This is a genomic window from Pseudomonas fluorescens (genome assembly GCF_902497785.1).
GTDB lineage: Bacteria > Pseudomonadota > Gammaproteobacteria > Pseudomonadales > Pseudomonadaceae > Aquipseudomonas > Aquipseudomonas fluorescens_BO.
In genome coordinates this window covers 115,343-173,013 of the sequence record NZ_CABVHK010000013.1, presented here as the reverse complement: position 1 = coordinate 173,013, position 57,671 = coordinate 115,343, and the positions used below count along the sequence as shown (strand labels likewise).

The following is a 57,671-nucleotide window of genomic DNA, read 5'->3' as shown; positions in this document are numbered from 1 at the left end:
AACCTCCCATCACGCAATCTGGGAAAAGTGCGGCTATTGCAACCTGCTATTTAATTGCCCGGCGCTGACCGGCGGCCAGTCTTTCATTGCGTTCGATACGCCGGCAGCCACCACCTTCAACACCCCCGCCACACGCCTGGGCCATGCCCGGCAATCCTTCTTCCCCGGCGCCCGCACCCGCGCCCCGCCTGTCGTCGCGTAAACACCACCCAATCTCACACGGTTCTGAAGACAGCCAAAGCAACCTGTGGGAGAGAGCTTGTGTGGCGAGGGAGCTTGCTCCCGCTGGGCTGCGTAGCGGCCCCTTTTTATGAGTGCTGCGCACTCAAGCGGGAGCAAGCTCCCTCGCCACACAAGCTCCCTCCCACAGGGAATGCGCAGGCTGCCGGCCGTGTCGTTTACGACTGTTCGATGGAAATTGTCATGTCCAGGTTTTCTGCTGACACACGCTTGGGTTCTGCCCAGGCTTCTTTTGCCCTGAACGAAACACGCGTCCGTTTCAGGCACGCTACCGCCGTTCTTTGCGGCGCGCTGCTGACACCGATGGTGCTGGCCGATGATCACGCCGGCCACACTGAAGAACTGAGCCCGACGGTAATTACCGCCATCGCGCCGAGTTCGCCGCTGACCATCGTCACCAACCCCAAGGACCCGCGCCAACCGGTGCCGGCCAGCGACGGAGGTGATTATCTGAAAACCATCCCCGGCTTCGCCCTCGTGCGCAACGGCGGCACCAACGGCGATCCGGTGTTGCGCGGCATGTTCGGCTCGCGCCTGAATATCCTCACCAACGGCAGCATGATGCTCGGCGCCTGCCCCGGCCGGATGGACGCACCGACCTCCTACATCTCGCCGGAAACCTACGACAAACTCACGGTCATCAAAGGTCCGCAAACCGTGCTGTGGGGACCGGGCGCGTCGGCCGGCACCGTCCTGTTTGACCGTGAGCCGGAAAGCTTCGGCGAACTCGGTACACGGGTGAACGCCAGCGTCCTGGCCGGTTCCAACGGCCGCTTCGACAAAGTAGTGGACGCCGCGGCAGGCGGGCCTCTGGGTTACGTACGGGTGATCGGCAACACCGCGCATTCCGACGATTACCGGGACGGCAACAACGACACCGTGGGCTCGCGTTATGACAAGTGGAACGGCGACGTCGCCGTTGGCTGGACCCCGGACGCCGACACGCTGCTGGAACTGACCGCTGGCAAGGGCGATGGCGAAGCGCGTTACGCCGGGCGCGGCATGGACGGTTCACAATTCTTGCGCGAAAGCCTGGGCCTGCGCTTCGAAAAATCCGGCATCGGCGACGTGCTGGACAAGGTCGAAGCGCAGATTTACTACAACTACGCCGACCACGTGATGGACAACTACACCCTGCGCAGGCCGTCGGGCACCGGGATGATGGCCGGCCCGATGGCCTCCAACGTTGACCGCCGCACCCTCGGCGCACGGATCAAAGCCACTTGGCGCTGGGCCGATGTGCAGTTGATCAGCGGCATCGATGCGCAGACCAACGAGCACCGTCAACGCAGCAGCATGGGCATCGACACCTATAAAAACCTGCCGTACACCAAGGACGCCGATTTCCATAACTACGGGGTGTTCAGCGAACTGACCTGGTATGCCGCCGACCGTGACCGGCTGATCACCGGCGCACGCCTGGACCGTGCCTCGGCCAAGGACTTCCGGCAAACCACCGGTTCCGGAATGATGACCCGCGCCAACCCGACCGCCGACCATACCCGCGCCGACACCCTGCCCAGCGGCTTCATCCGTTATGAGCATGACCTGGCCGACAGCCCGACCACCCTCTATGCAGGCCTTGGCCACACCCAGCGTTTCCCGGATTACTGGGAGCTGTTTTCCCCAAACGCCGGCCCCGTCGGCTCGGTGAACGCCTTCGATTCGATCAAACCCGAGAAAACCACCCAGCTCGACTTCGGCCTGCAATACAAGACCGAAGACCTCGAAGCCTGGGCTTCGGGTTACGTCGGGCAAGTGCGCGATTACATCCTGTTCAACTACCGGCCCGGCATGATGGGCATGACCTCGCAAGCCGAGAACATCGACGCGCGGATCATGGGCGGCGAACTCGGGGCCGCTTACAAACTGACGTCGAACTGGAAGGCCGACGCCACCCTGGCCTACGCCTGGGGCAAGAACAGCAGCGACGGCAATGCGCTGCCGCAAATGCCGCCGCTGGACGCGCGATTCGGCCTGACCTACAGCGAAGACAATTGGAGCGCCGGCGCACTGTGGAGAGTGGTCGCCGCGCAAAACCGCATTGACCAGAACAAGGGCAACGTGGTCGGCAAGGACTTCGACAAAACCTCGGGTTTTGGCGTGTTCTCGCTCAACGGCGCCTATCGTATCAACAAGCACTGGAAGGTCAGCAGCGGCGTCGACAACCTGTTCGGCAAGGCTTATGCCGAGCACTTGAACCTGGCCGGCAACGCCGGTTTCGGCTACCCGGCCAATGACCCGCAAGCCATTAAAGAGCCGGGGCGAACGCTCTGGACCAAGGTGGACATGAGTTTCTAACAAAAAAAGTCAAAGGATCGCAGGCTGCGCCAGCTCCTACAATGCGTACACCTGTAGGAGCTGTCGAGTGAAACGAGGCTGCGATCTTTTCAAGACAACTGAATCGCCAAGCGGAGCACAACCGATGAAGCAGCCCAAACCGAATTTCTACAACCTGGCCTGGCGTTGGCATTTCTATGCCGGTCTGTTCGTCGCGCCATTCATGGTAATGCTGGCCCTGACCGGGGTCATTTACCTGTTCAAGCCGCAACTCGATCCGCTGATGTACGGCAACCTGTTGAACGTCCCGGCCGGCCATCACAGCCTCCCGGCCGACGACCTGCTCAAACGGGTCAAAGGGGCTTATCCGCAAGCCACGGTCACGCAGTACCTGCCACCGGTCAACGCAGAACGCAGCGCGCAGTTTGTCGTGCTCAATGGCGACACCGAGCTCAACGTGTTCGTCGATCCCTACCGTGGCGACCTTCTCGGCGAGCAAGACGCGAAGATGAATCTGCAAGCCGTGGCGCGGGCGATTCACGGTGAATTGATGATCGGCACAATTGGTGATCGGCTGGTCGAACTGGCCGCCGGCTGGGCCATTGTGCTGGTGGTGTCCGGGGTCTTCCTGTGGTGGCCGCGCGGCCAGGCGGCGGGTATTTTGTGGCCGCGCTTGAGCAGTCGCGGCCGGGTACTGTGGCGCGACCTGCATGCCGTCACCGGGTTCTGGGGCGCCGCTTTTCTGCTGGTAATGCTGCTCAGCGGCATGACCTGGACCGGGTTCTGGGGCAAACAATACGCCGGCGTATGGAACGTGTTCCCGGACGCGATGTGGAATGACATGCCCAAGTCCGACGTCGAAGCCCGCAGCCTGAATACGGCCACCCGCCAGACCGTGCCCTGGGCCATGGAAAACACGCCGATGCCAATGTCCGGTGACCACGCCGAACACATGGCCCACGACGGCGCGCAAGCTGGCCCCGCCGCGCCGACCATCAGCCTGCAAGACGTGCAAAACGTCGCCGTGCAACGCAAGGTCGAACCGGGCTACAGCATCACCTTGCCGACTACGGCAACCGGCGTGTTCACCATTGCGGTATTCGCCGACGACCCGCGCAACGACGCCACGCTGCACGTCGATCAGTACACCGGCGATGTCCTCGCCGATGTGCGCTGGGAGCATTACGGCACGGTGGCCCGCGCCACGGAAACCGGCGTGATGTTGCACGAAGGCAAAATGTTCGGCGTGGTCAACCAGATCATCGTGCTGCTGATTTGCCTGATGATTCTGCTCAGCGCCGTCAGCGGCGTGGTGATCTGGTGGAAGCGTCGGCCACAAGGAAAATTCGGCGTTCCACCGCTGCGCCACGACCTGCCGAAATGGAAAACCGCGATGGTCATCATGCTCGCCCTCGCGGTGGCGTTTCCGCTGGTAGGCGCATCGCTGGTCGTCGTGTGGTTGCTGGACCGCCTGCTGTTCTCGCGCTTCAACCGGCAAACTGAATCGACTTCACCTTCATCATGAAACAGGCGAGATACGCGAGGTAGAGGGTTCTGTAAACTTCGCGCCTTCACATGAATTGTGTAGGGCGCTGAAGGCCTCTTCGCGAGCAGGCTCGCTCCCACAGGAATTGCGTAAGACCTGTGGGAGCGAGCCTGCTCGCGAAGGCATCATCAGCACCACCGAAAACCTCAGAGCTAACGCATGACCTCGCTGAACCTCACTCACCTCGCCTGGACACCTCTTGGCCACGGCCATTGTCATCACCAGTTCCAGCTGCGTGATGCCTCGCTGCACGTGGCCGCCGGTGAGTTTGTCGGGTTGATCGGCCCCAACGGCAGCGGCAAAACCAGCCTGCTGCGCTGCGCTTATCGCTTCAGCAAACCGGACAGCGGCGAGGTCATCCTCGACCACCAGAATGTCTGGAAGCAGACCTCCCGCTGGTGCGCGCAACGCATCGCCGTGGTGCTGCAAGAGTTCCCCGACGCCTTCGGCCTGACCGTCGAAGAGGTCGTCGCGATGGGTCGCACGCCGCACAAAGGCCTGTTCGACGGCGACACCCTCGAAGATCGAAACCTCGCCACTCAAGCCTTGGAATCGGTGGGCCTCGAAGGCTTCGAAGACCACGCCTTCGCCACCCTCTCCGGCGGTGAAAAACAGCGTGTGATCCTCGCTCGCGCCCTGACCCAGCAACCGCAATTGCTGATCCTCGACGAGCCGACCAATCACCTCGACCCACGCTATCCGCTGGAACTTCTGCAACTGGTCAAACGCCTGAAGATCGGCACGCTCGCCAGCATCCACGACCTCAATCTGGCCGCCGCTTTCTGCGATCGGCTGTACGTCATCAATCACGGTCGTATCGTCGCCAGCGGCACAGCCGAAGAAGTCCTGACTGCCCCCTTGCTGCGCGAGGTGTTTGGCGTCGAAGCCCTGATCGACCAACACCCTTTGCACGGCTACCCACGAATCACCTGGATCACCCAACCATGAATGTGCGTTCCCTGCTGTGCACCGCGCTGTTGCTGGGCAGTGCCCAGGCACTGGCCGAGGCCACCCATTACCCGCTGACCCTCCAGAGCTGCAACCGCGAAGTGACCTTCACGCAAGCACCGAAACAGGCGGTCAGTCACGACATCAACATGACCCAGATGATGCTCGCCCTCGGTCTCAAATCGAGCATGGCCGGCTACAGCGGTGTCACCGGCTGGAAGTCGGTGACACCTGAAATGCAGACCATTCTTGACGACTTGCCCGAGCTGGCGGCGAAGTACCCGTCGGTGGAAACCCTGCTCAATGCGAACGTCGATTTTTTCTTCGCCGGTTGGGATTACGGCATGCGCGTCGGGGGTGACCTGACGCCGCAGACCCTCGCGCCGTTGGGCATCAACGTCTATGAGCTGACCGAATCCTGTGCCTTCGTGATGAAGCGCCCCCCTGCCTCGCTGGACGATACCTACAACGACCTGCGCAACCTCGGCAAAATCTTCGACGTGCAGGATCGCGCAAATGCCTTGATCGCAACGATGCAGGCGCAGGTTGCCGAGGTGCGCAAAACCCTGCCCGCCGACAAACCACGGGTGTTCCTTTATGACAGCGGCGAAGATCGCGCCATGACCTCCGGCCGTCTCGGCATGCCACAAGCCCTGATCGATGCGGCGGGCGGGCGCAACATTCTGGATGACGTCGAGGCGAGCTGGACCCGGGTCAACTGGGAGAACGTGGTCGCGCGTAATCCGCAGGTGATCGTGATCGTCGATTACGGCGAGGTGACGGCGCAGCAGAAGGTGCAATTCCTGCGCAGCAACCCTGCACTGCAATCGGTGGACGCGATCAAGCATCAGCGCTTCATCGTGATTCCTTACGTGCAGGCCACACCCGGCATCGATAACGTGCTGGCGGTCAAAACACTGGCCAAGGGTTTCCACGGCGAATGATCAATCGTCGCTACGCTTTGCTGCTGATCGCACTCGGCGCGTTGTTGCTGGTGTCGTGCGTGGTTTCGCTGGGGTTCGGCCCGGCGCGGGTACCCGTGGACGTGGTCTGGCGGATCTTGCTGCACAAAGTGTTGGGTATCGGCGAAGTGAATTGGGCCGCCGGCCAGGAACACATCGTGTGGCTGATCCGTGTGCCGCGCATGCTGCTCGGTGCACTGGTGGGCGCCGGCCTGGCCTTGATCGGCGCGGTGTTGCAAGCGGTCACGCGCAATCCGCTGGCCGATCCGCATTTGCTCGGGGTGACCTCGGGCGCCACCCTCGGTGCCGTGATCGTGGTGCTGCATGTCGGTGAAATCGTCGGCCTGCTGACCCTGCCGATTGCGGCGTTTATCGGTGCGCTGCTAAGCATGCTGATCGTGCTGATGATCGCCAACCGCAGTGGCCGGCTGGACAGTGATCGACTGCTGTTGTGCGGGGTGGCGGTGTCGTTCGTGATGATGGCGATCGCCAATCTGCTGCTGTTTCTCGGCGATCACCGCGCGAGTTCGGCGGTGATGTTCTGGATGCTCGGCGGGCTCGGGTTGGCACGCTGGGAGTTGCTCGCGGTGCCGGCCGCCAGCGTCCTGCTCGGGCTGGTTCTGCTGCTGGGCATGGCGCGGCCGTTGAATGCGTTGATGGCGGGCGAGCAGACGGCGGTAACCCTTGGGCTTAATGCTCGCACCGTACGGCTGCGGGTGTTTTTGATTGCGTCACTGATGACCGGGGTGCTGGTGTCGATCAGCGGCTCCATCGGTTTTGTCGGGTTGATGGTGCCGCACATTGCGCGTCGCCTGGTCGGCGCCGAGCATCGTCGATTGCTGCCGGTGTGCGTGTTGCTGGGCAGCGTATTCCTCGTTTGGGTGGATGTCGCGGCGCGCACGTTGATCGCTCCCGAAGACTTGCCCATCGGCGTTGCCACCGCAGCCATCGGCGGGCTGTTCTTCATCGGCCTGATGCGCCGCCGCTGACATCGACACCCCCTTGTAGGAGCTGTCGAGAGAAACGAGGCTGCGATCTTTTGATTTTTAAAATCAAGATCAAAAGATCGCAGCCTCGTTTCTCTCGACAGCTCCTACAGGGATTGGCGGTGCCACCTCCTCGCCCCAATCTGGCGCATCGCGACGCACCATAGCCCCGCCTTCGTCCCTTGCTGGTGCGCCGCCAAACCGCGCAACCGCTCTAACACGACATTTCCCTGCCTTTTTCCGACTGGGCACAGCCTTTGCAAAACAGCCTTCAGTAGTCCGCATCTGCCCATCAAAAAAAAATCAACGTTCATGGAGATCGCACAATGAAGCGTCGCAGCTTGATCAAGGCTTTCACACTCACGGCAAGCATTGCCGCGATGGGCATGACCTGGACGGTCCAGGCCGCCGAGACCATCAAGGTCGGTATTCTGCATTCGTTGTCGGGCACCATGGCGATCTCCGAAACGTCGCTCAAAGACATGGCGCTGATGACCATCGACGAGATCAATGCCAAGGGGGGGGTGAATGGCAAGATGCTCGAACCGGTAGTCGTCGACCCGGCGTCGAACTGGCCACTGTTTGCGGAAAAGGGCCGGCAGTTACTGACCCAGGACAAAGTCGCCGTGGTGTTTGGCTGCTGGACCTCGGTGTCGCGCAAATCGGTGTTGCCGGTGTTCGAAGAACTCAACGGCTTGCTGTTCTACCCGGTGCAATACGAAGGCGAAGAGATGTCGCCGAACGTGTTCTACACCGGCGCCGCGCCTAACCAACAGGCGATTCCAGCCGTTGAATACCTGATGAGCGAAGAAGGCGGCAGCGCCAAACGTTACTTCCTGCTCGGCACCGACTACGTCTACCCGCGCACCACCAACAAGATTTTGCGTTCGTTCCTGCACTCCAAAGGCGTGGCAGACAAGGACATCGAAGAGGTCTACACCCCGTTCGGTCACAGCGACTATCAAACCATCGTCGCCAACATCAAAAAATTCTCGGCCGGGGGCAAGACGGCGGTCATCTCCACGGTCAACGGCGACTCCAATGTGCCGTTCTATAAAGAGCTGGCCAACCAGGGCCTGAAAGCCACCGACGTGCCGGTCGTGGCGTTCTCGGTCGGTGAAGAAGAACTGCGCGGCATCGACACCAAACCATTGGTAGGCAACCTCGCGGCGTGGAACTACTTCGAATCGGTGGAGAACCCGGCGAACAAGAAATTCGTCGCCGACTGGAAAGCCTACGCGAAGAAACACAACCTGCCGGGCGCCGATAAAGCAGTGACCAACGACCCGATGGAAGCCACCTACGTGGGCATTCACATGTGGGCGCAAGCGGCAGAAAAAGCCAAGTCCACCGATGTCGATAAAGTCCGCGAAGCCCTCGCCGGCCAGACCTTTGCCGCACCGTCCGGCTACACCTTGACCATGGACAAGACCAACCATCACCTGCACAAGCCGGTGATGATCGGCGAGATTCAGGCCGATGGTCAGTTCAACGTGGTGTGGCAGACCGAAGGCCCGATCCGCGCCGAGCCGTGGAGCCCGTTTATCTCGGGCAACGACAAGAAGCCGGATTATGCGGTGAAGAGCAACTAAGCCACCTGGATGTCGGGCCCGCGCACAGTATTCGGGGCCGACACAAATCCCCTGTGGGAGCGAGCTTTTGTGGTGAGGGGATTTATCCCCGTTCGGCTGCGTAGCAGTCGTAAACCCGTTGAATGGGGTTGGACTTTTAGGTGCTGGGGCTGCTTCGCAACCCAACGGGGATAAATCCCCTCGCCACAAGAGCTCCCTCGCCACATGAATCTGCTCCCACCCTTAGTCCGCGCAAGGCTAACAATATGCCCACTGCCTTCTACCGTTTGATCCTCGCCTGCCTGCTATTGCTGCCGCTCGGCGTACGCGCCGGCGACGCCGAAGACTTCGTCGCCGCCAATCCCGTGCAGCAAGCAAAACTTCTCGAAGCCTGGGCCGCGCAGCCCGATCCGGCGCGTGTCGAACTGATCAATGCCCTGCAACAAGGCGAATTGACCGTCGACGGCCAACCGAAAATCCTGCGCCTGAACAACCGCCTGCGGGGTCTGATCGACACCGCGCTGGCCAGCCATCAGTTGCTCGCCGCCGACGCCAACATCCGTCTGGCCGCCGCCCGGCAATTGCAGAAAAGCGCCAAACCGGCGCAGCTGAAATTCCTCGACCGGCAACTGGCGAGCGAGCAAGACCAAAGCGTCCACGCGGCGCTGAGCCTCGCATTGGCCAATCTACAACTGGTGGACACCGACCCGGCGGTGCGCCTCGCTGCAGTGCGTCTGCTCGGTGAAACCGGCGATCCACTGGCCCGCACCCGCCTCGAAAACTTGCTGCAACCGGGTGTCGAAGCGGACGCCTCGGTGCGCACCGCCGCCGAGACCAGCCTCGCCCAAGTAAAACGCAAACTGTTGATTGGCGAAGTGCTCGGCCAAGCCTTCAGCGGCATGTCGCTGGGCTCGATTCTGCTGCTCGCGGCGCTGGGTCTGGCGATCACCTTCGGCCTGCTCGGCGTGATCAACATGGCCCACGGCGAAATGCTGATGCTCGGCGCGTATTCAACCTACGTGGTACAGCTGATGTTCCAGCGCTTCGCTCCGCAAGCCATCGAGTTCTATCCATTGATCGCCTTGCCGGCGGCGTTTTTTGTCACGGCGGCGATTGGCATGGCGCTGGAACGCACAGTGATTCGTCACCTTTACGGGCGCCCTCTGGAAACCCTGCTCGCCACCTGGGGCATCAGCCTGATGCTGATTCAACTGGTGCGGTTGGTGTTCGGTGCGCAGAACGTCGAGGTGGCCAACCCGGCCTGGCTCTCGGGCGGGATTCAGGTGCTGCCGAATCTGGTGCTGCCATACAACCGCATCGTGATCATCGCTTTCGCACTGTTCGTGGTGGTGCTGACCTGGCTCCTGCTGAACAAGACGCGCCTGGGTTTGAACGTTCGCGCCGTCACGCAAAACCGCAACATGGCCGCCTGCTGCGGCGTGCCCACCGGGCGCGTCGACATGCTCGCCTTCGGTCTCGGCTCGGGCATCGCCGGCCTCGGCGGTGTGGCGCTCAGCCAGATCGGCAACGTCGGCCCGGACCTCGGCCAGAGCTACATCATCGACTCGTTTCTGGTGGTGGTGCTCGGCGGTGTCGGGCAGTTGGCCGGTAGCGTGCTCGCCGCGTTCGGTCTGGGCATCGCCAACAAAATTCTCGAACCGCAAATCGGCGCGGTACTGGGCAAAATCCTGATCCTCGCGCTGATCATTCTGTTCATCCAGAAGCGTCCGCAAGGCCTCTTCGCACTGAAAGGACGGGTGATCGACTGATGAACCAGCCCCTGATGCTCACGGCCACGCAAAAGGCCGGCCCTAAAGTCACGATTGCTGTCGGTGCGGTGATCCTCGTGCTGTTGCTGGCGTTGCCGTTGCTGTCGCTGCTGTCGCCGGACAACGCGCTTCACGTCTCCGCCTACACGCTGACCCTGGTGGGCAAGATTCTTTGTTACGCCATCGTCGCCCTGGCGCTGGACCTGGTCTGGGGCTACGCCGGCCTGCTGTCCCTCGGTCACGGTCTGTTCTTCGCTCTTGGCGGTTATGCGATGGGCATGTACCTGATGCGCCAGGCCTCGGGCGATGCCTTGCCGGCGTTCATGACGTTCCTGTCGTGGACCGAGTTGCCGTGGTACTGGACCGGCACCAGCAGCTTCCTCTGGGCCCTGTGTCTGGTGGTATTGGCGCCCGGATTACTGGCGTTGGTGTTTGGCTTTTTTGCCTTTCGTTCGCGGATCAAGGGCGTGTATTTCTCGATCATGACCCAGGCCCTTACCTTCGCCGGAATGCTGCTGTTCTTCCGCAACGAAACCGGCTTTGGCGGCAATAACGGCTTCACCAACTTCCGCACCATTCTAGGGTTTGGCATCACTGAACCGGGGACGCGCGCGGTGCTGTTTTTTGCCACCGTGGTGTTGCTGGTGGCGAGCCTGTTCATCGGTTGGCGTCTGGCGCAGAGCAAGTTTGGCCGAGTGTTGACCGCGCTGCGCGATGCTGAAAACCGCCTGATGTTTTGCGGCTACGACCCGCGGGGTTTCAAGCTGTTTGTGTGGGTCTTGAGCGCGGTGTTGTGCGGTCTGGCCGGTGCTCTGTACGTGCCGCAAGTGGGGATTATCAACCCGAGCGAAATGTCGCCGACCAATTCCATCGAGGCCGCTGTGTGGGTTGCGCTGGGCGGTCGCGGCACGCTGATCGGTCCGCTGCTCGGCGCCGGTGTGGTCAACGGCATGAAGAGCTGGTTCACCGTGGCCTTCCCGGAATACTGGCTGTTCTTCCTCGGCGCGCTGTTCATCGTCGTGACCTTGTACCTGCCCAAAGGCGTGATCGGTCTGCTGAAAAAAAGGGGTGAATAATGAGAACGACTGCGACCGCTGAATTCATGCTCGAACCCGCCTTCTATCCACCGGAACCGAACAAGGACGCCGGCAGCAGCCGCGACGCCATCGGCCTCGGTCAACGCGTTGGCCCCGGCCTGGATACTCGGCACGGCACGATTCTGACCCTGGAAGACATCAGCGTCAGTTTCGATGGGTTCAAGGCGTTGAATGATTTGAACCTGTACATCGGCGTCGGCGAATTGCGCTGCATCATCGGCCCCAACGGCGCGGGCAAGACCACGCTGATGGACGTGATCACTGGCAAGACCCGGCCCAGCCACGGTAAGGCCTGGTTCGGTGAAACCCTCGATCTGACGCAGATGAGCGAAGTGCAGATCGCCCAGGCCGGCATCGGTCGCAAGTTCCAGAAGCCGACGGTGTTCGAAGCGTTGAGCGTGTTCGAAAACCTCGAACTGGCGCAGAAAACCGACAAGTCGGTGTGGGCCAGCCTGCGGGCGCGCTTGAGTGGCGAACAGAAAGACCGCATCAGCGAAGTGCTGGACACCATCCGCCTGACCACTTCGGTCAATCGCCCGGCGGGCTTGTTGTCCCACGGTCAAAAACAGTTTCTGGAGATAGGCATGTTGTTGATGCAAGACCCGCAATTGCTGCTGCTCGATGAGCCGGTCGCGGGAATGACCGACGCCGAAACCGAATTCACCGCCGAGCTGTTCAAGCGCCTGGCAGGCAAGCATTCGCTGATGGTGGTGGAGCACGACATGGGCTTCGTCGGCTCGATTGCCGACCACGTCACCGTGTTGCACCAGGGCAGCGTGCTGGCCGAAGGGTCGCTGGAACAGGTGCAGGAAAACGAGCGGGTGATCGAGGTGTATCTCGGCCGATAACCGCATTCCCTGTAGGAGCTGTAGGAGCTGTAGGAGCTGTAGGAGCTGTCGAGTGAAACGAGGCTGCGATCTTTTGATCTTCAATGCTGCCAGCAAAGATCAAGATCAAGATCAAAAGATCGCAGCCTCGTTTCACTCGGCAGCTCCTACGAAAGCAGATCACGCGCGTCGTGGAATAAAAGGTAATTGAACATGCTGCAAGTCGACAAGCTGCATCAGTATTACGGCGGTAGCCACATCCTGCGCGGCCTGACGTTTGACGTGAAGGTCGGTGAAGTCACTTGCCTGCTCGGGCGCAACGGCGTGGGCAAGACCACCCTGCTCAAATGCCTGATGGGTCTGCTGCCGGCAAAGGAAGGCGCGGTGAATTGGGAAGGCAAACCGATCACCACGTTCAAACCGCATCAGCGGGTGCATGCCGGGATCGCCTACGTGCCGCAGGGCCGTGAGATTTTCGGCCGGCTCACCGTTGAAGAAAACCTGCTGATGGGCCTGTCGCGGTTTCCAGGCAGCGAAGCGAAAGAAGTCCCGGCGTTCATCTACGAATTGTTCCCGGTGTTGCTGCAAATGAAGCAACGCCGTGGCGGCGACTTGTCCGGCGGGCAGCAGCAGCAGCTTGCCATCGGTAGAGCATTGGCCAGCCGACCGCGGTTGCTGATTCTTGATGAGCCGACCGAAGGCATCCAGCCGTCGGTGATCAAGGAAATCGGCGCGGTGATCAAGAAGCTCGCCGCGCGCGGTGACATGGCGATTTTGCTGGTGGAACAGTTCTACGATTTCGCCGCCGAACTGGCCGATCAATACTTGGTGATGTCCCGAGGCGAGATCGTGCAGCAGGGTCGCGGAGAAAATATGGAAGCCGAGGGTGTTCGCGGTTTGGTAACGATCTAATCTGTAGTGTCCGAACGATAATCAGAAATCATGAATTTACCTCTTCCCACTGCCCTGTTTACCCCACGTTGGCACGCCGAGCTGGAACTGGGCTATGCCCGATTCGGCGACAGCACCCGCCCGGTGCTGCGCCGGCACCAGGGTCCGTTGCGGGTGCAGAAGCATCTGTACGCCGAAGGGCCCGAGGTGTGCCAGCACATCATCGTGCACCCGCCGGGCGGGATTGCCGGTGGTGATCGGCTCGACATTTCGGCCAGCGTGGGCACTGACGCCTGGGCGCAAATCACCAGCCCCGGCGCAGCGAAGTGGTACCGCGCAGCGGGGCCGGCTTATCAGACACTGACGTTGAAAGTGGCCGCGGGCGCGACGCTGGAGTGGCTGCCGCAAGAGACGATTATCTTCAGCGCCGCTCAAGCCGAACTCAGCACCTCCATTGATCTGGAAGGTGACGCGCGGTTGTTCTACTGGGACGTCGTTGCGCTGGGTCGACCGGCCAGTGGCGAGCGTTTCGGTCTCGGGCATTTTCAGGCGCAATTGAATATCCGCCGCGACGGCCAGTTGCTCTGGCACGAACGCCAGCGCATTGTCGGGGGCGACGGTCTGCTCGATTCGCCGATTGGCCTGGACGGGCAACCGGTGTTTGCGACGTTGTTGGTGACGGGGGAAATTGATAGTGAATTGCTGGAGAAGTGCCGCTCGCTGCCCAATGATGTCCGCGGCGACCTGACACAACTGCCCGGCTTGCTCGTTGCCCGGTGTCTGGCCAGCGAAGCGTTGCTGGCGCGGGGTTGGTTGATCGAATTATGGCGATTGCTCAGGCCTGAGCTGTTAGGCCGAGAAGCAGTTCCCCCCAGAATATGGAGCACCTGATTTGCTTTTCTGTGGGAGCGAGCTTGCTCGCGATGGCGTTGGCACACACGACATTGCCGTCGCCAGACACACCGCTATCGCGAGCAAGCTCGCTCCCACAGGGGGGGTGCTCACAAATCCTAATTTTTTTTATTTGCCCAGATGGATTCCAACGATGGACCTGACCCCACGCGAAAAAGACAAGCTGCTGATTTTCACCGCCGGCCTCGTCGCCGAGCGGCGTTTGGCGCGCGGTGTGAAACTCAATTACCCGGAAGCCATGGCCTACATATCGGCGGCGCTGCTCGAAGGCGCTCGCGACGGTAGGACCGTGGCCGAGCTGATGCACTTCGGCACCACACTGCTCAGCCGCGAACAGGTGATGGAAGGCATCCCGGAGATGATCCCGGAGATTCAGGTCGAGGCGACTTTCCCTGACGGCACCAAACTGGTCACCGTCCACCAACCCATCGCCTGAGGCCGCGTCATGACTTACGACATTCGCGATGCAGTGCATGCCGATCTGCCGGCGATCCGCGACATCTACAACGACGCCGTCCTCAACACCACGGCGATCTGGAACGAACAGGCCGTTGACCTGGGCAACCGCCAGGCCTGGTTCAGCGCCCGACAAGCCCAGGGCTATCCGATTCTGGTGATCGTTGACGGCGACAATACGGTGCTGGGCTACGCTTCATTCGGTGACTGGCGGCCGTTCGATGGTTTCCGTCACACCGTCGAGCACTCGGTCTATGTACGCAGCGACCAACGCGGCAATGGTCTGGGCCCACGGTTGATGGCAACGCTGGTCGAACGCGCCAAAGGCTGCGACAAACACGTGATGGTCGCGGCCATCGAAAGCGGCAATGCCGCGTCCATTCGCTTGCATGAACGCGCCGGTTTCGTGACCACCGGGCAAATGCCTCAGGTGGGCACCAAGTTCGGTCGCTGGCTGGACCTGACCTTTATGCAATTGACCCTCAATCCTGGCGCCGAACCGCCGCCCGCCAGCAAGGAGTAACGCCCGATGAACGCCGCCCAACTGCGCCGCGTCAATGTTGAAAGCTTTGCGCATTATCGTCAGGGTTTGATAGAGCTGCTTCTCGACGCCGTCGGCTATGGCGCCAGCGTCGGTTTCATGGCCAATCTGGACGCCCTCCAGGCACGGGCCTATTTCGATGAGGTTCAGGAAAACCTGAACAAAGGCAACGTGCTGCTGTGGGTGGTGGTCAAGGATGAGCAGGTGCAGGCCAGCGTCCAGTTGACCCTGTGCCAGAAAGCCAACGGCCTGAACCGCGCCGAGGTGCAGAAACTGCTGGTGCGCGAGGAAGCGCGTCGTCGTGGGTTGGGCCAACAGTTGATGAGCGCGCTGGAACAGGCCGCCCTCCAACACAAACGCGGCATGCTTTTTCTCGATACCGAAGCCGGTTCCCCCGCCGAAGATTTCTACAAAGCCCTGGGTTACACCCGCGCCGGTGAAATTCCCGATTACGCGTGCGACCCGAGCGGCCAGTACAAACCGACCGCCCTCTATTACAAAGTGCTCCAGGGAGCCCATTGATGATTCCCGGTGAATACCAGATCCAGCCCGGCGACATCGAACTGAATGTGGGCCGCCGCACCCTCAGCCTGACAGTGGCCAACAGCGGTGACCGGCCGATCCAGGTCGGCTCGCATTACCATTTTTTCGAAACCAACGACGCCCTGACCTTCGACCGCGCCGCCAGTCGCGGCATGCGCCTGAACATCCCGGCCGGCACCGCCGTGCGCTTCGAACCGGGGCAGAGCCGCGAGGTGGAGCTGGTGGACCTGGCCGGTCATCGCCGGGTGTTCGGGTTTGCCGGCAGGATCATGGGTGGCCTCGATTGAAACCGGCGGTGGTCCCAAAAGATCGCAGCCTCGCTTCGCTCGACAGCTCCTACAGAGGCTGCGCACAACCTCGATTGTGTGTGTGTGTGTGTGTGAAATGCCGCGCACAACCGCCATTTTGTGTGAACACCCGTAGGAGCTGTCGAGCGCAGCGAGGCTGCGATAGCGAGCTACGCGAGCGGTCTCAAAACCAATTGAATCCCAAGGCATGCCCATGAAAATCTCAAGACAAGCCTACGCCGACATGTTCGGCCCCACCGTCGGTGACAAGGTCCGTCTGGCCGACACCGAGCTGTGGATCGAGGTCGAGAAAGACTTCACTACCTACGGCGAAGAAGTGAAATTCGGCGGCGGTAAAGTCATCCGCGATGGTCAGGGCCAAAGCCAACTGCTCGCTGCCGACGTCGTCGACACGGTGATCACCAACGCGCTGATCATCGACCACTGGGGCATCGTCAAAGCCGATGTCGGCCTCAAGGACGGGCGCATCGCCGGCATCGGCAAGGCGGGCAACCCGGACGTGCAGCCGAACGTCACCCTCGCCATCGGCGCCAGCACCGAAGTGATTGCCGGTGAAGGCATGATCCTCACCGCCGGCGGCATCGACACGCACATCCACTTCATCTGCCCGCAGCAGATCGAAGAAGCGCTGATGAGCGGTGTCACCACCATGATCGGCGGCGGCACCGGCCCGGCCACCGGCACCAACGCGACCACCTGCACCTCCGGCCCGTGGCACCTGGCGCGAATGCTCCAGGCGGCGGATGCGTTCCCGATGAACATCGGCCTCACCGGCAAGGGCAACGCCAGCCTGCCGGAACCGTTGATCGAACAGGTCAAGGCCGGCGCCATCGGCCTCAAGCTGCACGAGGACTGGGGCACCACCCCGGCGAGTATCGACAACTGCCTGAACGTCGCCGACCAATACGACGTGCAGGTCGCGATCCACACCGACACCCTCAACGAGTCCGGCTTCGTCGAAACCACCCTCGCCGCGTTCAAGGGCCGCACCATCCACACCTATCACACCGAAGGCGCGGGCGGCGGTCATGCCCCGGACATCATCAAGGCCTGCGGTTTCGCCAATGTGCTGCCGAGTTCGACCAACCCGACCCGGCCGTTCACCCGCAACACCATCGACGAACACCTCGACATGCTGATGGTCTGCCACCATCTCGACCCGAGCATTGCCGAAGACGTGGCCTTCGCCGAAAGCCGCATCCGCCGCGAGACAATTGCTGCCGAAGACATCCTGCACGACCTCGGCGCGTTCTCGATGATCAGCTCCGACAGTCAGGCCATGGGCCGTGTCGGCGAAGTCATCACGCGCACCTGGCAGACCGCCGACAAGATGAAAAAGCAGCGCGGCCCGCTGCCCGGTGACGGCGCAGGCAACGACAACTTTCGCGCCAAACGCTACATCGCCAAGTACACCATCAACCCGGCAATCACCCATGGCATCAGCCATGAAGTGGGTTCGGTGGAAGTGGGGAAATGGGCCGATCTGGTGCTGTGGCGCCCGGCGTTTTTCGGGGTCAAGCCGACGTTGATTCTCAAGGGCGGCGCCATTGCGGCGAGCCTGATGGGCGACGCCAACGCGTCGATTCCGACACCGCAACCGGTGCATTACCGCCCGATGTTTGCCAGTTACGGCGGCTCGCTGCACGCCACCAGCATGACCTTCATCAGTCAGGCGGCGTACGAGGCGGGACTACCGGAAGCCTTGGGCTTGAAGAAGAAAATCGCCGTGGTCAAAGGTTGCCGCGATGTGCAGAAAACCGATTTGATCCACAACGATTACCTGCCGGACATCGACGTCGACCCGCAGACTTATCAGGTCAAGGCTGACGGTGTGCTGCTGTGGTGCGAACCGGCGGAAACGCTGCCGATGGCCCAGCGTTACTTCCTGTTCTGATCGACGGGCCCAGGCCCCACCGCTCGGCGGCGGGGCTTGGGTGCGCTCACGTTGAAGTGACTTCGTTGCGCTCGACGCTCGTTGGATTTTCAACCGGTTGCAGATCGGCGCGCCGGATTGCTTCTGCGGTCAGTTCGCCAATGAGGGTTTTTTCCTGCGCCGCGATCGTGGCCATCTCGGCGTAATACTGTTCATCGCTCAGCACCGCGCCAGGTTTGATTTCACTCTCCGACTTGCCCAGCAGTTTCGCCAGGCGGCGCACTTGTGAACGCCAATAAATCCTGTGCACCGCCGAATCGCTGTCGAGCCAGGCTTGTTGCGCGGCCTGCAAGTCCAGCAGGGGTTCGGCCCTGGCGTGCAGCACGGCGATCCGTTGCACGTTGGATCGCTTGAGGTAGTTAACCCAGAAATCCTGCTCGAGCAGCAGCGCTTGCAGTTTCGGCCCTTTCTCTTCCGCCAGCACCCGAACGTAAGCCCTCTCGAGCATTTCGGGCGTCACACCTGTGGCGTGGAAGCGCATTTCCCGGGATTGCCATGGCAGATCCAGAAGCTTCGACCCAGCCAATTGAGTGGCGTAGACCATATGGATTTCCACCTCGTCGATGTCCTCCAGCAGTTGCCCCTGCGCATCTCGGTGGGAAATCAAGTTCCCGTGTTCATCCAGCTCGATAAACTGGCGCCCCTCCTCCAGCAAGTCAGCGATCCGCTCGCGGGCAATCTTGCCCAACCTGTCCAGGCGCGACTTGCCCCGCGCCAGCGTGACCAACTGCTTCTGGATGAGGTCGTCTGCGCCCAACTCGTTTGCCTGCACAATCAGCACCTCCACGCCCATGGCATTGAACAACTGGGCGCCTGCATCCACGCACGTCGTGGGGGCAGTGGCCATGCGAAACAGCTTTTCGCGCAATGCCGTGTTGCCGGCCGTGGCCTCGACCATCGTCCAGACCTTGCGAGTCAGATCGACCTTGGCTGCCCGGTCTTCGGTTGTCGCATCCGCGGATTGCGCCAGCTTGCGCAGCTCATTGAAAAACGGCTCTGAACCCGGCTCGTTTTCAAGATCGGCCCATACATCCTGTTTACTTTTCCATTGTTCCTCGGTCATGCCCTCTGCCCAGAGCCTGCTGTCGGCGACACCGCGAGCGTACGCGGGTCGATTCGGTTCAAACCCCACCGAATGACCATAGTCTCTGACCCGTCGCAAATTCTCTGCGGAGATATTGGCGGTTTCGCGGCTGATGAGTGTGCGCGCGATGATCTGCGCCTGCGCCGAGCCGGGCACCACATCAGGAATGATTTCAAGCGCATTGGCCTGCAAATCCAGATAGAACGTGCGCGGCCGTACCTGATCGAACAAGCCCACCGGCCAGGTATTGAGGCCGGTATCAGCCAGTATGAGGAACTGCAAATCCGCCATCTGTCCGACGTCCGGGGGCAACCCCAACGGATTGCCGTCAAGCGACAGGTACCGCAGGCGTTTGAGCCCCCGCAATTGTGCGACTGCGATGGCGTCGAGCTGGATCAGGTTGTCGGACAGATCCAGCGTGGACAAGTGAGTCATGTTCCCGAGATTTTCCGGTAGCGCGACGAGTTCGTTATTGCCAAGCGCCAACGTGCGCAAGCGCTTGAAATTGCGCAGAAACCCGTCTGCGTTACCGACGATGCCCGTATCCGACAGATCCAGATAAGTGACGTGATCGAAATTTGCCGTGAGCGGCGGGAGGTCTTTGAGTTCTTCCCAGAGGTCGATTCCGGACAGATCAATGCGCTGACCCTGCCGGTAGCCGGTATTGTCCAGGTCCACCTCGCCAGTGCGCTGCCAGGCCTGTTTGATTTCTCTCATGATCGTCACCCGGGCTTCCCGGCGCTGGCGGAAGGCAGGTGTCGAACGCTCTTCTACTGACGCTTGGCCAAGCCATGCCCGATGCCAGGTCTCAAGCGTTTTTTTGAGTTCCGCGTATTCGATTTCACGGTTTTTCAACTCCCCTTCCAGCACCTCGTCCATATTTTCGACCATTGAACTGATTTCCTCCACGGTCATCGCGGGATACAGCGCACGAAGTCGCGCCTCGGTTGCCCGCTCCCACCGACTGACGTCGGGGAAGTCGCTCAAGGGATAGCCGATTCGCTCGCCGGACAATCGCGTTAGCGGGTTAAGGAACGGCTGTTGCCGCGGTCGCATCTTCAGCAACGGACGAAGTTGATCCTGGCTCAGCTGATGTTCGAGGATTTTCGCCTTTAACTGCATGCCGAGCGCCACATCCGGCAACCCGATGGCCTTACGCTGACGGTCGGGCAACGCATGTTGAATAGACGAATAGAGGTCATCGGCACCGTGCAAATGTTCGTCGCGATCATTGCGTGTCTGGTAGCGACCATCTTCCCCGCGCAACAGCACTTTGCGTTCGCTGGCGTCCTCGGGCCCCACACTGGCGCGCAGCTCACCCTCAATCGAACCCTGGCGCACTTCAATACGGATGTCGTCCACCCAGCCCGGCAAGGTCTTCAACGTGTTGAGTGCCAGCGTTTCGGTGTCCTTGTCGAGCAGTGCGTCAAGGTACAAGCCTTCGTAGGCGTGGGTCAGCCGCAACTGCTGCTGTAACCGCCGCGCACCTTCGGCCAAGCGCAATGGCACGCGACTGTCGTTCTCCAGGGTTCCCCGCTCATCGGGCGTGGCGTCGGCCAACAGTTCCTCGACCAACGACGCGGGCAGTCCGCTGAAGTCCCGCTGCACCACCGCAACCGCCGTATTGGCCGAGGGTTGTTGGTCGGCATAGAGGCTGCGCGTGAGCCGCGCCCGGGCATTGGTTGCACGCTCTTGCAGTTTTTTTTGCAGGGCGCGCGCCTGCTCTGCCGGCGCACTGGGTGTGTAGTCCGGCAGGAGCGTTTTGATTTGCGCCTCGCTCATCGAGGCAATGATCCGGGCGGGTAACTGGCCGTTCATCAGTTCCGTGCGGCTGACCTTGAGGATGTCCTGCGGCAATGCATCGGGTTTGCCGTACTTGACCGAAAGTCCGATCAAGCCGTTTCCGGAAAACGCCTCAATGGCCTTGCTTGCCGGCCACCCCGGCAACTCGACCGCCAGGGAGGCGGCGTAACTGCAAAGCCCACTGGAGAGCGCGCCGTCGCGAATGCCGTGAGCGACCTTCAAGGCATCGTCATAGGCGCGAAACTTCTTGAAAGATTCAAGCAGGATGGCGGGAACCGGTTCGCCCTCGACATGCACCCGGCGCAGGACATCGTGATCGACACCACTGACCTGCCGGATCTGCTCCAGCTCGGTATCGCTGAACCCCTCCGTCAACAAACCGAGCCGACGCATCAGCGTCGCGCTCCAGCGCTGCGGGTTTTCCAGTTCATGGTTCCACGCGCCTTGGCCGTTGTGCACCAGCGCCGGGCGATAGGCCTCGGGCCGGGTCGGGTGCTGCATCCGGTACTGCTCGCCGGTCGCGTCTTGCCCCACCAGATAGTGCTCGCTTTCAAGGGGCAGAACTCGCTGTCCATCGTGCTCGTACAGGCCCAGTTCATTCGGGCTGGCCTCGGGTGGCAGCGTAACGTCGGCCTGGTAGCGCGAAAGGTCAGTGTTCCACAACCTTTGCTCGCCGTTGTCCAGCGTGACGGGTTTGAGTGAATCCACCCGGCTCGACAGCTGAACCTTGGGCAGCACGGCCGCCCCGACACCCACGAACGCAACATTCAACGCCACGCTGGCGAAGTGTGCCCACATCTCTTTGGGTTCACCCTCTTCGTACGCTTCAAAACCCTCGAACACCTCATCGCACATTTGCCCGGCCCCCACCATCAACATAATGGGCCCCAAACCCGGCACCACAAACGCGGCCAGGTTCAGCACGTTGACCACCGCATCCAGGTAGCTCTTGAGCCTGTTTTCCCGGGTAACGCGGTCTTCATCGCCGGTGGTAATGGCGATTGCCCGGGCATCGCTGTAGATTTTTTCAACAGTGTTTTGCCGCAACCGTAGCCACAGATCGCCATGGATGGCGACATCGTCCACCGGCAGCTTCGCGGGCCGGGACTGCACGGGGTAGTCCGCCTCGGCGCCGACACTGGCTGGCTTGTACAGATGGTTGAAATGACGGAAGAAAACACCTTGTTGGCGCAAGGGTATGAACTGGCTGAAAAAACGTCGGTAGGCGCTGCTGTGCAAGCGCGTCCTGAGGTCCACTATGAAGTCAGCGCTGGAGGCATATTCCTTCAGCGGCTGTTGCGGGTCGTTGGGGATGTACACCGCCAAACGCTCTACCCGATCAGAGGCCTTGCGGTTCGGCCCGATCAGCAAGGGCCCCACCAGCTCGATGCCGAATACTGTCAACGCCGCGTAGGTCACCGGCCGGCTGTCCAGGGTGGCGCTACGGGTGGCGGTGAGCGACTGTTGGAGCATGTGGTAGATGTCGGCGCTGATCCCCGACTCGACCTGCTGACTGTTCGGGCGGGTTGCAAATTGCTGCCAGGCAGTTTCGGTGGTCACTGCCAGCTGTTGTCGCCCGTGCTGTTCCAGTTGTCGCTCGAGGGTTTCCCGTTCGCTGTTGTTCTCCGGCTGCACAATGTCCTTGATGTGTTTCTGGTAAAGGCCCCCCAGATCCAGGGTTCGGCACAGGCTGGCAAACTCGTGGGGAGCGATATCCCGGGCCTGGGAATTGACCGCCTCGAACGTCGCAATGACCTCGCCGCCGTTGCTGCTCCAGTCGGTGATGATCTGGCAATCGTTGCAACGCGCAGGCTTGGCTTCATCGGCCTCGAAGTTCGCCAGGGCGGCTTCGAGCAGAGAGACGCCGCGATACTCGTAGTTCAGGCTCGTATCGATTTGCTCATCGAAGACAAACGCACCGAAGAAATCATCCCGCTGTTTGAAACTGTATTTACGGGCGAAAAAGACGTTTCTCACATCAAGGTCGATGTTGAACCTTGCCTTGATCGCATCCTTGAGTGGCTGCTCGGCGAACTCAAGCACATCCTTGATGCGTCCGAGCCTGGCGTCGACTTGATTCAAGGTTTCGCGAAAGCGCCCGTGGCTGTCCGCCAACGCTTTTTTTTGCTCGGGCGTCGCCGTTCGGTACCAGTCGGGAAGTTTCAGCTCATGGCTGGCAGCTTCCATTTGCCGCTGCGCCGAGGCCTCGCGAAACCATGACGGGATGCGGTCTTTAAGAAAATCGTAGTGGACGCCGCGCAGGTCGGCACTGAAGGTGCCTTGGGCAGCAGAAGAGGGCGTTTTTGATCCGGTCATAGCGGGTCATCCGTGACTGATTGAAAGTCATCAGAGCCTAACGAACGGCATCCGCAAAAAAGCTCAAATATGTACCGCACGACCCATACCTGAGCCACAACGACGCGATGGCAAGGAAGCCATCGCGTCGCGACATCACCTCAAGCCGGTCGATTGAACCCTGAAAGGCACTTCGACCCGTTGCAGCTTCGCCCGGTCCATGGCGTGTTGCGTCAACTGTTTGAGCAACTCTTCGCGCTCATCCTTGATCGCAGCGTATTGCTGCGCGAACTCGTCATCCGTCATGACCGTGCCGGGCGCGAATTCGCTTTCCGGTTTGCCCAGTTCAAAAGCCAGGACCCTGATCCGGGTTTTCAACCGGTCTTTTTCCTCAGGCAACAAGTTCAAGCCGTCATTCCTCTCCTGCAAAGCGGACTTGAACTCATAAAGCGTGTTCATTCGTTGCTCGAACTGCTTGAAGCGCGTCCGGTTGGAGCCTTCCACATAGGATTTCCAGAACGGCAGTTCGGCAATCGAATCACGCAGCCCATTGCCCTCTTCCAGCCCAAGCACCCGGATGCGTGCGTTTTCGATCATCGGCCGGGTGACGCCGGCAATCCCGCGAAATTGCATGGTGCGTGCCTGCCAGGGCAAGTCGAGGCCGCCGTCCGCCTCCGAATTGGCCAATTCGGTGGCAAACGCCAGGTGAACTTCGACGATATCGATGCTGCCCGTCACGTTGTTATCGGCGCCGATCCGTCGAATCTGCTCACCGCTCGCCAGGCGTTTCGCAATGGTGCGTTCGGCAATGCGCTCGATCTCGTTCAGACGCGACGCGCCCTTGGCCAGGCTGACCAGTTCGGCTTCAATCAATCCGGGGTTTGCCAGCCCGTAGGCTTCGTGAATGAGCACTTTCATGCCAAGGACGTTGAACAGTTGCGTCGCCCCGTCGACACACTCGGTGCGCGCCACCGCCTCGGCAAACAGGGTTGTGCGCAACTCACTGTCTTCAGCCATGGCCTCCAGCATCCGCCAGACTCTGGCCGTCAACTCGCGCCGATAAATACCCTCGTCCTTCTTGAAATCGGCGGACTGCGTCAGCCGCCGGATTTCGTTGAAAAAGGCCTCGGAGTTGAACTCATCCTCGACCGCATCCCAGATCGCCTGCCGGGTTTGCCATTTGTCATCGGACAACCCCTCGGCCCATTGGGCGCTGTCCAGGGTGCCCCGGGGCGGGTACGGGCGTTCGGGGTCGAGGCCGACCGATTCGGTATACCTGCGCAGCGTGTTCAGGTTCTCCCCGGACATCCACTGTGGCTCGCGACTCACCAGGGTGCGAGCCACTATCTCCGCGCGAAAGGACCCGGGGGCAACATCGGGTACGCGGTTGATCGGGTTGCGCCACAGGTTCAGGTAGAAGTTGCGAGGCCGCGATTGGGTCAACAGTCCAGTCGGCCAGGTATCGACGCCGGTGTTCTCGAGGATCAGCGTATGCAACTCCGGCATCTGGCTGACATCAGGGACCAGACGCAGGGGATTGTCTTTGAGCCCAATGAACCTCAGTCGGGTCAGGCCGCGCAAACGGGTGACCGCTTGTTGGTTCAGCTCGATCCGGTTGTCCGTCAGGAACAGGTGAACGAGGTAAGGCATTTCGCCGATGGCCGCAGGCAAACCAGTCAACTGATTCGCGCCGAGGTCCAGATAGCGCAACTGGCGAAAGGATTGCAGAAAATGCACCTGGCTGGTGAGCAGGTTGGCCCGGCGCACGTTCAACTCAGTGACGTGTTCGAAATTGGCGGTCAGCCTCGGCATGCTCGCCAGGTGCTGCCCCATGAGTGGCCCGTCCAGCGTGAGCGTCTGCGCACGGACAATGCCGGGCGCGCCCTCGCCCGCCGGGCCGGTGCGCTGCCAGCATTGCTTGATGGCCGAGTAGAGTTGCTGCCTGGAGGAGATTTGCGCACGGGCATCGGCCATGGTGGCCGGGGAATTGACCCAGCGTTGAAGCGACAGTTGCAACTGCACGAACTCATCCTCCAGCGCTTTCAAACGCGCCGGTGCGGCGTCCCCGAAACCTGTCAGCAACTCATTCACCTCTGCTTCGGAAAAGCCCGGGTACAACCAGCCGATACGCTGCCGCATCGTCGTCACGCTCAGTTTGCGCGAATACCACGGCATGCCCCCGCGAAGACGCATGGCGCGCGGATCGTAAGCCGGTTTGCGGATCGGGTGCTGCCCCAGAACCTGGGTAAAACGCTCCTGACTCAGTGGCGAACGCTGTAGCGCTTGCTTGAGCTTGTCACCCTGGAAAATATCGAACCCCAGTGCCCGGCGCTCGCTGTCGGGCAAGGCATGCAGCACCGCAGCATAAAAGTCATCGGCGCCGTGCAGATGTTGCGCTTGCTCGTCCCGGGCGTGATACAAGCCCTGCTCATCGACAAACAGCACTTTGCGGATCGGCGCGTCTGCAGGCCCGACGCTGGCCTGCAGTTCCCCGGTGTACGAAAAGGCCCGCACCTCGATGCGAACCCCGGCCGACCAGCCCGGCAAAGCGGCCAGCGAAGCCAGCTCAAGCCGACGGGTATCCACGTCTTCCAGCGCTTCCAGGTAGAGCCCTTCGTAGGCGCGGCTCATTCGCACACGGTCCTGCGCAGCCCGGGCTTTTTCGCGAAGGCTCAGGGGAATGCGCTTTTTTTGTGTCAGGTGCAGCAATTCTTCCGGGGTGGCGTCGCGCAACAATTGCCCGGCGACGATCACGGGCAATGTCGGATACTCGTCGCACAGCAAAAGCACATCGACGCTGGCAGAAACTGTCTGCTGTTTGTAGAGGGCGTCGAACACGCGTTTACGCTGCTTACCCGCGTGTTCGGCCAGGCGTTTGCGCAATTCACTGATGCGCACTTGTTTGTCGCTGGAAATCCCTTCGCCGAGCAGCTCATAAATTTCCGTTTCGCCGAGATTCTCGATCACCCGTGTCGGCAAACGGCCGTTCCGAAGATCTTCGCGGGACAGTTTGATCTGACGATCAGCCGCGCCGAACTCGACCGCCACACCGTCCAGCTGAGGTCCGTCGAACAGCGCGATCCCTCGGGACTCAGGCCAGCGCGGGAGTTCGGTCATGAATGCCGGAATCAGCTCCTCCATCGCTTCGGGAATCTGCTGCGCGAGAATATGCCCCGCAAGGTCGCCGGCCTGCGCATACACCTTGAAGCGATCGAGGGTGTCGGTCAGCATCGCCGAAGGCGCTTCGTGCTCGACATGCATTCTGCGCAATGCGTTTTCCTCGACGCCGCTGACGGTCAGCACCTGCTCGAGGGATTCATCGGACAGCGCATCCGTGGTCGGGCCCAAACGCCGCAGCAAACGTTTCTTGTCCCAGGCCAGCGGACGATCGATTTCAGTCTTCCAGCTGCCGGCACCGTTATGCTCCACTGGCGGGCGATACGCCTCTGGCCGCAGCGGGTGCTCAAGGCTGTGCAACCCGGTCTGCGGGTCCGTCGCCACCACGTAATGTTTGTCCTCGAGGCGCAGGACATCCTTGTTCTCATGTCGGAACAGACCCAGCGGTCTGGCCTGGGCGTCTTGCGGCAGGACAACCGGATGCTCATAGGCTGTCAGGTCGTTATTCCACAACCGCTGCTCGCCCTTGAACTCCACGGGCTTGAGGTTTTCAACGAAAGGTGAAAGGACCACAGGCGTCCGGGGCAGCACATGCCCGGCGCCCATCAGGGCGAATTGCGCAAAGTTGATCAGCACGCCGTTGATGTAAGCCGCGGCTTCTTCCCTGTCGCCCTTGCTCCAATCCTCGATACCTTCGGCGAGCTCCCCGAGCATCTGCGCGACCATGATGCCCAACACCACCTCGCCCACGCCCGGCACCAACATGGCGGCGAAGCTGAACAGGTTCCAGCCGATGTCCAGGTAGCTGGTCAGACGTTTCCAGCGACTGGTCGAATCTTCATCGTCGGTCGGCACGGCAATGCAGCGTGCATCGCTGATGACCTTGTCCCGCCGCTCCCGGAACAGGGTGATCCACAGGTCACCGGCGATCCGGTTGGTGATGGGCTGCGCGTCGGGATTTTCAATGGCGGTTTCGCGCCACCAAGGGCCCATGTCGAGCGGTTCGCGCTGTTTCCACTTGAGGGTCTTGAGCCGCTCGTTGACCCTGGCGAAAAAATGCCCTTTGTCTTTCTGCGCTACAAACCGGCTGAAGAATGCCTGATAATCCGGGTCGCGCAACTGACCGATCAAGGCTTTCATGAACTCGGACAGCGAAGCGTATTCTTTCAGCGGATGGTCCGGGTCATCCGGTACATACGCAATCAACGGCCCGGTCAAACGACTCTGTCGGAAAATGTCTTCATTGCGCAGCATCTCGTCTCCGACACCCGTGGGGCCGTTGGCGAAGAAGGCCTGGATCAGCTTGAACTTCTCGAACTCGCGACCGGGCAACAACGGAATGAGCCGAGACCAGCCGGTCCAGAATTTCACGCGCTCAGGCGTCAAGGCATCCACGGCCGTTTTCAACGCCGATGCCTCGCCCTCAGCGCTGAACAGCACGATTGAGGTCATGCGAAAACCCATCAGCGACAATCGGTGACTGTGCAGGGGCGTGCCGTGGAATCTGATGTCTGCCTTGCCGGCGATGACGTCTTGCAGCCGCTCAAAAGCTGCAGCGCTGATATCGCCTTTGAGTCGCGCGATAAACGCCGATGACTTGAACGCGGCTTTTTCACTGGCTGTCGAGCGGTCCTGCAACCGCTGCTTTGCATCGGCCGTCGCAGGCTCCAGCCGCGCCTTGATATGGGTTTGATATTGCCCGCCGATATCCAGCCTGCGACACAGGGCGGCGAACCTTGCCGGTGTCATGGCGTTGATGCGGTGCGGGGTGCCTTCGGGACTGACGCGATACACACCAGAGCCACTGCGAAACGCGTCCTCCCGGGTTTCCGCTTGTTCAAAGTTATGCAGCGCCGCGGCGAGTAACGAACCTTGGCGCAGGCGACTGACCCCGGTATCGATATTGAAAATGAGGTTGTCCGGGACATAAAGATGAAGGGACAGGGTTTCAGGATCCTCAGTGGTATTGAAATTCGCTTGCAGGGAGGTCGTGAGCAAGCGTTTTCCAAAGGCATTGATATCGCTCTGAAGATCACCCAGCAGTTCATCCAGCTCGCCTTGCAAGCGCCAGCGATCATCCATCAATGCTTTCAATTGCTGCCGGTTGGCAGCATCTTTTTTCAGGTACCAGTCCGGCCACCTGGACTTCAGCTTCACGACTGATTCAAGCGTGGCGGGGGACGCGTTTTTTATCGCAAAGGGAATGACCTTGGTCACTCGTTGCTCATGAACACTCTGTTCAACTTTGATTTCAGACGGCGCGTGGGTCGGATTGCTTCCTTGCAAATCAGACATGGGTTCAAACCTTAAATAATGGGTGAAGCCACTAGACTATTCGCCCATCTGCAAAACAAAAGACTGAATAACTGTTGGTTAGACGGAGGGGGATACGCTCTTCGTTCGAAAAACACGAAGGCAAAAACACATATGTACCACCCTGATAAACGCTCCTCGTGCCGACGGGTCGCAGGAGGTTTTTCCGGCCGGAAGACGCTACTATGCGACTCGTCCAGCCTCCAAATGCTCAGGAACCCGGCCATGCGCCTACCCGAATTCATCAGGCAACATGTAGATCGTATCGTCGATGAATGGGAGCAGTTCGCCAGAACCATCACCCCGGCCGCCGAAACTATGGACAGCGTGGCACTGCGTGATCACGCCAGGGAAATTCTGCTGGCCGCCGCGCGGGACATGACCACCGCGCAAACCGCCGCCGAACAACTCGCCAAAGCCAAGGGCGAAGGCGCGGAAAAAACCCCGAGCCTGGATGAGGCCGGTGCCAGCCACGGCGAGCTGCGCCATACCGTCGGTTTTGACCTGGTGCAGATGACCAGCGAGTTTCGCCACCTGCGCGCCTGTGTGATCCGGCTGTGGGTCGATAGCCTGGAAGCGCCGGACCTCGCCTACTTTCAGGACATGATCCGCTTCAACGAAGCCATCGACGAAGCCCTGGCCGAATCCACCGCGGCCTACGCCGAACAGGTCGATCATTCGCGGGATATTTTCCTCGCGATCCTCGGCCACGATTTGCGCGCGCCGCTGCAAGCCGTGAGCATGTCGACCGAATTGCTGATGCGCAAAGCGTCCCTTGAAGGCGATGCGCTGGCCTGTGCGATCAATATCAAACGTGGCGCGCAGCACATGGCGGTGATGGTCAACGATTTGCTGGAGCTGGTACGCAGTCGTCTGGGCAAGAGCCTGCCCATCGACCCGGCACCCATGGACCTGGCCGATGCGGCGCATGCGGCGATTGCCGAAGCCTGCGCGGGCAACCCCGAATGCGATCCGACGATAACGGTGCAGGGAAATACCCGAGGCATCTGGGATGCCGGGCGGCTGGATCAGTTGTTGCGAAATCTGATTGGCAATGCGTTGCAGCACGGTTCGAACAAACGGGATGTGACCGTGACCCTGGCCGGCGAAGCGCAAGCGGTTCGCCTCACGGTGCATAACTACGGCAACCCGATCCCCGAAAGCGCCATCGGCACAATCTTTGATCCGCTGGTGCGCAGCGTCGACGAAGAACTCGGCCAGCCTTCCACCAGCCTCGGTCTGGGGTTGTTTATCGTCAAGGAAGTGGTGGATGCCCATGGCGGCACGATTGAAGTCAGCTCGAACGAGGCTGACGGGACACTGTTCACCGTCGTGCTGCCCCGCAAAATCTGATGCGCACGAGCTGGTAAAAGCTGCGTAGGAGCTGGTAGGAGCTGTCGAGTGAAACGAGGCTGCGATCTCTTGACTTTGCTTTAAAAAAAACAACATCAAAAGATCGCAGCCTCGTTTCACTCGACAGCTCCTACAGGCCCACCACCAACCGTCCCAACCGCCCCAACAGCCCCAACCGCCCCAACCGCCCCAACCGCCCCAACCGCTGCTTAAGCATCCGATTCCCGGCCGGAAGCTGCCCGATTTCTACCAAGCGAATCTGGCATCAATGCAACCGCTGGACTATCAGTTCTGCTAGTTCCTGAAATTCGCTGGCGGAGTCAGACTGAGGGGCATCGATCCAATTCGCCCCCTCACCAAGACAGGCCCGGCATGCCCAGCTCAGTCGCTACTAATAATGTTCAGTTCCGCACGGTATTGCTGGCTGCCGACCAACAAAATTCGATGCTCGCGGAACTTGCGGGCAGCCTGCCTAATTCCGTCGCATATTCCGCCTATGGCCAGCAGTCCGCGCAGCAGCTGATAGCCGTGCACTTGGGGTTCAACGGTGAATTGTGCGAGATCTTTGGTTGGTATTTCTTGGGCAAAGGCTATCGCGTCTATAACCCGAAATTTATGCGCTTTCATAGCCCGGACAGTTGGAGTCCGTTTGGGAGGGGTGGGTTGAACGCGTATGTGTATTGCGGGGGTGATCCGGTGAATTTCTCGGATCGGTCGGGGCATGTGAGGCTCTTTAAATCTTTGTTTCCACGGGCTTTGACAAGTAATTCAAGAGCAGCCAGCACCTCTAGCTTACGCCCTCTCATTTTCAACGCTGGTCCACTGGCTTCCAGCGCGCAAAATGCCACACACAAGACTATACCGGCGGTTACCCGGGAGACACTGTTTGAAATACGTGTGCAAACTCAAATCTCCCATATTAAAAATCCGAATTGGTCTGATGTACAGACTCAAACCCGTATTCAAACTCGGAACTCGAAAGGTGCTGTGAGCGACCGCCATTTCATTGATTACGGGCCTTCCCGCGAAGCGCCACCACAGATTCCGTTGAAACAAATGCCCCCTGCTCCCCGCTTTAATGACAGTGGCGGGCAAATGAGGGGCGGCAACGGTGAAAAATGGACGAGTGAACCCTTCAAATTCCTGCCGGGTCCCGCTCCTTTTCCTTCGCAAAGAATACTCCCGGGTGGCGCCACGCGCGTCTTCTCTGTGACGTATGACGATGCTGGGATTCCGATGCAGCGCAGTCATCAAAGAATGACTTTGGAGCAAATCGGCAACGCTATCCGAAACAAAACAAAATAGGGTCTGAAGGCGCCCCTACTAGTTGAGTCTGGAGGCTTGGGGGGAACAACTACTCAACCACCAGCCGCCCCAACCGCTGCTTCAGCATCCGATTCTCCGCCCGCAGCTGCTGGACCTCTTCAAGCAGATCCAGCGCCAATGCAACCCCTTCCCACTCCAGATCCAAATCGTGCCGCAACTTGGCGGCACGTTTGGCCAGCGCCAACTCATAATCGTTGAAACGCCAATCCTTGGGCACGGAGCCCTGAGGTTCGAGGATGCCGTGCTCGACGATTTCGATCACGTAGACGTCCGACAGGTCGGTCGCTTCACAGAATTCTGCCAGGTCCAGATGAACGATCAGGGGGTTGCTCATGATGGGCTACTCCGTCTCTTAGATCAGAAGTTTTCTCTCGGGTCGAACGCGGCTTTTTTCGCCAGTTCCTGCCACAACGCCTTAACCTCGTCGCTCGAGGTCTTAGGCATGACGGCTTTCAGTTGCACAAACAGGTAACCCCGTTCACCGGCCTTGTTCAGCAAACCGTGGCCCTTGGCGCGCATGCGCTGGCCATTCTGGCTGCCAGCCGGCACCTTGAGGTTGATCTTGCCGGTCAGCGTCGGCACCGCCACTTCGGTGCCCAACGCCAATTCCCACGGCGCCAGCGGCAGCGTGATGATCAGGTTCTCGCCTTCCACATCGAACTTCGGATGCGGCGCGAAGCGAATGATCAGGAACAGATCGCCATTGGCCCCGCCGCCAATGCCCGGAGCGCCCTGGCCCTTGAGGCGGATGCGCTCGCCATCAGTGACACCGGCGGGGATTTTCACGTTCAGGCTTTTACTGGTGTTGCTGACGTGCTGGCCGGCAGCGTTGTATTGCGGCACCTGGAAGGTGACCTTCTTCGATTCGTTCGAGAGGGTTTCTTCCAGAAAAATCGCGAGTTCCATTTCCACGTCTTGCCCTCGACGCCCGGCGCTGCGGCCCGACTGTCCACCACCAAAACCCGGACCCCGGTTGCCGAAGATCGAACTGAAGAAGTCCGAAAAATCGCCCGTGTCCTGACCGCCACCAAAACCGCCGGCACCGCGCCCCTGCCAACCCGGCGGGCCCTGGAACGGCTGGCCGTGCTGGCCGTATTTGCGCAAGTCGTCGTATTCGGCGCGCTTGTCGGCACTTTTCAGCGCTTCATAGGCTTCCGAGGCGTCCTTGAATTTGGACTCGGCGTCCTTTTCCTTGCTGACGTCGGGGTGGTATTTGCGCGCCAGTTTGCGATAAGCCGCCTTGATCGTCTTATCGTCCGCGGTCGGTTCCACACCGAGAATCTTGTAATAGTCTTTGAAGTCCATCGTGGGAATCACCATCCATTATCAAAATCGCGCCACCTGCCTCAGCATGCTCTTGATTGCCGCGTGAGGTTTGACCGATCTCACTTTTGTGACCGGACAGCGCATCAGAAGTTTATCGGCAGCGGTGGACGGTTCTTTTGACCGTCCGAGGGCTGCCAGGGCCAATGCAGACAAGTTTGGGGCATTCGGTCAGCTTATCAAGGCGCTATTCACTGCGATTTAGCGGATAGTCGGCCTTCGTATCTGCGCCGCACTGACATACACTGCGCGGCCGTTTTTTAACCGGAACCTGATAGACATGAAAAACGCATCTCCAGCCCGTGCCTGTGGTATCGACTTTGGCACGTCCAACTCCACCGTCGGCTGGCTGCGCCCCGGCATGGAAACGCTGATCGCGCTGGAGGACGACAAGATCACCCTGCCGTCAGTGGTGTTCTTCAACATGGAAGAACGCCGCCCGGTGTACGGCCGGCTGGCGCTGCACGAGTACCTCGAAGGCTACGAAGGCCGGTTGATGCGCTCGCTCAAGAGCCTGCTGGGTTCCAAGCTGATCAAGCATGACACCAGCGTGCTTGGCACGGCGATGCCGTTCAAGGACTTGCTCGGTCTGTTTATCGGTCAATTGAAGAAACGCGCCGAAACCGCCGCCGGTCGCGAGTTCGACGAAGTGGTGCTGGGGCGTCCGGTGTTCTTTGTCGATGACGATGAAATGGCCGACCAGGAAGCTGAGAACACCTTGGTAGACGTGGCCCGCGCCATCGGTTTCAAGGACGTGTCGTTCCAGTACGAACCGATTGCGGCGGCGTTCGACTACGAGTCGACCATCGAAAAGGAAGAGCTAGTCCTGATCGTCGATATCGGCGGTGGTACGTCCGACTTCTCGCTGGTGCGCCTGTCGCCTGAGCGTCGCGAGCACGACAACCGTCACGAGGACATCCTCGCCACTGGCGGCGTGCACATCGGCGGGACCGATTTCGACAAGCAGCTGAGCCTGCAAGGCCTGATGCCGCTGTTCGGCTACGGCAGCCGCATGAAGAGCGGTGCCTACATGCCGACCAGCCACCACATGAACCTGGCGACCTGGCACACGATTAACTCGGTGTACTCGCAGAAGTCGACCCTGGCGCTGGGTAGCATGCGTTACGACATCGAAGACACCGGTGGCATCGACCGTCTGTTCAAGCTGATCGAACAGCGCGCCGGGCACTGGCTGGCGATGGAAGTGGAAGAAACCAAGATTCAGCTGACCCACGCCGACAGCCGTCATGTGCCGCTGGATCGCATCGAGCCGGGCCTGAGCGTGGAACTGAGCCGGGCGCTGTTCGAATCGGCCATCGACAACCTGCTGGAGCGCGTGCGCAACAGCGTGACCCAGATGCTGAACGACGCCAACGTGCGGGTCGACCAGGTGGATACGGTGTTCTTCACCGGCGGTTCGAGCGGAATTCCGGCACTGCGCAGCGGTGTGTCGGCGATGCTGCCGAATGCGCGGCACGTGGAAGGGAATATCTTTGGCAGCATTGGCAGCGGGTTGGCGATTGAAGCCATGAAGCGCTACGGCACGATGGACTGATCCAAAACCGGGGTGCTCCTATCGCGGGCAAGCCCGCTCCCACACATTTTGTGTCGTACATAATTTCGGCGAACGACACAAAACCCTGTGGGAGCGGGCTTGCCCGCGATGGCGTCAGACCAGGCAACACATCTGCCAGATCAAACCATCCCCACCTGCTTCAACTCACTCTTCAAATACGCGTAATAAATCGGCCCCGCCACCACTCCCGGCAGGCCGAACGCGGCCTCGAACACCAGCATTGCCAATAGCAACTCCCACGACTTGGCACTGATCTGCCCGCCGACGATGCGCGCGTTGAGGAAGTACTCGAGCTTGTGGATAACGATCAGATACCCCAGCGCCGCCACTGCGACCCAGATCGACAGCGACAGACCGACGATGGTGATCAGTGTGTTCGACATCAGGTTGCCAATCACCGGCAGCAGGCCGAGCAGGAACGTCAGCACGATCAGGGTTTTGGTCAGCGGCAGCTTGATGCCGAACATCGGCAGGACCACCGCGAGGAAAATCCCGGTGAAGAAGGTGTTGAGCAGGGAAATCTTGATCTGGGCGAAGACGATGTTGCGAAATGCCTGCACCAGCAGATGCAGACGATCGAACAGCGCAGCGGCCAGCGGTTTGCGCTTGGTCAGGTCCGGCACACGTTGCAAGGCAATGATCGCCCCCAGCACCATGCCGATCAGAAGCGTGACGAACATGTGCGCGGCGTCTTTACCGACCAGCTGCAAGTCGCTGAGGTGCTTGCTCATCCACTCGCCAATGGCCACACGGAACTCGGCGGCACTGGCGGGCAGATAAGCATCGATGAACGGCGGCAACTGCCCGCGCGCGCGATCGACCACGCCCATGAATTTATCCAGTGACGCGCCGGGGTTTTCCGCTTCGTGCAGCAGAAAGCTGATGGCGCCGGCAAAGATCAGCGCCAGCACACTCACCACCAGCGTCCCGAGCAACGCCACCGCCAGCCAGCGCGCACGCCGGCCTTCGATCAGGCGCTGCAACTGCGGGGTGAGCATGTTGACCAGTTCGAACACCAGCAGGCCGGCCAGCAGACTGGGCAGCAACCGCAGCGGCAGTACGAGCAACAACCCACCAAAAATGATGACCCAACTGATGACCAGCAAGACTTGGCGTTGAGAAAACGTCGGCATACAGCCTCAAAACGAGCGGCGTAAAAGGATTGGCAGTCTGCCAGCGTTCGGGTGTCGAAGCGAGAGCATGAACGCGAACAGTGTCGCGTTGAAAAGATCGCAGCCTTCGGCAGCTCCTACAGGGATCACGACGTAGGAGCTGCCGAAGGCTGCGATCTTTTGACCCTTATTTTTTCTTCAGGCAATCACTCATGAACGCCTTGCGCTCGTCACCCTTGAGCGCCTTGGTCGCGGCATCGGCGTTGCAGGTTTTCATTTTCTCTTGCTGCGGGGTCAGCGCTTTGGCGTCGTTGGCGGCCGGCGTCGCTTTGAGGCAGGTACTCATGAAGGCCTTGCGCTCATCGCCCTTGAGGCTTTTCGCGGTAGCGTCGGCATTGCAGGTGGTCATCTTGTTCTGTTGGGCAGTGGCGGCGAAACCCTGGGAGCAAAGCAGCAAACCGATCATCAACAAAGGGGCACGCAACATCATCATGGAGTTTTCTCCTGGTTGCCGCACCGATGGGCACGACCTCGTGTTGCAGTGTAGACAACGCCTGTTACACCTTCCTGTTCTCAAGATGGCTGCGTCGGTATTGCTCCGGCGTGCATCCGGCCTGCCGCTGGAACATCGCGATAAACGCCGAACCGGTGCTGTAGCCCATGTCGAAAGCGATCTCCTGAATACTGCGCTGACTGTCCAGCGCTTCAATCGCCGCCAGGAAACGCAAGCGCTGACGCCACTCGCCGAAACTCATGCCCAACTCGCGCACAAACTGCCGCGCCAAGGTGCGCTCGCTGACGTGGACCTGCTCGGCCCAATCCGCCAGTGGACGGTTATCGCCAGGCTCGGCTTGCAGGGCTTCCAGTATCCCGAGCAACCCGGGACTGCTGGCGTAAGGCAGATAGCACTCATGCACCGGGGCGAGTTGCAACTGATCGACCAGCACTTGCGCCAGGCGAATGTCAGCTGCTCGCTCGGGAATCTTCACGTCGCGGGTGGCGAAGTCTTTGAGAATCGCTTTAAGAATGTCGCTGATCGCCAGCGTACAGGCCTGCTGCGGTAATTCCTGACACAACGCCGGCGCGAGGCAGACTGCGCGGTAGTTGATCGGTTGATTGCTATAGAAACTGTGTTCGATCCGGGGTGGCACCCATACCGCGTATTGCGGCGGCGACATGAAACGACTGCGGCCGATTTCCATGTGCAGGACGCCGTTGGCCGAGTATTCCAGCGTGCCCCAGGGATGCGTGTGCGCCGAGGCGTATTCGTGGGTATTGAAGTCGGCATAACGGAAGTACACCGGCGAAGGCAGTTCGCTGAAATCCAGCAGGTCGATGTGTTTGCTGCTCATGCTGTCCGTCATCCGGGGCCTGTTGTCTGGATCGAAGTATAGGCTTTCATCCAGACAGGCGATAATCGCACTTCATTAACGTTCTGGTTGTTCCTGATGCAATACGCTTATCCCCTGCTGGCCATCTTCATCTGGGCCGGCAACACCGTGATCACGAAAATGTCGGCCGGGGCGATTTTCCCGGCCGAGATCGGTTTCTACCGCTGGCTGCTGGCCGGGATACTGTTCACACCGTTCATGCTCAAACCGGTCATCGCCCACTGGCCGCTGATCCGCCCGAACCTGGGCAGGATTTTCATCCTCGGCGTGCTGGGCATGGCGGTCTATCAAAGCCTGGCGTACTTCGCGGCGTCGCTGACGTCAGCCACCAACATGGGCATTATTCTGTCGCTGATGCCGTTGATGTCGCTGGCGATGGCCATCATCAGTCTCGGTCAGCGCCTGACCGCGGGCGCGCTGGCCGGTGCGGTGTTGTCGTTTGCCGGCGTGTTGGTGGTGGTGTCGTCCGGCAGCCTCGCAGCGCTGCTTGAACACGGGGTGAATCTGGGCGACGCGATGATGCTGATCGCCACACTGGCCTATGCGATCTACAGCACCTTGCTGAAAAAATGGCAGCTGCGTCTGCCGCCGCTGGTGTTGCTGTATTTGCAGGTGCTGGTGGCGGTGGTGGTGCTGTTTCCATTGTTTGTCGCCTCCCCGAAAATCGGCCCGACGTTGCAAAACATTCCACTGGTGCTTTACGCCTGCCTGCTGGCATCGATGGTGGCGCCCTTGGCGTGGATGCAAGCGGTGGTGCGCCTGGGGCCGAGCCGGACCACACAGTTTTTCAATCTGCTGCCGTTGATTACGGCATTGATTGCGGCGGTGGTATTGCATGAACAATTGGCGATGTATCACCTGGTGGGCGGGGTGCTGACGTTGGGCGGGGTGATTGTTTCGGAACGCTGGACCACGGTGCTCGGCCGAAAGGTCAGTGCTGCCTGAACTGTGGCGAGGGGATTTATCCCCGTTGGGCTGCGAAGCGGCCCCCCAAAAAAAAAGGGACTGCTACGCAGTCCAACGGGGATAAATCCCCTCGCCACAGTGGTTCAAACCCCCGCCGCTTTCAACCGCGCCGCATGCTCGACAAACAACCGGATCGGCTCGGCCCCCTTCCCCACCAATCCCAGCGACTGGTTAACAATGTCGAAATGATCCAGCGGATACTCATCGCCGATCACTGTCCCCAGATGCGAGCTGTAACGCCCGACCATGCCGTCGCAATGCCCGGTTTCACGCACGAAGGTTTTGGCAAATAGCCGACAACTGCGGTTGGTCCCGTCGAACAGATTGCGTCCGCGGTCGGTCTTGCCCGGCTGCAAGGTGCCGGACCACGAGTAATAACGCACGCCGTTGACCTCTTCCGGCCCGTGCCCACCCCAGGTTTGCGGCAAGCCCTGTGGATAACGCTGATTGAACAGCGCCACACCCGCTGTCGTCAGCGACTCATGGGACGCGTGGATATCCACCGGCAGCCTTGGCCCGCGATAACCGGTCTCCAGCAGGCTCATCAACGCACCGATCACCCGCAGGAAAAACGCCAGCAGCCGGCCTTTCGCGCTGTCCGACGGGTAATGTGTGTGCAGATAATCCGCCAGTTCAGAGCCATGATTGGGGCCCGCCACCGAGGTGACCGACGCCACGCGATCCGGGCGTTTGGCGGCGGCGTAACGAGCGGTCAGAGAACCCTGGCTGTGACCGATCAGGTTGACCTTTTCGGCACCGGTTTCGCGCAGGATCTCGTCAATGCGCGCCAGCAACTGTTCGCCGCGCACTTCGGTCGAGTTGAGCGGCGAAACCTGCACCGCAATCACCGTCGCACCTTCCCGGCGCAGCGCTGCCACAATCCCGTACCAATAGGGATAAAGCACCAGCCGGATAAACCCGAGCATTCCCGGGACCAGCACCAGCGGATAACGCGTGGCAGTACCTTGCGACATGGGCGGACTTCCTTGTGATCGGTGAGGTGAAGCAAGGCTCAATGCAAGACATCAGCCAAGCATCGACATCAAACGTGACAACTCGACGACCAGTCTATGACATCCGCTCTACCTTCAATGCTCCTGTAGGAACGGGCGCAGCCTGCGATTTTTTACAGACGCCAGATCCCATAAAACTTTTCCCAACACCCTAAAACCCGAAAAATCGCAGCCGTCGGCAGCTCCTGTTCCATGTGGGTGCTGTTGAAGACTGCGTTTTTTATTTGGAGGATTTAACGGTTACCGGCGCCTTGCCCGCCTTCATCTGTTCCAGCAACGGTGCACATTGATTCGGCTCACCACCACTCGGCGCAATCAGCGCCAGCAGCCCCGCCGCCGGCGCGGCAATCACACCCAGCGCCACCATCCCTGCTCCGCGCAATAGCAGCGGCACGGCTTTTACCCCGGCATCCGGCTTGATGAACTTGCCCCGCACGTACAGTGGTGAGCGCAATGAAATCAGACGCCATCCTTTGGACTCGGGAGTCACCGTCAGGTCCAGTTGTTCAGTCGCCATGTTCGCCGTGCCATCGATATAGATAATCGCGTTCTCGGTATCGAAGACGAACAACCGCGTGGTCGCCAGACCGGTCTTGATATCGAAGTCGGCTGCCGCGCAGTTGATCTTCACTTCCTTGTCGCCAAAGATTTTGCCGACCACGTAGTTACCCACGTTCAACCCAGCCAATTCCATCAACTCGCGGCTGATTGCACCGTCGTTGATCAGCATCTTCAGATTGCCGTTGGCCGTGCCCAGCAACTTCGCCACGGAGTTGCCGCGACCGCTGATGTCGGCATCCCCGTTGAGCTCGCCGAAACTGGTTTTCATCGGTTCAAAGGTCGGGAATAGCTGTTTGAGTTTGAAACCGCGCGCGGTCAGTTTCGCAGTGCCTTCCAAGGGCTCGGTGTGACCGTTCAGGCGAATCTGTGCATCCAGCTTGCCGCCGGCGACGCCGAAACGCAGAGGCTCGAGACTGAGTACGCCATCCGTCAGCACCAGGTGGGTATAAAGGTCATTGAACGGCAGTTTTTCGCTGTGGACGATGCGTTTGCCGGTGAATTCGACATCGGCGTCCATGTCCCGCCAGCGTTCGGTCTTGAATTCTTCGACCGGCAGCACCTTGTCCGATGGCTGCTTGCTTTCACCGCCACGAGCCTTTTGTTTGGCGTTGGAATCGGCGCCGATCAGCGGCGCAAGGTCAGCGAACAGCAACTGATTGGAAATCAGCGAACCGCTGAGTTTGGGCCGGGGCAGGCTGGCGACGTAGGCCAGGCTGCCGTGAATATCGCTTTCGCCGATCTTGCCGTTGAACGCTTCATAGCGGAACACCGCACCACCCGGCTCATGCAGCTTGGCGATCAAATGGCCGTCGGTGGCGTACGGTGGCGTGTCCGGCAGGGTGACGCCGGTCAGCGCATAGAGATTGCCGAGGCTGCTACCGGCCAGTTTCAGGCGCAGGTCGAGGGCGCCGAGGTTAAGCGGATCGGTCAGGGTGCCGGCCAGTTCGACACGGGTGTCAGCGATCTGGGCCTGGGCCTGCAGCGGGAACGGCCGCGCCGCGTCCTGCAAAGCCAACAAGCCGCCAATCTTGCCTTCGCCGGCAAGTTTCTGCCCGTGATACTGGCCTTTGACCTTGAGCGCAAACGCATAGTCCTGTGGCGCAGCGCCCTTCTCCTGTGCGTTTTTCGCCGCCTTGTCGCCGACGATGTCGCTATACGGAATCGGTTTGCCCAACGGATCAATCAGCACGTCGAGTTGAGTCTTCAGGTTCTGGTCATCAAGGGTGACGTGGCCCTTGTCGAAGCCGATCGCACCGATGTCCACCACCCAGCTTGAAGGCTCGGCATCCGGGTCTTTGGGATCGAATTTGAAGGTCCAGTTGGCGCGGCCATCCGCCAGACGTTGCAGGTCGGCATTGGGTTCGGTGAGGTCGATGCGCGGAATCACCACGCGCTGCGCCAGCAAGGCCAGCGGCGAAATACGCAGCTCGACTCGTTTGAGCGTGACCATCTGCGGCTGTTTCGACCAGTCCGGGTTGCCCAGGCTCAAGTCTTGCGCCACCACGTGCGGCCACGGCACCCAGGCTCGCCAGCCTCCCTGGTCGAGCTCGCGCCGCCAGACCACGGACAGGTCGCCATTAATGGCGAACGGACGGTGCAGCTCCTCGGAGACTTTATGGTTGATCGTGGGTTTCATCCGGTTCCAATCGAAGAACACGATGATCAGCACCAGTATCGCCAGCAGGACCACAAGGCTGGCGAAGGTCCAGGCAAAAATTTTCGGGGTGCGCGTCATTGCACAGAGCTCCTGAATACGACTGAGCGCCCTGACTGCGACGCACGTGTGAAACGTCAGGCCAGAACCGGCCTGCATGAATCTAGGACTTGGAAACGGCGTGCAGGTTTAACCCAGATGCCGCTTAACGTTCAAATAATCAGTCGCGGCCATCCTGCCCCCCTGATCAAGCGTTACCGCCCCCCGCATTTTTACGCAGCGCGAGTGAGTCGAAAATACCCATCTCGGTGCAAAACGCCTCCCCGGAAACGCACGGTCTAGAGCGCTTTAGCGGAACAATCAATTCCGTTGATTATTACCATTGCGTTTATGAACTTTCATATCGACTTATCGAGAGTAGCATTGCCCTCGTACCCACTTCATAGCCCTACTACGGAGCACCCAATCATGAAACGCCAATTACTGCTTAGCCTTTCCCTCTCACTGCTGGCCAGCACCGCATTCGCGCTGCCAGCTGCCGATCAGGCCACCCCTCAAGTGAAAGCCGCTCATTCGGTGTTCAGCCAGACCGTCGCCGCTGATGGTTCCGACCGCACTCCACAAGGCCAGACCCTGGCTGAAGGCGGTAACGATCGCCTGAAAGAAAAAGGCCTGATCACCCAAGACGGTTCGGATCGCACCCCACAAGGCCAGACTTTGGCTGCTGACGGTTCCGACCGCACCCCACAAGGCCAGACCCTGGCGGCTGACGGTTCCGACCGCACCCCACAAGGCCAGACCCTGGCGGCTGACGGTTCCGACCGCACTCCACAAGGCCAGACCCTTGCCGAAGGTGGTGGTGACCGTGTGATCGAACGCAACAGCGCTTTGAGCTGAGCCCATGGCGGCCTTGAAAAAAAGCCCAATCGACGGATTGGGCTTTTGACTTTATAAGTAGTCACACTTTTCCCCGCGTCAAATCCCCCATCGTCGTTCGACGCCAGCAAAGCCGATTTGCTAGAGTGCGCCGCTGTCCTGTCCAGAAAAACACCTTTGCGATGCTGCCCCGCGCCGAACAGAAACAACAAACCCGCAACGCCCTGATGGACGCTGCTCGCCATTTGATGGAATGCGGCCGAGGATTCGGCAGCCTGAGCCTGCGCGAAGTGGCGAAAACCGCGGGCATCGTCCCCACCGGTTTCTACCGGCACTTTGCCGATATGGATGAACTGGGTCTGGTGCTCGTCAGCGAAGTCGGTCAGACCTTCCGCGAAACCATCCGCCTGGTGCGCCACAACGAATTCGTGATGGGCGGCATCATCGACGCCTCGGTGCGAATCTTTCTGGACGTGGTGTCGGCCAATCGTTCGCAATTTCTGTTTCTGGCGCGCGAACAATACGGTGGCTCGCTGCCCGTGCGGCTAGCCATTGGCCGGTTGCGCGAAAACATCAGTTCTGATCTGGCGGCCGACCTGTCGCTGATGCCGAAACTGCAGCACCTGGACATCGCCGGCCTGAGCGTCATGGCCGATCTGGTGGTTAAAAGCGTGTTTGCCACCCTGCCGGACATTATTGATCCACCCGCCGAAGCGCTGCCTGAGCATCTGACGCCGCAGGCAAAAATCACCCAGCAACTGAGGTTCATCTTTATCGGCCTCAAGCATTGGCAAGGACTGGGAAGTACTGAGTAATACCTGAAAAGATCGCAGCCTGCGGCAGCTCCTACAGAACATTACGCTCCCTGTAGGAGCTGCCGCAGACTGCGATTTTTTTTACGCGCAGCAAAACGGTGCGCACAAATCCGGTACGCACCAAATTACCGCAACATCTCGCCCGATTCTCTCCACTCCGACAGGCATTTCCTACACTTCCCGCGGTTGGCAAGCCCCTTGCTCTAGCCTCAGCATTGTCCATTGCTGGAAGCCTTCCGATGCTGGTGATTCATCGCAGAATCCACCCTCAGCCCGACTGGGCCGCTGAATTGCACCTGACCTTCGAGGCCCGGAGCAAAAGCCGCCTGCGCTGTTTCAGTGCCGAAGGTGAAGATGTCGGGTTGTTTTTGGAGCGCGGTCAACCGCCGCTGTATGACGGCGAATGTCTGCAGGCCGAAGACGGGCGCATCGTCCGCGTCTGCGCGCGTCCCGAACAACTGCTGCACGTCACCTGCGCCAACGCCTTTGAGCTGACCCGCGCGGCGTATCACCTCGGCAACCGCCACGTCGCCCTGCAAGTCGGCGAAGGCTGGTTACGGTTGCTCGACGATTACGTGCTCAAGGCCATGCTCGAACAGCTTGAGGCCAAGGTCGAAAACATCGAAGCGCCGTTCCAGCCTGAACACGGTGCCTACGGCGGCGGTCATCATCACTCACGACACGGCGACGAAGACTTCAACTACCCACCCAAACTGCACCAGTTCGGCGTCCGCCTGTGAATCCGGCCTGGGCGCTCTTGCGTCTGGCCAGTCCGCAATTGCCGATTGGCGGCTACAGCTATTCCCAAGGCCTGGAAATGGCGGTGGATAACGGCCGGGTCAATGACGCCGATAGCGCGCGGCGCTGGATCAGCGATCAGTTGCTGCTGAACCTCGCGCGCTTCGACGCACCACTGTTGCTCGCCCATTGTGTCGCCGCCATTGATGAAGACTGGGCGCAATTGCTGCGACGTTGCGAAGAACACCGCGCCAGCCGGGAAACCCGCGAGTTGCATCAAGAAAGTCGGCAGATGGGTTATTCCTTGCAGCAATTGCTCAATGGCTTGCCGGAACTCGATGCACCTGCCCGCGCCTTTCTCGAACAGCGAGCCGAACCGCACCTGGCCCTCGGCTGGGCCTTGGCCGCGCGCGCCTGGCAAATCAGCCCGCAAGACGCGCTGGCCGCATGGCTCTGGAGCTGGCTGGAAAACCAACTGGCCGTGCTGATGAAAACCCTGCCGCTGGGCCAGCAAGCTGCGCAACGACTGACCAGCCAATTGCTGCCATTGCTGCAACAGGCCCAGCAGAACGCCAGTCAAATCAATCCCGATCACTGTGGCAGCGCCGCGTTCGGCCTGTCTCTGGCGTGCATGGCCCATGAGCGCCAGTACAGCCGCCTGTTCCGTTCCTAGGGCCTGTCATTTTGGAGAATCACATGAACACACAACCTCTGCGCGTCGGCATCGGCGGCCCGGTCGGTTCCGGTAAAACCGCCCTGACGCTGGCCCTCTGCCTGGCGCTACGCGACCGCTACAACCTGGCCGTGGTGACAAACGACATCTATACCCGCGAAGACGCCGACTTTCTGGTGCGCAACCAGGCCCTCGCGCCGGAGCGGATCATCGGCGTGGAAACCGGCGGCTGCCCGCATACGGCGATTCGCGAAGACGCCTCGATCAACCTCGAAGCGGTGGACCAACTGAATCGGCGCTTTCCGGGGCTGGACCTGATTCTGGTGGAATCCGGTGGCGACAACCTTTCGGCTACGTTCAGCCCGGAATTATCCGACCTGACGATCTACGTGATCGACGTCTCGGCAGGCGACAAGCTGCCGCGCAAGGGCGGCCCGGGCATCTGCAAATCCGATCTGCTGGTGATCAACAAGGTCGACCTCGCACCGCTGGTGGGCGCGTCGCTGGAGCTGATGGACAGCGACACCCAGCGCATGCGCAACGGCAAGCCGTTCGTCTTCAGCAACCAGAAAACCGGACTCGGCCTGGAAGCCATTATTGCCTTCATCGAACGCCAGGGCTTGCTGACCGCGGCCTGACCATCAACAAGGAAGCTTATTCATGACACTGCAACGCATTCTGGGCGCCATCGCCCTGTTGTTGACCCCGGCCATCGCTTTGGCCCACCCCGGCCACGGTGATAACGGCTTGCTCGCCGGCATCAGCCACCCGCTCGGGGGGCTGGATCACTTGCTGGCGATGCTCGCGGTAGGGTTGTGGGCTGCGCAGCAACAAGGCGCCGCACGCTGGGCGCTGCCCTGCACCTTCGTTGGCACCATGCTTTTTGGCGGGTTGCTGGGTTTTGAAGGGCTGAACTTGCCTGCGCTGGAAAGCGGTATCGCCGCCTCGGTGCTGGCCCTGGGGCTGGCCGTGGCGCTTGCGGTGCGTCCGCCGTTGAGCCTGGCGGTGGGGGCGACGGCGCTGTTTGCGTTGTTCCACGGCGTCGCGCATGGGCTGGAATTGCCTGACATGTCGAGCACTTGGGCGTATGCCGCAGGGTTTGTGGCGGCGACGGCGGCGTTGCATGCGGCGGGTTATGCGATGGTGCGGGGGTTGCCGCACGCGGCGGCGCCATTGGTTCGACTGGCGGGCGCGGCTTCGGCGGCGACCGGGGTTTGGTTGTTGGCCGGCTGATTTGTGCTGTTTGTGATGGCCTGATCGCGAGCAAGCTCGCTCCCACATTTTGTTCTGTGTGCTTAGCTCCATTGTGGGAGCGAGCTTGCTCGCGATGACGGCCTTACAGACACCGCATCTCTCAGGCCTGCTAACATGGCGCGCAATCAACCTGCCGTGACGACGCCAGCCAATGCCTCATGCTCCCCGCTCCGCTTCCCAGCCCGAACTGGCCGCCCTGTTCGCCACCGTGCAACAGCATTTCCAGGCGGTGATCGTGCCCCTCTGGCAAGGCCCCGGCTGGAATGCCGACATGGCGTTGCCTTATGAAGCGCTGGACGCCGAACACCAACCGCTGCCACCGCAACGCTACCGGGCCATGGCCTGCGCACGGCAGCTCTATCTGTTTTCCAGCCTGATCGGCCAGGTGCCCGGCGCGCAAGAGCGCGCCGCGGCGCTGTTCCGCTCGTTGCAGCAGCATTTCCATGACGCCGAACACGGCGGCTGGTTCTACAGCATCGATGCGCAAGGTGCTCCGCTGGATCAGCGCAAAGACCTCTACACCCACGCCTTCATCCTCTTCGCCTGCGCCCACTATTGGGACAAGGTCCGCGAACCGCTGGTGGAGTCGGTGCTCAACGCCGTGCTCGAAGTGCTCGCGAAGCGCTTCGCCACGAGCGACGGCCTCTACGAAGCCAGTCTGCAACGCGATTGGTCTTCACTGAACAGCGGGCCACTGCAGAATCCGCTGATGCATCTGGCCGAAGCCTTTCTCGCCACACTGTCGGCGCGCGAAGACGCTGCGGTGCACAACGCACTTCTCGCGTTATGCGCTGCCATGCAAAAGCGTTTTATCGATCCGCAGCATGGCGTGCTGATGGAAAAACCGCTCGGTGCTGTGGATAACTGGTTTGAACCGGGGCATCAGTTCGAATGGTTTTTCCTGCTGGAATCCTCGTCGCTGCTGCGCGGCTCGTTGTTGCATGCATCGCTGACACGCGCCTTTGGGTTCACCGAGCAGTTGGGCGTTGATCAATCGAGTGGGGCGGTGCGGGCAATGCTCACGCTGGACGGACACTCCAAGGATGCCACCCAACGCATCTGGGCTCAGGCGGAATACCTGCGGGCGTTGACGCTGCGCCCAGACGCTGACAGCGCGGTGCTGCGCCAATTGCGGGCCTTGCAACAGCATTCCCTGCATTCACGCGGATGGTTTGAATGCCGGGACGAGAATGGCGAAGTGAGCCGCCAGGATATGCCGTCGACCACGCCTTATCACTTGGCGACGTGTTATCGCGGGTTGGCTGATTATCTTCGCTGACTGATCGACCGCCATCGCGGGCAAGCCCGCTCCCACAAGGTCTGAGTCGATCGCGAAATAGCGTTTCAACACAAAACCTGTGGGAGCGGGCTTGCCCGCGATGCCCGTTACCCGGTCTTACGCCTTGCCACCATTGCGCTCAATCGCGAACCCGCTCCACGTCTGGCTCACCGGCATCAGTTCAAGGCTGTTGATGTTGATGTGCGCCGGCGCGTTGAGCACCCAGAAAATGGTGTCGGCAATGTCTTGCGGCTGGATCGGCTCGGCGCCCGCGTACGTCGCGTTGTAGCGCTCCTGATCACCGGCAAAACGCACCAGCGAAAACTCGCTCTCGCACAGGCCTGGCTCGATGTTGCTCACGCGCACGCCCGTGCCTTGCAGGTCGCAGCGCAGGTTCAGCGAGAACTGTTTGACGAACGCCTTGCTCGCGCCATACACGTGGCTGCCCGGATACGGATAGTTGCCGGCGATGGAGCCGAGGTTGATGATGCCGGCGCCACGACCGTGGGCGATCAGGCGTGGCAACAGCAGCCGGGTGCTGTACATCAGGCCCTTGATGTTGGTGTCGACCATGGTGTCCCAATCATCCAGATCACACTTCGGCGCAGGGTCTGCGCCGAGCGCCAGGCCAGCGTTGTTGATCAGCCCGCGCAGTTTGGCGAAGGACGGGGGCAAGTTGGCAATCGCTTCCTCCATGGCCTTGCGATCACGCACGTCGAGTACCAGGCCATGGACCTCGGTCTGCTTCGACAACTCGGCGCACAGGGCATCGAGGCGCTCTTCACGACGGCCCGTCAGCACCAGTTTCCAGCCAGCCTCGGCAAAACGACGGGCACAGGCTTCACCAAAACCAGACGTCGCGCCGGTAATAAACAGGGTGTTGGACATCGTGTTCTCCTTGCTTCGGCCGACGGGCAGCCATGGGGATAGAAAATCAGCAGGCAGCATGCCCGGCCTTGTCGACAGCGGCAACCACCACAACCCTGTACAAAAAACGATCAAGGATAGCAACGCCGTATACACCGCGGCCTGTAGCCATGTGCGCTCACGTTATCCACAGGCCGGTCCACAGTTTCCGGGGGCAAGTGAAAAAGCTGAAAGCCGCTGTGCACAAGGCTTTGCGGGCATATTACAAAGTTTTTTTCTTGACCCTTGAGTGCTCACTGTGTAACCCAAGGCATTTTGCACGATTGACCCGAACAGCGACCGATGGCTACAAGCCAGTAACTACGGCCCTCAGCAGAGTCTTTCCAGAGTTTAACCACAGACTTATCCACAGGCCGCAACCCTCCAATTCAGACCCATTTCGCTGCCAATAAAAAGATTGACAACGCCAAGCTCTGGCGCTGTAAAAAACAGTGGTCAAATAATAACCACATCTCTGCAAGCCACGTCGTTAAAGGCCTACAGCCAGATACTCCCACGTTATTCACAGCCAGTTCCACAGCAAACGGGGACAAGTCAAAAGCGTGACAAAACAACTATTTGCAGCGGCTTTATGTCGCGCTTTAAGAGCATTGCGAATTTGTTTTCCACAATTTCGTTTTTACAATCTTCACCTCCAATTCCGCGTAGGAGCTGTCGAGTGAAACGAGGCTGCGATCTTTTGATCTTGGTGGTAAAAACAACATCAAAAGATCGCAGCCTCGTTTCACTCGACAGCTCCTACGGGTCCTACGGTTCCTACGGTTCCTACGGCGATGGGCATAAAAAAACGCCCTGAGTTCGTCAGGGCGTTCCTTGTTTACATTACGGATCTAGTGCCCGCCGAGATAAGCGTTCCGGACTTCCTCGTTCACCAGCAATTCCTTGCCGGTGCCTGTCAGACGGATCTCGCCGTTGACCATCACGTACGCCCGGTCCGACAGTTTGAGCGCGTGGTTGGCGTTTTGCTCGACCAGGAAGATGGTCATGCCGGTCTTGGCCAATTCCCGCAACGTCGCGAAGATCTGTTTCACCACGATAGGCGCCAACCCCAGGCTCGGTTCATCAAGCAACAGCAGTTTCGGCCGGCTCATCAGCGCACGGGCGATGGCGAGCATTTGCTGCTCGCCACCGGACATGGTCATGGCCCGCTGGGTGCGCCGTTCTTCAAGCCGCGGAAACAGCGCGAACATGCGCTGCATGTCTTCCTTGGCGTACTTGTCACCTATGGGGATGGTGCCCATCAGCAGGTTTTCCTCGACGGTCATGTCGGGGAACACCCGGCGGCCTTCCGGCGATTGCGCAATGCCGTGGGACGCGATGTAGTGCGACGATTTGTGGGTAATGTCCACGCCCTGATAGATGATTTGCCCGTCCGCCGCTCGCGGCTGACCGAAGATCGACATCAGCAAGGTCGACTTGCCCGCGCCGTTGGAGCCGATCAGGCTGACGGTTTCACCTTCGTTGATCTGCAACGAGACCTTCTTCAGGGCCTGGATCGGGCCGTAGAACACGTCCAGGTCTTTGAGTTCGAGGATCGGTTGACTCATACCAACTCCTCTTCATCGGCGCCCAGGTAGGCGGCAATCACTTTTGGATCATTACGGATGGCGTCAGGACCGCCCTCGGCGATGACGATGCCGTGGTCCAGTACCACGATGTGATCGGAAATGCTCATCACCATGCCCATGTCGTGTTCGATCAGCACCACGGTCAGATCGTGCTCGTCGCGCAGCAGCCGGATCATCGCGCTCAGCGCTTCGGTTTCCTGAGGGTTGAGGCCGGCGGCCGGTTCGTCGAGGCAGATGATTTGCGGCCGGGTGCACATGGCCCGGGCAATCTCCAGACGACGTTGCTGGCCGTATGACAGTTCACCGGCCAGACGGTTGGCACAGTCCACCAGATCCACCACTTCCAGCCAGTAGAAGGCGTGGTCCAGCGCATCGCTTTCAGCCTTGCGGTAACCCTTGGTGTTGAGGATGCCGGCCAACAGATTGCGGTTGACCCACATGTGCTGGGCCACCAGCAGGTTTTCCAGCACCGACATTTCCTTGAACAGGCGAATGTTCTGGAAAGTGCGCGCCAGACCGGCCCGGTTCACCAGGTGAGTCCCGCCGAACATCTTGTAGTACATGCGGCTGAGGAAGGATTTCGGGGAAACGAAATCGACCGGTTTGAATGATTCGCCGAGCAACTGGATAACGTTGGTCTGTTCGCCACGAACGTTGAGTTCGATCTTGCCGCCGGAGGCCTTGTAGAACCCGGTCAGGCAGTTGAACACGGTGGTCTTGCCGGCACCGTTGGGGCCGATCAGGGCGAAGATCGAGTTGCGATGCACCTTGAGGCTGACATCACTCAACGCCTTGATACCGCCGAAGTGCATCATCAGTTTCTCGACCGTGAGTACGACTTCGCTCATGGCGCTACTCCTTTGCGCGGGGTCACACCGGTACGGCTGATCCGAATCAGGCCGCGCGGTCGCCAGATCATCATCAACACCATCAGGATGCCGAACAGCAGCACGCGATATTCCGCGAAACCGCGCAGCAATTCCGGAGCGACCGTCAGCACGAAGGCTGCAATCACCACGCCGATGGTCGAACCCATGCCGCCCAGTACCACGATGGCGAGGATCAGGGCCGATTCAAAGAAGGTAAACGAGGTCGGGTTGACGAAGCCTTGATACGTGGCGAAGAACACGCCCGCCAGACCCGCCGTCGACGCACCGATGGTGAACGCGGAGAGCTTGACCAGCACGTGGTTCAGGCCCATCGAGCGGCAGGCGATTTCGTCTTCGCGCAAGGCTTCCCAGGCGCGGCCCACCGGCATACGGGTCAAGCGGTGTTTGACGTACAGCACGGCCAGCACGACGAGGAACAACACGGCATAGATGAAGTAGTACTTCACGTCCGGGTTGTAGGCGATGCCGAAAAACTCATGGAACGGCACGCCGCCTTCCTTCGCACGCTTGCCGAACTCCAGGCCGAAGAACGTCGGCAGCGGTGCCGCCATACCGTTCGGGCCGCCGGTCAGGGACAGCCAGTTGTTGAGGATCAACCGGATGATTTCACCGAAGCCCAGCGTCACGATCGCCAGGTAGTCGCCGTGCAGGCGCAACACCGGGAAACCGAGGATGCAACCGGCCAGCCCCGCCGTGATCGCCGCCAGTGGCAGCACTGTCCAGAAACCCAGACCGAGGTATTGATAACCGAGCGCCAGACCGTAGGCACCAATGGCGTAGAACGCCACGTAACCGAGGTCGAGCAGGCCGGCCAGACCGACCACGATGTTCAGGCCCAGACCCAGCAACACGTAGATCAGCCCGAGGATGACCACGCCCAGCAGGTAGGAGTTGGAGAAAAACGGGAACACCACGGCCACGACGATCAGCAGCGGGATGATCCAGCGCAACCGGGATTTGTAGTCGGGCGGCAGCACATGAACGCCGGAGCCAGTGCTTTCGAATCCGTCAAGAATCCGCAGGCCTTTGGGGGTTTGCAGAAACAGGCTCAGGGCAAAGCGGCCGGCCATGACGATGGCGACAATCCACGCCACCCGGGTGGTTTCCAGATTGAAGCCGTAGCCGTCGAGCACCACGCCGACAATCGGGCCGAACACAATCAGGGCGACCAGACCGGCAAGAATCGCGTCAACCAGGCTTCTTTTGAGATCAATGGTTTTTTTAGTGGTTGAAGACATCGCTTACACCTTCGACACAAGAGGACGGCCGAGCAGGCCTTGGGGCCGAAAGACCAGAACGAGAACGAGCAGCGAGAAGCTGAAAACGTCTTTGTAGTCCGAGTTGACCAGACCGGAGAACAGCGACTCGGAAATCCCGAGAATGATCCCGCCGAGCATCGCGCCGGGCAGAGAGCCAATCCCGCCGAGCACCGCGGCGGTAAATGCCTTGATGCCGATGATGAAGCCTGCGTAGAAGTCGAACGTGCCGTAGTTCATGGTGATCAGCACGCCGGCCAGAGCCGCCATTGCTGCCCCGATGATGAACACGTAGGAAATCACGCGATCGGTGTTGATCCCCAGAATCGAGGCCATTTTGCGGTCTTGCTGGGTCGCGCGGCACATGCGGCCGAGCTTGGTGTACTTGATGACGTAGGTCAGCAGCGCCATGCCGGCAAACGCGGCGACCAGAATGAAGATCTTGGTGTAGGTGAGTTGCACGAAGCCGCTTCCGACTTCAACCCGCCACGCACCGGTCAGCAGTGTGGGAACGCCTTGTTGCTTGGCGCCCTGGGCGATCTGCGCATAGTTTTGCAGGATCAGCGAAATCCCGATGGCGCTGATCAGCGGTGCCAGCCGGGTGGAGTTACGCAGGGGTTTGTAAGCGACACGCTCGATGACCCAGCCGTACACCGCCGTGACCACGATGGTGAAGATCAGGGTGCCAAGCATCAGCAGAGGGAAGGATTCAATACCGAAGTATGCCAGCAGAGCCAGACTGATTGCCGCGAGGTAAGCGGAAATCATGTAAACCTCGCCGTGGGCGAAGTTGATCATGCCGATGATGCCATAGACCATTGTGTAGCCGATGGCGATCAGGCCGTAGACCGACCCGAGGGTCAGGCCGTTGACCAGTTGCTGCAGGAAAATACCATCCATAACGCAATCTCACGCATTTGAGAGACTGCACAGAAGCCGGGTGCGACGGACCGGGGTTCAGCCACCCGCGCAACACGGCTGTGTGCAGCTCTACGAGAAAAGACAGACGAGCCATGACTGATTTCAGTCTGAAGGTGAACACTCTGTGGCGAGGGGATTCATCCCCGTTGGGCTGCGAAGCAGCCCCAAGTCCTGCGACTACGGAGCATTTGAAACACCGAATTCGCTGGATATGGGGCTGCTGCGCAACCCAACGGGGATAAATCCCCTCACCACAGGGCAGATCAGCAGCTCATATCACTTCTGTTTTTCCAGTTGGTGGTATTTGCCATCTTTGTCCCACTGGTAAACCACGTAGTCGGAGACTTTCAAGTCGCCCTTGGCGTCCCAGGTCTTCTCGCCCATCACGGTTTTGACCGGATTGGCCTTCAACCATTTGGCCGCTTCTTCGCCCTTGTTGGACTTGGCGCCATTGAAGGCTGCTGCCAGGGTCTGGACCGAAGCGTAGGCGTACAGGGTGTAGCCTTCAGGCTCGGTGCCTTTTTTGCGGAACTCGTCCACCACGGTCTTGCTGTCCGGCAGCAAACGCGGGTCGGCGCCGAAGGTCATCAGGACGCCGTCGACGAATTGCGGACCGCCAGCGGTGGTCACCAGCTCATCGGTCACGATGCCGTCATCGGACATGAACTTGACGTCTTTCAAGCCTTGCTCACGCAGTTGGCGAACCAGAGGACCGGCTTCCGGGTGCAGACCGCCGAAGTAAACGATGTCGGCGCCAGCGCCGCGGATCTTGGTGACGATGGTGCTGAAGTCTTTCTCGCCACGGGTCAGGCCTTCGTACAGCACCGGCGTTACGCCGCGCTTGACCAGTTGAGCCTTGGTGGCATCTGCCAGGCCTTGGCCGTAGGTGTCCTTGTCGTGCAACACCACCACTTTTTTGCCCTTGAGCACGTCGACGATGTAGTCACCGGCCACGATGCCTTGCTGGTCGTCACGACCACACATACGGAACATGGCACTCAGGCCGCGCTCGGTCACCGCAGGGTTGGTGGAACCCGGAGTGATCGCGATGATGCCTGCTTCGTCGTAGATCTCGGAGGCCGGGATGGTCGACGAGGAGCAGAAGTGACCGACCACGCCGGCGACTTTCTGGTTGGTCAGGTCCTTGGCGACCGTCACAGCCTGTTTCGGTTCGCAGGCGTCATCGCCCTTGACCAGTACGATTTTTTCCCCGTTGACGCCGCCCGCCGCGTTGACCGCGTCCGCTGCAGCCTGTGCACCCTTCATGTACTGCTCGCCAAATGCCGCGTTGGCGCCAGTCATTGGACCTGCCACACCGATTTTCACATCAGCCTGTGCAAACGCAGAAACACCCAACGCAGCTGCCACTGCGAGGGCCAAAAAGCCTTTTTTGTAAAACGTCTGGGACATGAGGTGGTGCTCCAAGGTTTTTTTTAGTTGGCACTGCGACTTCCTGAATGCTCAGAGCAAGGGCCGTGCCATCGGTTTTTTATTCTGAAAAAAGTCGCTGCATTATTGTTATTTCGACTGTTTCGAGCCCATTTTCATTGGGCGTGCAACCGTCTAAACCGCTGAAGGTGAAACCGTTTATTTTTAAAGGCGCAACCCGCATGCGCCATCATTGCAACCGCGATGCTAAACGACGTGCAACCAGCCTGTAACAACGTGCGTCACCGAAGTGCACACTGCTGGTGCGGCACTGCTACAACCCGCACCTTTTACAGGCTAGTCGCTGCGCCGAAAAGCGCCGCGTCCAGCAACAAATTTCAACAATCAAATGACGATGCGCAAGCACTGGCCTGCGTGATACAGCGAAAACCCGGCTTCGTACAGGCAACTGCGCAATCCCACTCCCGCCAAGGGCTGCATGGGTGCGAAAGGAATCGGCAGCGCCTGAGGATTTCCGTTACACAAATAATCGGCAAAGGCTTTGCCGACTACCGTCCCCGTCGTCACGCCGCGGCCGTTATAACCAGTGACTGCCACTAAACCGGGCGCCGGTTCGAACAAGCGCATCAAGTGGTCAGGGGTGAAAGCGATGCAACCGGTCCAGGTGCACTCCCATTCCACCGGTTTGAGGTACGGAAAGTAGTGCTGCTGAACCCGATCGGCCCACGCCTTTAGGAACCAGGTCGGCTTCTGATTGCCATTACCGAGACTGCCGAGCAACAGACGGCCGTCTTTATCCCGGCGAATACTGCTCAGGACCTGACGGGTGTCCCATGAACCCTGCCCTCCTGGAAGGATTTGCTGCGCGGCCTCGTCGGTCAGTGGTACCGAGGCGACTTGATAGTAGTAACCGGGGAAGAAGTTGCGTCGCAATTCTGTCCAGTCACCCTCGGTATACGCGTTGGAGGCAATCACCACCTGCTCGGCCAGCACCGAACCCTGAGCGGTTTGCACCGACCAGCGCTGGCCCTGACGCTCAAGTCGAGTCACAGGTGAATGATCGAACAGCTGACCGCCAAGGCCGATGGCCGCCTTGGCCAGCCCCGTGGTGTAAGCCATCGGGTTGATCGTGCCAGCACGACGATCGAGCAACGCGGCGGCAATCTTTTTGGTGCCGGTAGCCTGTTCGCAGGCTTGGCCGGTCAGTAATTCGACCGGTGCGCCGCGGCGCTTCCATTGTTGTTCACGACTGCGCAAGTCGGCTTCGCCACGGGCGTTATGCGCCATGTGCAGCGTGCCTTCGCGGCGCAGCTGGCAATCGATCTTGTACTTGTCCACCAGGCTGAACACCAATGAAGGCGCCGCCCCGAGCATGCGATTGAGCTGACTGCCAACCGCTTCGCCAAATCCGGCTTCGATGTCGTCCGGTGGAATCCACATGCCGGCGTTGACCAGCCCGACGTTGCGCCCCGAACCGCCATGCCCGGCGCGATGGGCTTCCAGCACGCACACCGTCTTGCCTTTTTCCAGCAGATGCACTGCCGCCGACAAACCGGTGAACCCGGCGCCGATGACGCAGACATCGACCGTGACTTCGCCCTTTAACGGCGCATTGTCCGGCCTTTGCGGCGTCAGTTTTTCCCACAGACACTCTTCGCGTAACGGCATTGCCAGACTCCAACAGAAACCTAACCAAGCCGCGAAAAAGATCGCAGCCTTCGGCAGCTCCTACAAAACCGCAGCCAGGCACAATCCCGTAGGAGCTGCCGAAGGCTGCGATCTTTTCAAGCGACCACTATTCCATCAGTCGAAGGTAATACCCTGCGCCAACGGCAACTCCAGCGAGTAGTTCACGGTGTTGGTCTGACGACGCATGTACCCGCGCCATGCATCGGAGCCCGACTCGCGACCGCCGCCGGTTTCTTTTTCGCCACCGAAGGCACCGCCGATTTCCGCGCCGCTCGGGCCGATGTTGACGTTGGCGATGCCGCAGTCGCTGCCAACCGCCGACATGAACTGCTCGGCTTCACGCACGTCGGTGGTGAAGATGCACGAGGACAGGCCTTGTGGCACCGAGTTGTTCAGGCGCAGGGCTTCATCGAAGTCCTTGTAACCGACCACGTACAGGATCGGCGCGAAGGTTTCGTCACGGACCACGTCGCTCTGCTCCGGCATTTCAACAATGGCCGGCGAGACGTAGTAAGCGTTCGGGTATTGGTCTTCCAGTTGACGCTTGCCGCCAAACACCCGGCCGCCTTCGCTCAAGGCTTGTTCCAGCGCGTCCTGCATGTTTTCGAAACTGTGTTTGTCGATCAGCGGGCCGATCAGGTTGCCTTCCAGCGGATTGCCGATACGCACTTTCGAGTAAGCGGCTTTCAGGCGGGTGACGATTTCTTCCTTAACCGATTCGTGCGCAATCAAGCGACGCAGGGTGGTGCAACGCTGGCCGGCAGTGCCGACGGCGCTGAACAGGATGGCGCGAACGGCCATGTCGAGGTCGGCGCTTGGGCCGAGAATCATCGCGTTGTTGCCGCCCAGCTCCAGAATGCTGCGAGCGAAACGGGCGGCGATTTTCGGCGCCACTTCGCGGCCCATGCGGGTGCTGCCGGTGGCGCTGATCAGCGCGACACGCGGGTCATCCACCAGTGCTTCGCCGGCATCGCGGCCACCGATGATCACTTGGCTGAGGTGCGGCGGCGCATCGCTGAAGTTTTTCAACACGCGGTCGAACAGCGCCTGGCAGGCCAAAGCGGTCAGCGGGGTTTTCTCCGACGGTTTCCAGATCACCGGGTTACCGCAGACCAGCGCCAGCGTGGTGTTCCACGCCCAGACGGCCACCGGAAAGTTGAACGCGCTGATCACACCCACGACGCCCAACGGGTGCCAGGTTTCGCGCATGTGGTGGCCAGGACGCTCGGAGGCGATGGTCAAACCGTACAGCTGACGGGACAGGCCGACGGCGAAATCGCAGATGTCGATCATTTCCTGAACTTCACCCAGACCTTCCTGAGTGATCTTGCCGGCTTCCCAGGACACCAGCTCGCCGAGGTCGGCCTTGTATTCGCGCAGGATGTCGCCCAGTTGCCGCACCAGTTCGCCACGGCGCGGCGCCGGAACCTTGCGCCACAATTCGAACGCATGATCTGCGCGACTGATGTGCTGCTCGACTTCAGCGGCGCCTTCCCAGTTCACAGAGGCGATCTTGCTGCCATCGATCGGCGAATGCACCGGCACTTTGCCGTTCTGGTACAGGGCCGGGTTTACACCAAGACGATCAAGCAATGCGGCAACCATGGGTCACTCCTCAAGCAAAAAACAGAATGCGTACAGCCGTAAAATCACGACTGATCAGACCTGTAGTTTTAGCTCGCCGGAGGTTACCCAACAAACGACCTTTAAGAGAGATATCATTCCGTTTATTCATGCTGCGAATTGCTGGTCAGAAAGAAACAAGAAAAAGGACACCCCATGCTGAATAAACGTTACCTGCCGTCGATCACCGCATTGCAGTGTTTCGAGGCCGTGACCCGGCATTTGAGCTTTACCCGGGCCGCCGAGGAGCTGAACCTGACCCAGAGCGCCGTGAGCAAACAGGTCGCGCAACTGGAAGAGCTGTTGCAGCACCTGTTGTTCCGCCGGGTGCGTCGACGCCTGCAAATGACTCCGGCCGGCGATCTGTACCTGGTCGAAGTACGAAAGATCCTCACGCAGGTCGAGATGTCGACCCACTACCTGCGTTCCTACGGCGGTGAAACCGAAGTCCTGCGCGTCTCCACACCGCCAACTTTCGGCGCCCGCTGGCTGGTGCCCCGGTTGAAAGGCTGGCGCCTGCGTCATCCGTCGATCCATCTGGACCTGTGCAGCGAGCAAGAAGCCGATGACCTGCTGCAAGGCCGCAGCGATCTGGCGTTCTATTTCGGCCAAGGCTCACGGCCGCGCACCGAATGCCTGAAATTGTTCGGCGAAGAGCTGGTGCCGGTGTGCGCACCGGGCAGCCTGCCTGACACGCCGTTCACCGACCCGACCCAATTGACCGACCTGGTCCTGCTGCAAAACGCTTCCCGCCCACAGGCTTGGCACGACTGGTTCGACAGTCAGGGTTACCACACCGAACACAGCTACCACGGCCCGCGCTTCGAAACGTTCTATATGTGCATCCGTGCCGCGCAGGTTGGCTGCGGTGTGGCGTTGTTGCCGCGGTTTCTGGTGGAGGAGGAATTGGCCGACGGCAAACTGGTCATTCCCTGGCAGCATGCGATGCCCAGTTCCGACGCCTACTACCTGGCGTACCCGGAGCATTCGGCAGAAGTGCCCAAAGTGCGGGATTTTGTGAAGTGGATGCTGGAGCAGATCGACAATCCCACCTCCGCTGACTGACCCTCTGTAGG

Annotated in this window: 47 protein-coding genes (1 of these 47 cut by a window edge); 30 read left to right on the top strand and 17 right to left on the bottom strand. The window is 60.1% G+C overall.

Features of this window, described 5'->3' with window-relative positions; translation table 11 throughout:
• The 17 genes from F8N62_RS20215 to ureC form a co-directional block, all read left to right on the top strand.
• Nucleotides 1-202, top strand: the final stretch of a protein-coding gene (locus tag F8N62_RS20215; RefSeq protein WP_150712337.1) for a DUF2946 domain-containing protein. 251 nt of this gene lie to the left of the window's left edge; 202 of the gene's 453 nt are visible here — the last part of the coding sequence; its start codon lies off the left edge, out of view; its stop codon occupies nucleotides 200-202.
• Between the two features lie 221 nt (nucleotides 203-423).
• Nucleotides 424-2,541, top strand: coding sequence for a TonB-dependent copper receptor (locus F8N62_RS20210; protein WP_150712336.1), 2,118 nt, complete (start codon nucleotides 424-426; stop codon nucleotides 2,539-2,541).
• 124 nt (nucleotides 2,542-2,665) lie between these two features.
• A complete protein-coding gene (locus F8N62_RS20205) occupies nucleotides 2,666-4,045 on the top strand; it encodes a PepSY-associated TM helix domain-containing protein (protein WP_150712335.1) in 1,380 nt (459 codons plus the stop codon).
• 180 nt (nucleotides 4,046-4,225) lie between these two features.
• Nucleotides 4,226-5,014: an ABC transporter ATP-binding protein gene (locus F8N62_RS20200; RefSeq protein WP_150712334.1), complete on the top strand. Its 789-nt coding sequence runs from the start codon at nucleotides 4,226-4,228 to the stop codon at nucleotides 5,012-5,014.
• Nucleotides 5,011-5,958 carry an ABC transporter substrate-binding protein gene (locus F8N62_RS20195; RefSeq protein ID WP_150712333.1) on the top strand — a complete coding sequence of 316 codons (948 nt, stop codon included), beginning with the start codon at nucleotides 5,011-5,013 and terminating at the stop codon, nucleotides 5,956-5,958. Before F8N62_RS20200 ends, F8N62_RS20195 begins: the two co-directional genes overlap by 4 nt.
• Nucleotides 5,955-6,965, top strand: a complete 1,011-nt coding sequence (locus F8N62_RS20190) for a FecCD family ABC transporter permease (RefSeq protein ID WP_150712332.1) — start codon at nucleotides 5,955-5,957, stop codon at nucleotides 6,963-6,965. Before F8N62_RS20195 ends, F8N62_RS20190 begins: the two co-directional genes overlap by 4 nt.
• A gap of 323 nt (nucleotides 6,966-7,288) precedes the next feature.
• Nucleotides 7,289-8,554, top strand: a complete 1,266-nt coding sequence (gene urtA, locus F8N62_RS20185) for an urea ABC transporter substrate-binding protein (RefSeq protein WP_150712331.1) — start codon at nucleotides 7,289-7,291, stop codon at nucleotides 8,552-8,554.
• 245 nt (nucleotides 8,555-8,799) lie between these two features.
• Nucleotides 8,800-10,302: an urea ABC transporter permease subunit UrtB gene (urtB, locus tag F8N62_RS20180; protein ID WP_150712330.1), complete on the top strand. Its 1,503-nt coding sequence runs from the start codon at nucleotides 8,800-8,802 to the stop codon at nucleotides 10,300-10,302.
• Entirely contained in the window at nucleotides 10,302-11,378 is a 1,077-nt protein-coding gene (gene urtC / locus F8N62_RS20175) for an urea ABC transporter permease subunit UrtC (protein WP_150712329.1), read from the top strand. Before urtB ends, urtC begins: the two co-directional genes overlap by 1 nt.
• Nucleotides 11,378-12,247 (top strand): urea ABC transporter ATP-binding protein UrtD, encoded by an 870-nt coding sequence (gene urtD, locus F8N62_RS20170; RefSeq protein WP_150712328.1) that lies wholly within the window; start codon nucleotides 11,378-11,380, stop codon nucleotides 12,245-12,247. The genes urtC and urtD overlap by 1 nt, the downstream gene beginning before the upstream one ends.
• Nucleotides 12,248-12,439: 192 nt before the next feature.
• Nucleotides 12,440-13,138 (top strand): urea ABC transporter ATP-binding subunit UrtE, encoded by a 699-nt coding sequence (urtE, locus tag F8N62_RS20165; RefSeq protein WP_008031204.1) that lies wholly within the window; start codon nucleotides 12,440-12,442, stop codon nucleotides 13,136-13,138.
• Nucleotides 13,139-13,168: 30 nt separating this feature from the next.
• Complete coding sequence (locus tag F8N62_RS20160) at nucleotides 13,169-14,008, top strand: urease accessory protein UreD (protein ID WP_150712327.1); 840 nt, start codon at nucleotides 13,169-13,171, stop codon at nucleotides 14,006-14,008.
• Nucleotides 14,009-14,162: 154 nt separating this feature from the next.
• A complete protein-coding gene (ureA, locus tag F8N62_RS20155; RefSeq protein ID WP_033055605.1) occupies nucleotides 14,163-14,465 on the top strand; it encodes an urease subunit gamma in 303 nt (100 codons plus the stop codon).
• Nucleotides 14,466-14,474: 9 nt separating this feature from the next.
• Nucleotides 14,475-15,008 carry a GNAT family N-acetyltransferase gene (locus F8N62_RS20150; RefSeq protein WP_150712326.1) on the top strand — a complete coding sequence of 178 codons (534 nt, stop codon included), beginning with the start codon at nucleotides 14,475-14,477 and terminating at the stop codon, nucleotides 15,006-15,008.
• A gap of 6 nt (nucleotides 15,009-15,014) precedes the next feature.
• Nucleotides 15,015-15,548 carry a GNAT family N-acetyltransferase gene (locus F8N62_RS20145; RefSeq protein WP_150712325.1) on the top strand — a complete coding sequence of 178 codons (534 nt, stop codon included), beginning with the start codon at nucleotides 15,015-15,017 and terminating at the stop codon, nucleotides 15,546-15,548.
• On the top strand, nucleotides 15,548-15,856 hold the full coding sequence (locus F8N62_RS20140; protein WP_150712324.1) for an urease subunit beta: 309 nt from the start codon (nucleotides 15,548-15,550) through the stop codon (nucleotides 15,854-15,856). Before F8N62_RS20145 ends, F8N62_RS20140 begins: the two co-directional genes overlap by 1 nt.
• 214 nt (nucleotides 15,857-16,070) lie before the next feature.
• Nucleotides 16,071-17,771: an urease subunit alpha gene (gene ureC, locus F8N62_RS20135; RefSeq protein ID WP_150712323.1), complete on the top strand. Its 1,701-nt coding sequence runs from the start codon at nucleotides 16,071-16,073 to the stop codon at nucleotides 17,769-17,771.
• Between the two features lie 46 nt (nucleotides 17,772-17,817).
• On the opposite strand, the gene F8N62_RS20130 is transcribed toward ureC, so the two are convergent.
• Entirely contained in the window at nucleotides 17,818-23,013 is a 5,196-nt protein-coding gene (locus tag F8N62_RS20130; protein ID WP_150712322.1) for an NEL-type E3 ubiquitin ligase domain-containing protein, read from the bottom strand.
• Between the two features lie 135 nt (nucleotides 23,014-23,148).
• Nucleotides 23,149-28,404, bottom strand: coding sequence for a dermonecrotic toxin domain-containing protein (locus F8N62_RS20125; protein WP_150712321.1), 5,256 nt, complete (start codon nucleotides 28,402-28,404; stop codon nucleotides 23,149-23,151).
• 243 nt (nucleotides 28,405-28,647) lie between these two features.
• Here F8N62_RS20125 and F8N62_RS20120 point away from each other — a divergent pair, with 243 nt between their 5' ends.
• Together F8N62_RS20120 and F8N62_RS20115 are read left to right on the top strand one after the other, a co-directional pair.
• Nucleotides 28,648-29,775 carry a sensor histidine kinase gene (locus F8N62_RS20120; protein ID WP_150712320.1) on the top strand — a complete coding sequence of 376 codons (1,128 nt, stop codon included), beginning with the start codon at nucleotides 28,648-28,650 and terminating at the stop codon, nucleotides 29,773-29,775.
• 372 nt (nucleotides 29,776-30,147) lie between these two features.
• Nucleotides 30,148-31,080 carry an RHS repeat-associated core domain-containing protein gene (locus F8N62_RS20115; RefSeq protein ID WP_150712319.1) on the top strand — a complete coding sequence of 311 codons (933 nt, stop codon included), beginning with the start codon at nucleotides 30,148-30,150 and terminating at the stop codon, nucleotides 31,078-31,080.
• A gap of 49 nt (nucleotides 31,081-31,129) precedes the next feature.
• Here F8N62_RS20115 and F8N62_RS20110 read toward each other — a convergent pair whose 3' ends face one another.
• Together F8N62_RS20110 and F8N62_RS20105 are read right to left on the bottom strand one after the other, a co-directional pair.
• Nucleotides 31,130-31,435, bottom strand: a complete 306-nt coding sequence (locus tag F8N62_RS20110; RefSeq protein WP_150712318.1) for a chaperone modulator CbpM — start codon at nucleotides 31,433-31,435, stop codon at nucleotides 31,130-31,132.
• Between the two features lie 23 nt (nucleotides 31,436-31,458).
• Nucleotides 31,459-32,406, bottom strand: coding sequence for a DnaJ C-terminal domain-containing protein (locus F8N62_RS20105; protein ID WP_150712317.1), 948 nt, complete (start codon nucleotides 32,404-32,406; stop codon nucleotides 31,459-31,461).
• Nucleotides 32,407-32,704: 298 nt separating this feature from the next.
• On the opposite strand from F8N62_RS20105, the gene F8N62_RS20100 reads away from it, so the two are divergent.
• Entirely contained in the window at nucleotides 32,705-33,979 is a 1,275-nt protein-coding gene (locus F8N62_RS20100) for an Hsp70 family protein (protein ID WP_150712316.1), read from the top strand.
• A gap of 140 nt (nucleotides 33,980-34,119) precedes the next feature.
• On the opposite strand, the gene F8N62_RS20095 is transcribed toward F8N62_RS20100, so the two are convergent.
• The 3 genes from F8N62_RS20095 to F8N62_RS20085 all read right to left on the bottom strand — a co-directional run bounded on the left by F8N62_RS20095 (nucleotide 34,120) and on the right by F8N62_RS20085 (nucleotide 36,464).
• Nucleotides 34,120-35,133, bottom strand: a complete 1,014-nt coding sequence (locus tag F8N62_RS20095; RefSeq protein WP_064675663.1) for an AI-2E family transporter — start codon at nucleotides 35,131-35,133, stop codon at nucleotides 34,120-34,122.
• Nucleotides 35,134-35,299: 166 nt separating this feature from the next.
• A complete protein-coding gene (locus F8N62_RS20090; RefSeq protein WP_150712315.1) occupies nucleotides 35,300-35,605 on the bottom strand; it encodes a PsiF family protein in 306 nt (101 codons plus the stop codon).
• A 64-nt stretch (nucleotides 35,606-35,669) separates the two neighbouring features.
• Nucleotides 35,670-36,464, bottom strand: coding sequence for an AraC family transcriptional regulator (locus F8N62_RS20085; RefSeq protein WP_191632409.1), 795 nt, complete (start codon nucleotides 36,462-36,464; stop codon nucleotides 35,670-35,672).
• A 96-nt stretch (nucleotides 36,465-36,560) separates the two neighbouring features.
• Here F8N62_RS20085 and F8N62_RS20080 point away from each other — a divergent pair, with 96 nt between their 5' ends.
• Entirely contained in the window at nucleotides 36,561-37,448 is an 888-nt protein-coding gene (locus F8N62_RS20080) for a DMT family transporter (protein ID WP_150712313.1), read from the top strand.
• 104 nt (nucleotides 37,449-37,552) lie between these two features.
• Here the strand turns inward: F8N62_RS20080 and F8N62_RS20075 are convergent, their stop codons facing one another.
• A complete protein-coding gene (locus F8N62_RS20075; protein WP_150712312.1) occupies nucleotides 37,553-38,443 on the bottom strand; it encodes an esterase/lipase family protein in 891 nt (296 codons plus the stop codon).
• A 259-nt stretch (nucleotides 38,444-38,702) separates the two neighbouring features.
• Nucleotides 38,703-40,778 (bottom strand): AsmA family protein, encoded by a 2,076-nt coding sequence (locus tag F8N62_RS20070; RefSeq protein WP_150712311.1) that lies wholly within the window; start codon nucleotides 40,776-40,778, stop codon nucleotides 38,703-38,705.
• A gap of 387 nt (nucleotides 40,779-41,165) precedes the next feature.
• Between F8N62_RS20070 and F8N62_RS20065 the strand changes: the two genes are divergently transcribed.
• From F8N62_RS20065 to F8N62_RS20035, 7 genes are all read left to right on the top strand, one after another.
• On the top strand, nucleotides 41,166-41,594 hold the full coding sequence (locus F8N62_RS20065; RefSeq protein ID WP_150712310.1) for a hypothetical protein: 429 nt from the start codon (nucleotides 41,166-41,168) through the stop codon (nucleotides 41,592-41,594).
• A 161-nt stretch (nucleotides 41,595-41,755) separates the two neighbouring features.
• Nucleotides 41,756-42,388, top strand: coding sequence for a TetR family transcriptional regulator (locus F8N62_RS20060; protein WP_150712376.1), 633 nt, complete (start codon nucleotides 41,756-41,758; stop codon nucleotides 42,386-42,388).
• 239 nt (nucleotides 42,389-42,627) lie between these two features.
• Complete coding sequence (gene ureE / locus F8N62_RS20055; RefSeq protein WP_150712309.1) at nucleotides 42,628-43,128, top strand: urease accessory protein UreE; 501 nt, start codon at nucleotides 42,628-42,630, stop codon at nucleotides 43,126-43,128.
• Nucleotides 43,125-43,799, top strand: a complete 675-nt coding sequence (locus tag F8N62_RS20050) for an urease accessory protein UreF (RefSeq protein WP_150712308.1) — start codon at nucleotides 43,125-43,127, stop codon at nucleotides 43,797-43,799. The genes ureE and F8N62_RS20050 overlap by 4 nt, the downstream gene beginning before the upstream one ends.
• A 23-nt stretch (nucleotides 43,800-43,822) precedes the next feature.
• A complete protein-coding gene (ureG, locus tag F8N62_RS20045) occupies nucleotides 43,823-44,437 on the top strand; it encodes an urease accessory protein UreG (protein ID WP_150712307.1) in 615 nt (204 codons plus the stop codon).
• A 22-nt stretch (nucleotides 44,438-44,459) separates the two neighbouring features.
• Nucleotides 44,460-45,032: a HupE/UreJ family protein gene (locus F8N62_RS20040; RefSeq protein ID WP_150712306.1), complete on the top strand. Its 573-nt coding sequence runs from the start codon at nucleotides 44,460-44,462 to the stop codon at nucleotides 45,030-45,032.
• A 172-nt stretch (nucleotides 45,033-45,204) separates the two neighbouring features.
• Entirely contained in the window at nucleotides 45,205-46,332 is a 1,128-nt protein-coding gene (locus F8N62_RS20035; RefSeq protein ID WP_150712305.1) for an AGE family epimerase/isomerase, read from the top strand.
• 117 nt (nucleotides 46,333-46,449) lie between these two features.
• Here the strand turns inward: F8N62_RS20035 and F8N62_RS20030 are convergent, their stop codons facing one another.
• Nucleotides 46,450-47,220, bottom strand: a complete 771-nt coding sequence (locus tag F8N62_RS20030) for an SDR family oxidoreductase (protein WP_150712304.1) — start codon at nucleotides 47,218-47,220, stop codon at nucleotides 46,450-46,452.
• A gap of 58 nt (nucleotides 47,221-47,278) precedes the next feature.
• Here F8N62_RS20030 and F8N62_RS31535 point away from each other — a divergent pair, with 58 nt between their 5' ends.
• Nucleotides 47,279-47,488, top strand: a complete 210-nt coding sequence (locus tag F8N62_RS31535) for a hypothetical protein (protein WP_191632408.1) — start codon at nucleotides 47,279-47,281, stop codon at nucleotides 47,486-47,488.
• Between the two features lie 601 nt (nucleotides 47,489-48,089).
• Here the strand turns inward: F8N62_RS31535 and F8N62_RS20020 are convergent.
• The 7 genes from F8N62_RS20020 to F8N62_RS19985 all read right to left on the bottom strand — a co-directional run bounded on the left by F8N62_RS20020 (nucleotide 48,090) and on the right by F8N62_RS19985 (nucleotide 56,577).
• Nucleotides 48,090-48,806, bottom strand: coding sequence for an ABC transporter ATP-binding protein (locus F8N62_RS20020; protein WP_150712303.1), 717 nt, complete (start codon nucleotides 48,804-48,806; stop codon nucleotides 48,090-48,092).
• On the bottom strand, nucleotides 48,803-49,675 hold the full coding sequence (locus tag F8N62_RS20015) for an ABC transporter ATP-binding protein (protein ID WP_150712302.1): 873 nt from the start codon (nucleotides 49,673-49,675) through the stop codon (nucleotides 48,803-48,805). The genes F8N62_RS20020 and F8N62_RS20015 overlap by 4 nt, the downstream gene beginning before the upstream one ends.
• Nucleotides 49,672-50,955 carry a high-affinity branched-chain amino acid ABC transporter permease LivM gene (livM, locus tag F8N62_RS20010; protein WP_150712301.1) on the bottom strand — a complete coding sequence of 428 codons (1,284 nt, stop codon included), beginning with the start codon at nucleotides 50,953-50,955 and terminating at the stop codon, nucleotides 49,672-49,674. The genes F8N62_RS20015 and livM overlap by 4 nt, the downstream gene beginning before the upstream one ends.
• A 3-nt stretch (nucleotides 50,956-50,958) precedes the next feature.
• Complete coding sequence (locus F8N62_RS20005) at nucleotides 50,959-51,873, bottom strand: ABC transporter permease subunit (RefSeq protein ID WP_150712300.1); 915 nt, start codon at nucleotides 51,871-51,873, stop codon at nucleotides 50,959-50,961.
• Nucleotides 51,874-52,170: 297 nt separating this feature from the next.
• On the bottom strand, nucleotides 52,171-53,304 hold the full coding sequence (locus F8N62_RS20000; protein ID WP_150712299.1) for a branched-chain amino acid ABC transporter substrate-binding protein: 1,134 nt from the start codon (nucleotides 53,302-53,304) through the stop codon (nucleotides 52,171-52,173).
• 363 nt (nucleotides 53,305-53,667) lie between these two features.
• Nucleotides 53,668-54,951, bottom strand: coding sequence for an NAD(P)/FAD-dependent oxidoreductase (locus tag F8N62_RS19995; protein WP_150712298.1), 1,284 nt, complete (start codon nucleotides 54,949-54,951; stop codon nucleotides 53,668-53,670).
• A gap of 135 nt (nucleotides 54,952-55,086) precedes the next feature.
• Nucleotides 55,087-56,577 carry an aldehyde dehydrogenase family protein gene (locus F8N62_RS19985; RefSeq protein WP_150712297.1) on the bottom strand — a complete coding sequence of 497 codons (1,491 nt, stop codon included), beginning with the start codon at nucleotides 56,575-56,577 and terminating at the stop codon, nucleotides 55,087-55,089.
• A gap of 174 nt (nucleotides 56,578-56,751) precedes the next feature.
• Here F8N62_RS19985 and F8N62_RS19980 point away from each other — a divergent pair, with 174 nt between their 5' ends.
• Nucleotides 56,752-57,660: a LysR family transcriptional regulator gene (locus tag F8N62_RS19980; RefSeq protein WP_150712296.1), complete on the top strand. Its 909-nt coding sequence runs from the start codon at nucleotides 56,752-56,754 to the stop codon at nucleotides 57,658-57,660.
• Nucleotides 57,661-57,671 lie beyond the last annotated feature (11 nt).

What these genes read in the sequence shown, in the direction of transcription:
- F8N62_RS31535 (WP_191632408.1), top strand. Translation starts at nt 47,279, where the DNA reads ATGCCCGGCCTTGTCGACAGCGGCAACCACCACAACCCTGTACAAAAA.
- F8N62_RS20130 (WP_150712322.1), bottom strand. Translation starts at nt 23,013, where the DNA reads ATGACCGGATCAAAAACGCCCTCTTCTGCTGCCCAAGGCACCTTCAGT.
- F8N62_RS19980 (WP_150712296.1), top strand. Translation starts at nt 56,752, where the DNA reads ATGCTGAATAAACGTTACCTGCCGTCGATCACCGCATTGCAGTGTTTC.
- F8N62_RS20085 (WP_191632409.1), bottom strand. Translation starts at nt 36,464, where the DNA reads ATGAGCAGCAAACACATCGACCTGCTGGATTTCAGCGAACTGCCTTCG.
- F8N62_RS20060 (WP_150712376.1), top strand. Translation starts at nt 41,756, where the DNA reads ATGCTGCCCCGCGCCGAACAGAAACAACAAACCCGCAACGCCCTGATG.
- F8N62_RS20145 (WP_150712325.1), top strand. Translation starts at nt 15,015, where the DNA reads ATGAACGCCGCCCAACTGCGCCGCGTCAATGTTGAAAGCTTTGCGCAT.
- F8N62_RS20005 (WP_150712300.1), bottom strand. Translation starts at nt 51,873, where the DNA reads ATGGATGGTATTTTCCTGCAGCAACTGGTCAACGGCCTGACCCTCGGG.
- F8N62_RS20205 (WP_150712335.1), top strand. Translation starts at nt 2,666, where the DNA reads ATGAAGCAGCCCAAACCGAATTTCTACAACCTGGCCTGGCGTTGGCAT.
- F8N62_RS20115 (WP_150712319.1), top strand. Translation starts at nt 30,148, where the DNA reads ATGCCCAGCTCAGTCGCTACTAATAATGTTCAGTTCCGCACGGTATTG.
- F8N62_RS19995 (WP_150712298.1), bottom strand. Translation starts at nt 54,951, where the DNA reads ATGCCGTTACGCGAAGAGTGTCTGTGGGAAAAACTGACGCCGCAAAGG.
- F8N62_RS20140 (WP_150712324.1), top strand. Translation starts at nt 15,548, where the DNA reads ATGATTCCCGGTGAATACCAGATCCAGCCCGGCGACATCGAACTGAAT.
- livM (WP_150712301.1), bottom strand. Translation starts at nt 50,955, where the DNA reads ATGTCTTCAACCACTAAAAAAACCATTGATCTCAAAAGAAGCCTGGTT.
- urtE (WP_008031204.1), top strand. Translation starts at nt 12,440, where the DNA reads ATGCTGCAAGTCGACAAGCTGCATCAGTATTACGGCGGTAGCCACATC.
- F8N62_RS20020 (WP_150712303.1), bottom strand. Translation starts at nt 48,806, where the DNA reads ATGAGTCAACCGATCCTCGAACTCAAAGACCTGGACGTGTTCTACGGC.
- urtD (WP_150712328.1), top strand. Translation starts at nt 11,378, where the DNA reads ATGAGAACGACTGCGACCGCTGAATTCATGCTCGAACCCGCCTTCTAT.
- F8N62_RS20040 (WP_150712306.1), top strand. Translation starts at nt 44,460, where the DNA reads ATGACACTGCAACGCATTCTGGGCGCCATCGCCCTGTTGTTGACCCCG.
- F8N62_RS20210 (WP_150712336.1), top strand. Translation starts at nt 424, where the DNA reads ATGTCCAGGTTTTCTGCTGACACACGCTTGGGTTCTGCCCAGGCTTCT.
- F8N62_RS20015 (WP_150712302.1), bottom strand. Translation starts at nt 49,675, where the DNA reads ATGAGCGAAGTCGTACTCACGGTCGAGAAACTGATGATGCACTTCGGC.
- F8N62_RS20095 (WP_064675663.1), bottom strand. Translation starts at nt 35,133, where the DNA reads ATGCCGACGTTTTCTCAACGCCAAGTCTTGCTGGTCATCAGTTGGGTC.
- F8N62_RS20200 (WP_150712334.1), top strand. Translation starts at nt 4,226, where the DNA reads ATGACCTCGCTGAACCTCACTCACCTCGCCTGGACACCTCTTGGCCAC.
- F8N62_RS20150 (WP_150712326.1), top strand. Translation starts at nt 14,475, where the DNA reads ATGACTTACGACATTCGCGATGCAGTGCATGCCGATCTGCCGGCGATC.
- urtC (WP_150712329.1), top strand. Translation starts at nt 10,302, where the DNA reads ATGAACCAGCCCCTGATGCTCACGGCCACGCAAAAGGCCGGCCCTAAA.
- F8N62_RS20070 (WP_150712311.1), bottom strand. Translation starts at nt 40,778, where the DNA reads ATGACGCGCACCCCGAAAATTTTTGCCTGGACCTTCGCCAGCCTTGTG.
- F8N62_RS20110 (WP_150712318.1), bottom strand. Translation starts at nt 31,435, where the DNA reads ATGAGCAACCCCCTGATCGTTCATCTGGACCTGGCAGAATTCTGTGAA.
- urtA (WP_150712331.1), top strand. Translation starts at nt 7,289, where the DNA reads ATGAAGCGTCGCAGCTTGATCAAGGCTTTCACACTCACGGCAAGCATT.
- ureC (WP_150712323.1), top strand. Translation starts at nt 16,071, where the DNA reads ATGAAAATCTCAAGACAAGCCTACGCCGACATGTTCGGCCCCACCGTC.
- F8N62_RS20080 (WP_150712313.1), top strand. Translation starts at nt 36,561, where the DNA reads ATGCAATACGCTTATCCCCTGCTGGCCATCTTCATCTGGGCCGGCAAC.
- F8N62_RS20075 (WP_150712312.1), bottom strand. Translation starts at nt 38,443, where the DNA reads ATGTCGCAAGGTACTGCCACGCGTTATCCGCTGGTGCTGGTCCCGGGA.
- F8N62_RS20190 (WP_150712332.1), top strand. Translation starts at nt 5,955, where the DNA reads ATGATCAATCGTCGCTACGCTTTGCTGCTGATCGCACTCGGCGCGTTG.
- urtB (WP_150712330.1), top strand. Translation starts at nt 8,800, where the DNA reads ATGCCCACTGCCTTCTACCGTTTGATCCTCGCCTGCCTGCTATTGCTG.
- F8N62_RS20195 (WP_150712333.1), top strand. Translation starts at nt 5,011, where the DNA reads ATGAATGTGCGTTCCCTGCTGTGCACCGCGCTGTTGCTGGGCAGTGCC.
- F8N62_RS20125 (WP_150712321.1), bottom strand. Translation starts at nt 28,404, where the DNA reads ATGTCTGATTTGCAAGGAAGCAATCCGACCCACGCGCCGTCTGAAATC.
- F8N62_RS20000 (WP_150712299.1), bottom strand. Translation starts at nt 53,304, where the DNA reads ATGTCCCAGACGTTTTACAAAAAAGGCTTTTTGGCCCTCGCAGTGGCA.
- ureG (WP_150712307.1), top strand. Translation starts at nt 43,823, where the DNA reads ATGAACACACAACCTCTGCGCGTCGGCATCGGCGGCCCGGTCGGTTCC.
- ureE (WP_150712309.1), top strand. Translation starts at nt 42,628, where the DNA reads ATGCTGGTGATTCATCGCAGAATCCACCCTCAGCCCGACTGGGCCGCT.
- F8N62_RS19985 (WP_150712297.1), bottom strand. Translation starts at nt 56,577, where the DNA reads ATGGTTGCCGCATTGCTTGATCGTCTTGGTGTAAACCCGGCCCTGTAC.
- F8N62_RS20030 (WP_150712304.1), bottom strand. Translation starts at nt 47,220, where the DNA reads ATGTCCAACACCCTGTTTATTACCGGCGCGACGTCTGGTTTTGGTGAA.
- F8N62_RS20090 (WP_150712315.1), bottom strand. Translation starts at nt 35,605, where the DNA reads ATGATGATGTTGCGTGCCCCTTTGTTGATGATCGGTTTGCTGCTTTGC.
- F8N62_RS20160 (WP_150712327.1), top strand. Translation starts at nt 13,169, where the DNA reads ATGAATTTACCTCTTCCCACTGCCCTGTTTACCCCACGTTGGCACGCC.
- F8N62_RS20105 (WP_150712317.1), bottom strand. Translation starts at nt 32,406, where the DNA reads ATGGACTTCAAAGACTATTACAAGATTCTCGGTGTGGAACCGACCGCG.
- F8N62_RS20100 (WP_150712316.1), top strand. Translation starts at nt 32,705, where the DNA reads ATGAAAAACGCATCTCCAGCCCGTGCCTGTGGTATCGACTTTGGCACG.
- ureA (WP_033055605.1), top strand. Translation starts at nt 14,163, where the DNA reads ATGGACCTGACCCCACGCGAAAAAGACAAGCTGCTGATTTTCACCGCC.
- F8N62_RS20120 (WP_150712320.1), top strand. Translation starts at nt 28,648, where the DNA reads ATGCGCCTACCCGAATTCATCAGGCAACATGTAGATCGTATCGTCGAT.
- F8N62_RS20065 (WP_150712310.1), top strand. Translation starts at nt 41,166, where the DNA reads ATGAAACGCCAATTACTGCTTAGCCTTTCCCTCTCACTGCTGGCCAGC.
- F8N62_RS20035 (WP_150712305.1), top strand. Translation starts at nt 45,205, where the DNA reads ATGCCTCATGCTCCCCGCTCCGCTTCCCAGCCCGAACTGGCCGCCCTG.